We start from the raw sequence: 56140 nt of genomic DNA, 5'->3' as shown, positions 1-56140 counted from the left end.
CCGGGCCAGGAGAGCGGGCTGGACTTTCTGCGCAGCGTGCAGCGCGACATGCCGGCCATGCGCTGCCTGCTGGTGACCGGCGAGACGGCGCCCGAGCGCATCGCCGCGATCCGTGCCAGCGGGCTGCCCTGCCTGTTCAAGCCGGTGCAGCCCGCACGCCTGGTCGAGGCGCTGACGGCGTAGTCAGCCCTTCCGGGGTGGTGGCTGCACCAGGCGCAGGATGCTGGAGAAGTCCAGCGCGCCGTGGCCGGCCAGGCTGTGCGCGGCGTACAGGTTGCGCGCCAGGCCGCCGAGCGGCGTGGCGGCCTTGACGGCGGTGGCGCTCTCCTGGGCCAGGCCCAGGTCCTTGAGCATCAGGTCGGTGCCGAAGCCGCCGGCATAGCCCCTGGCGGCCGGCGCCGTCTGCATCACGCCCGGCATGGGGTTGTACTTCTCCAGCGCCCAGTTGCCGCCGGAGCTGCGGCGCATGATCTCCGACAGCACCTGCGGGTCCAGCCCGTTGGCCACGCCCAGCGCCAGTGCCTCGGCGGTACCGATCATCAGGACGCCCAGCAGCATGTTGTTGCAGATCTTGGCGGTCTGGCCGGCGCCGGCGCCGCCGGCGTGGAAGATGTTGGCGCCCATCTTCTCCAGCAGCGGGCGGGCGCGCTCCAGGACCGGTGCCTCGCCGCCGACCATGAAGGTCAGCGTGCCGGCGACGGCGCCACCGGTGCCGCCGGACACCGGCGCATCCAGCACGGCGACGCCGCGCGCGTCGCCGGCCTCCGCCAGCTTGCGCGACGTGGCGGCGGCGATCGTGCTGCTGTCGATCAGCAGCGTGCCCGCGGGGAGCCGGCCGAGCAGGCCGTCGGCGCCGAGGAACAGCGCCTCGACGTGCTGGCTGGCCGGCAGCATGCTGATGACGGCGTCGGTGCCCTCGACCGCGGCGGCGGCCGAGGGGGCGATGGGCAGCCCCTCGGCCCGGCATTTGTCGCAGGCGGCGGCCGACAGGTCGACGCCGCGGACCTCGTGGCCGGCCTTGTGCAGGTTCAGGGCCATCGGGCCGCCCATGTTGCCGAGGCCGATGAAGGCAATCTTCATGTGTCGTCTCCTGGAATGCGGGGCTTCAGGCGAGGCCGGCGAGCTCCGGCGCCATCGCGCCGCGCGGGCGCAGGTGGTCTTCGATGAAGGCCGGCGTGATGTCGGACAGCCGTGCCGGGTTCCACCGCGGGTTGCGGTCCTTGTCGACCAGCATCGCGCGGATGCCCTCGGCAAAGTCCTCGTGCGCGCAGCAGCCGAGCGAGGCCTGGTATTCCAGCCGGAACACCTCGGCCAGCGACATGCGCGGCACGCGCTGCCACAGCGCGAAGCTCAGCGCGGCCGAGCTCGGCGCGCCCTTGGCGAAGGTGGCCGCCGCGGTCTGCAGCCAGGCGTCGTCGCTCTGCAGCGCGGCCAGCCGGGCGGCGATGTCCGCGAGGTCGTCGCCGGCCATCAGCGCGTTGATTCGGTCGAAGTGCTCGCGCAGCTTGGACGCCGGCGCCGGCTGGTCCTGGCCGGCTGCCAGCAGCAGGCGCGACAGCGCGGCGCGGTCGGCCGCCGCGTCGCCGCTCCAGGGCTGGGCCGCGATTCGGGCCAGCACCTCGGTCTTGCGTTCCTGCGGCACCAGGAAGTCCGCCAGGCCGGTGAACAGCGCGTCGCCGGCCTGGAAGTTCGCGCCGGTCAGCGCCAGGAACAGGCCGGTGCGTCCCGGCATGCGGCGCAGGAACCAACTGCCGCCCACGTCGGGGTACAGGCCGATGCCGATCTCCGGCATGGCCAGCCGGCTGTGCTGCGTGACGACGCGGTGCGAGGCCCCCGCCAGCAGGCCGATGCCGCCGCCCATCACGATGCCGTGGCCCCAGCACAGGAAGGGCTTGGGGAAGGTGTGGATCAGGTGGTCGAGCTGGTATTCCTCGGCGAAGAAGCGCTCGGCGTACGCGTTGTGCGCGGGGCCGCAGTCCAGCAGCGTCCGGTAGAGCTGGCGCAGGTCGCCGCCGGCGCAGAAGGCCTTCTCTCCGGCGGCCGTCAACAGCACGCCGGCCACGCCGGCATCGGCGGCCCAGGCGCGCAGCCGGGGCGTCAGCAGCCGCACCATGTCCAGCGACAGCGCGTTCAGCGCGGCCGGTGCGTTCAGCGTGGCGACGCCGAAGCGCTTGCCGCCCCCGGCCTCGATGTCATCGAACAGCACGACTTCGCTCATGCCAAAACCTCCGTGCTCCGTACTGCGGTGCGGATCTCTTCGGGCCGCCGGGCGGGGCTCACTGGACCATCTTCGCCCGTACGGACTGCGGTGCGAGCCTCTTCGGGCAGCAGCAGGGCGGGGCTCATCGGATGTCCACGTCGCTTTCCAGCAACTGGCGCGCCACGATCAGGCGCATGATTTCGTTCGTCCCCTCCAGGATCTGGTGCACGCGCGCATCGCGCAGCAGCCGTTCCAGCGGAAATTCCCCCAGGTAGCCGTAGCCGCCGTGCAGCTGCAGCGCCTCGTTGACGACCGCGAAGCCCACGTCGGTCGCGAAGCGCTTGGCCATGGCGCAGTAGGTGCTGGCGTCGGCCTGTCCGGCGTCTAGCCTGCTGGCGGCCAGCCGCACCATCTGCCGCGCGGCGACGAGCTCGGTCACCATGTCCGCCAGCTTGAACTGCAGCGCCTGGAAGCTGGCCAGCGGCTTGCCGAACTGCCGGCGCTCGTGCAGGTAGCGCCGCGCCGCGTCCAGCGCGCCCTGGGCCGCCCCCACGGAGCAGCTCGCGATGTTGATGCGTCCCCCGTCCAGGCCCTTCATCGCGATGCGGAAGCCTTCGCCCTCGGCACCCAGCCGGTGATCGGCCGGGATGCGCACGCTGTCGAAGGCGATGGCGCGCGTGGGCTGGCTGTTCCAGCCCATCTTGTGCTCTTTTTTGCCGTAGGTGATGCCGTCCGCGTCGGCCGGCACGGCGAAGGCGGAGATGCCGCCCGCGCCCTCGCCGCCGGTGCGCGCCATCAGCACCAGCACGTCGGTGGCGCCGGCGCCGGAGATGAAGGCCTTGCCGCCGTCGATCACGTAGCCGTCGCCCCGCCGCGTGGCCCGTGTCGCCAGGCTGCCGGCGTCGGAGCCCGCGCCGGGCTCGGTCAGGCAGTAGGAGGCGAGCTTGCGGCCGCTGCTCAGGTCCTGGCCCCAGCGTGCGTGCACGGCGGCCGTGCCCCAGGTGCCCAGCATCCAGGTCGCCATGTTGTGGATGGTGATGAAGGCGGTGGTCGAGGGGTCGACGGCCGCCATCTGCTCGAACACCAGCGTGGCGTCCAGCCGCGGCAGCGCCAGGCCGCCGATGCATTCGGGCGCGTACAGGCCGCAGAAGCCGAGTTCGCCGGCCTTGGCGATGGCCTCGCGCGGGAAGACGGCTTCACGGTCCCACCGCGCCGCGTGCGGCGCCAGCTCGTTCCGGGCGAACGCGCGTGCGGTGTCGGCGAAGGCCTGCTGGTCGCCGGAAAGCTCGAAGTCCATGGGCCGGAGCCTACTTCAGGGAGATCGTGGTGTTGACGCCCGGGGAGACGGTGTCGTCGTCGAACCAGCGCGCCGTCACCGTCTTGGTCTGCGTGTAGAACAGCACGACCTGCTTGCCGTACGGGCCCAGGTCGCCGAGCTTGGAGGCGCGCGAGCCGGTGAACGAGAACAGCGGCACCGGCACCGGGATCGGCACGTTGATGCCGACCTGGCCCACGTCGATCTCCTCCTGGAACTTGCGCGCCGCCGCGCCGGACTGCGTGAAGATCGCCGTGCCGTTGCCGTTCGGGTTGCGGTTGACCAGGCCGATCGCTGCGTCCAGATCGTCGGCGCCGGCTACGCACAGCACCGGGCCGAAGATCTCCTGGTCGTAGATCGCCATGCCGGGTGCGACGCCCGAGAAGATGGTCGGGCCGATGAAATTGCCCTGGCCGTAGCCCGGCACCACGGGCTTGCGGCCGTCCAGCTCCAGCGTCGCGCCGTCGGCCACGCCGCGCTCGATCAGGCCGGTCACGCGCTCCAGCGCGGCGCGGGAGACCAGCGGGCCCACGTCCACGCCCGGCTCGGTGCCGGCGCCGATCTTCAGGGTCCTGGCCTTCTCGACGAGGTCGGGGATCCACTGCCGCGCCGCGCCCACCAGCACGGCGACCGACACCGCCATGCAGCGCTGGCCCGCCGCGCCGAAGGCGGCGCCGGCCAGCGCGTTCAGCGCCTGCTCCTTGTTCGCGTCGGGCATCACGATGGCGTGGTTCTTGGCGCCCATCATGCATTGCACGCGCTTGCCGGCCAGGCTGGCGCGCTGGTGGACGTGGGTGCCGACCCTGGTCGAGCCGACGAAGCTGATGGCCCGGATGTCCGGGTGGTCGCAGAGGGCGTTCACCGCGTCCTCGCCGCCGTGCACGACGTTCAGCACGCCGGGCGGGATGCCGGCTTGCAGCGCCAGTTCGCACAGGCGCATGGTCACCATCGGGTCCTGCTCCGAAGGCTTGAGCACGAAGGTGTTGCCGCAGGCGATCGCCATCGGGAACATCCACAGCGGGATCATGGCCGGGAAGTTGAACGGCGTGATGCCGGCGCACACGCCCAGCGGCTGCAGCAGCGTGTAGGTGTCCACGCCGCCGGCCACGTTGTTGGCCAGTTCGCCGAGCTGCAGGCTGCCGATGCCGGCGGCATGCTCCACCACCTCCAGGCCGCGGAATACGTCGCCCTCCGCGTCCGGCAGCGTCTTGCCCTGCTCGGCCGTCAGCAGGGCCGCGAGCTCGGGCATGTGCTCGCGGATCAGCTGCTGGTATTTCAGGAAGATCCGCGCGCGCGTGCCGATCGCGGTCTTGCGCCAGGTCTTGAACGCGGCCTGGGCCGAGGCCACGGCCGCGTCGATTTCCTCCGGCGTCGCGAACGGCACGCGCGCCAGCACCTCCTGCGTGGCCGGGTTGACGACGTCGCGCCACTGCGTGCTGCGCGATTCGACGAACCGGCCGTCGATCAGCAGCTTGACGCTGGGGACCGCCGGCGCGGCGGTGGGGGAGGGCAGTGCGGACATGACGTCTCCTGGAGAGGGATGGGCGGTACGCCTCTGGCGGTCAACGATGCTACATGTGCAAATTCTTGGAGCAATAGACAGGAAAGCCCTTGCACTCTGCAGATTTGCACGATGCTCGGCGCCCATGGGCTGGGGCCCTCTGCGCTCTTTCCTGGAACTGACGCGCACGCGCAAGCTCGGCGCTGAGGCATGCCGGCTCGGCGTCCGGCACACCACGGTGGCGCGGCGCCTGCACGCGCTGGAGCAGAGCATCGGCACGCTGGTGTTCACGCGGACCGGCGGCGAATACCAGCTCAGCGAAGTCGGGCGCCGCCTGCTGCCGCACGCCGAGGCCATGGAGGGCGCCTGCCGCGCGATCGAGGGCACGGCGCCGCAGCGGGCGGGCCGAACTGGCGGGCGTGGTGCGGACCGGCGCGACCGAGGGCTTCGGCACCATGGTGCTGGTGCGCTTCGCAGCATCCACGCTGGTGATCGACCTGCTGGCCGTGCCGCGCAACGTGAACCTGTCCCAGCGCGAGGCCGACATCGTGGTGTCGCTGGAGTGCCCGGCGCGCGGCAACGTGATCGCGGTCCGGCTATGCGACTGCATGCTGCGCCTGTACGCCGCGCCCGGCTATCTGGCGCGCCATCCGCCGATCCGCAGCGAGGAGGATCTGCAGAAGCACGTCTTCATCAGCGACATCGACGACCTGCTGTTCAGCAAGGAACTGCGCTATCTGGCCGAACTGTGCCGGCCCCGGCGCTACGCGCTGCGCAGCACCAGGCGGTGCTGTCGGGCGCCGGCATCGGCGTGCTGCCGGCCTTCCTCGTGCACGGCGACGCGCGGTTGCAGCCGGTGCTGCCCGCACAGGTTAGCTTCGTGCGCGCCTTCTGGATGTCGATGTTGTCGCCGGAGAGCCGCGGCCTGCACCGCATCCAGGCGATCTGGGTGGCATTGCGGGGCATGGCGGCGGACGCGGGTCTGTTGGTGCCGGTCGAAGGAGGGCGATCCATGTGACCTCTGCCCCATAGGGCATGGTGCGGCTCGTTCTTTGGGCGCCCCACACGTTGCAGCGTCCGGCGCGATACGCCTGGACGAAAAAAAACCCGCCGAAGCGGGTTTTTTGCAGCACGAAGTGGATTACTTCTTGCTTTGGCGACGGCGCAGGGCGCCAACGCCCAGCATGCCCACACCCATCAGGGCCAGAACGCCCGGCTCGGGGACGGGAGCTGCGCTGTCGCCGAACAGGTTGGCCGTGCCAGACATGTCGGTCACGTCGCTGTTGCCACCCTGATGGGGGAACGACAGCGATGCGGTGAACCGGAAGTCGTGGTCGACGCCTTGATAGGTTTGGCTGTCCGTATTGAAGTACGTTGCTGCCAGACCACCGACGACATCCAGGTAACCCAGGCCCGACAGCGTGCCACCCACGTTGCTACCCAGGAAGTTCGCGGTGTTCGCCAGGTCAAGCCACAGTTCGCCGTTGCCGGTATTCGCCCAGGTCAGGCTGTTGTAGTCGGCAGCGTTCGTGATTTCCGCAGCCCCGACGTAGAACCGCACGGAACCACCGTTGTAGGTGATGGTGTCACCCACGCCAGGCACGACGCTCTGGCCCACGGGCATGAAGCCGCTGAACTGGAACGTCACTTCGCAGTTGGCGGCGGCGCAGAAGTCGGTCCTGCCATTGATTGCCGTCAGGACGCCGAAGCCCGTCAGTTCGCCCGTCTGGGCGTTGATGAACTGGCGCATGTTGACGGTTTGCCCGGAGAAATCCGTCGGCGCATCCGGATTCCAGGTGACGCCGCCAACCGTAACGGGGGCTGCATACGAAGCGCTCAGGCCGAGGCCCAGTGCGGTGCCGGCCAGCAGGCTTTTGAAAGAAATCTTCATCACTACTCCTTGTCTAAAAACCATGGAGCCCTTGCCCCACGCCCAACCACATAAGCAGATCGCGTGCCAGCCGTCGAAAGCTCGGTAACTATTTGATCTTCATTGGAAAAAATCCGGCTCCCCAATCGTTCGTTTTTTGTGTGTAAAGAATGGCGACAGCGTGCAATGCGCGGGTTCGTCCGTCCGCGGCGGGTTGCCGGCATGCATGGCTCCCTGGTCGCAGGAGCGACAGGGAAGGACGAGGACTCGATACATGCCTGTCGCGGATGCCATTTCGGTGGCGACCGAATCGTTGCAGGAACCGCGCGTTCCACGGCGTGCGCACAGCCCCTCGCTAGAATCCCGCGCCGGGATGCCGCGTGCCTGCATGCCCGCTCGCCCTTCCTCTTTCGTGATCTCGACAGGTCGTCCTTGCGCCTCACCTCCATCAAGCTGGCCGGCTTCAAGTCCTTCGTCGAGCCCACGAATTTCATGCTACCGGGGCAACTGGTCGGCGTCGTGGGGCCGAACGGCTGCGGCAAGTCGAACATCATGGATGCCGTGCGCTGGGTGCTGGGCGAGAGCAAGGCCAGCGAGTTGCGCGGCGAGTCCATGCAGGACGTGATCTTCAACGGCACGACCGCGCGCAAGCCGGCCAGCCGCGCCAGCGTGGAGCTGGTGTTCGACAACGCCGACCACCGCGCCGGCGGGCAGTGGAACCAGTTCGCCGAGATCGCCGTCAAGCGGGTGCTGACGCGCGACGGCACCAGCAGCTACTACATCAACAACCAGCCGGTGCGCCGCCGCGACGTGCAGGACGTGTTCCTGGGCACCGGCCTGGGCCCGCGCGCCTACGCCATCATCGGCCAGGGCACGATCAGCCGCATCATCGAATCCAAGCCCGAGGAACTGCGGCTGTTCCTGGAAGAGGCGGCCGGCGTGTCCAAATACAAGGAGCGCCGGCGCGAGACCGAGAACCGCCTGTCCGACACGCGCGAGAACCTGACCCGCGTGGAAGACATCCTGCGCGAGCTGAATGCCAACCTGGAGAAGCTGGAGAAGCAGGCCGAGGTCGCGCAGCGCTACCACGGGCTGCAGGCCAGCGCCACGTTGAAGCAGCACCAGCTGTGGTTTCTGAAGCGGGCCGACAGCGAGGCCGACCAGGCCCGGGTGCGTGCCGAGGTGGCCGAGGCGCAGACGGCGCTGGAGGCGCGCGTGGCCGACCTGCGCCATGTCGAGGCCGAACTCGAATCCATCCGCCAGGCGCACTACGCGGCGGGCGACCAGGTGAACCAGGCGCAGGGCAAGCTGTACGAGGCCAGCGCCGAGGTCGGCCGGCTGGAGAGCGAGATCCGCTTCGTCGTCGAAGGCCGCCAGCGCGTGGAGCAGCGGTTGGCCACGCTGAAGGAGCAGGCCGGCCAGTGGGGCGTGCGCAGGCAGGAGGCCCAGGCCGAGATCGAACGGCTGGCGGCCCAGGGCGAGCAGGCCGAGGAGGCCGCCGAATTGCTGGGCGCGCAGGTCGAGGAGCAGGCGGCGCGCCTGCCGGACCTGGAAGACGCGCTGCACCGGGCCCAGGCCCAGGCGAACGCCCAGCGGACCAGCGTCGTCCAGGTGCAGCAGCAGATCCAGGTGCTGGCGGCCGAGCAGCGCAGCATCGACGAGCAGTCGCGCCAGCTGAACCAGCGGCGCGAGCGCCTGGTGGCCGACCAGCGCGCGCTGGCCGCGCCCGACGAGGTGCGGCTGGCCCAGCTGCAGGCGCAGCTGGCCGAGGCGCAGGAAGCTTCCGCCGTGGCCGACGCTCGGCTGCAGGAACTGCAGGACAGCGTGCCGCGGCTGGACGAAGAGCGCCGCGCGCGGCAGCAGGCTGTCAATGCCGAATCCGCGCGGGAGGCGGACCTCTCGGCCCGGGCCGAGGCGCTGAAGGCGCTGCAGGAGAAGGTCCGCACCGACGGCAAGCTGGTGCCCTGGCTGGCCCGGCACGGGCTGGACGGGCTGCAGGGCATCTGGAGCCGGCTGCACATCGAGCAGGGATGGGAGAGCGCGCTGGAAGCCGCGCTGCGCGAGCGCCTGGGCGGGCTGGAAGTCTTCCGGCTGGACGTGGTCAAGGGCTTTCTCGGCCAGCAGGGCCGCGAGGGCCCGCCGGCGAAGCTGACCTTCTACGCGCCGCCCGCGGCCGGGGCGGCCGAGGGCGAGGCGCGGCTGCCGCGGCTGCTGGATCTGCTGCGCTGTTCCGACGCCACCCAGCGCGCACTGCTGGCCGACTGGCTGCACGGCTGCTACACGGCCGCGACGCTGGAAGAAGCCCTGGCCCAGCGCGCCCGGCTGCAGCCGGGCGAGGCCATCTACGTGCGCGAGGGCCACGCCGTCGGCGCCCACAGCGTCAGCTTCTTCGCGCAGGATTCGGAACAGGCCGGCCTGCTGGCCCGCGCCCAGGAGATCGAGAACCTGGACAAGCAGCTGCGCGCGCAGGCGCTGGTCGGCGAAGCGTCGCGCAGCGCCCTGGTGCGCGCCGAGGCCGCCTACGCCGATGCCTCGCAGCGCCTGGCCGCGGCGCGCCGCGAGGCCGCCGACGCGCAGAGCGGCTGCCACGCGCTGCAGGTCGAGACGCTGCGCCTGAGCCAGCTGGCCGAACAGACGCGCGAGCGCAGCGCCCGGCTCGGCGACGACCTGGCCGAGGTCGATGCCCTGCTGGAGGAGCTGCAGGAGCGGCGCATCGCCGCCGAGGCCCGCTTCGAGGAACTGGACCTGCAGCTGGCCGACAGCCAGGAGCGCCACGCCCAGCTCGACGAGCGCGTGATCGAGGCCCAGCGCCGGTTGAACGAATCGCGCGAACAGCAGCGCAGCCTGGAGCGCCAGGCCCAGGAGGCCCAGTTCGCCCACCGCAGCCTGGGCGCGCGGCGCGACGAACTGGCCCGCTCCATCGCGATGGCCGACCAGCAGACCGCCTCGCTGCAGGACGAGGAGCGGCGCGCCCGCGACGAGCTGTCGCGCCTGTCCGACGCCGCCGCCCAGGCCGGGCTGCAGAACGCGCTGGCGCTGAAGCTCGAACGCGAGGCCGCGCTCGGCGCCCAGCGCAGCGCCTACGACGACCTGACGCTGCGCCTGCGCGCCAGCGACGAACGCCGGCTCAAGCTCGAGCGCGAGCTCGACCCGCTGCGCCAGCGCATCACCGAGCTGCAACTCAAGGAGCAGGCCGCGCGCCTGGGCCTGGAGCAGTACGAACAGCAGCTGGCCGATGCCGGCGTGGACATGGCCCGGCTCGCCCAGTCCATCCTCGAGGGCAACGTGCGCCTGGCCGGCCTGCAGGCCGAGATCGACCGCCTGCACCGCGAGATCGCCGCGCTGGGCGCCGTGAACCTGGCGGCGCTGGAGGAGCTGGGCGCCGCGCGCGAGCGCAAGCAATTCCTGGACGCCCAGATGGCCGACCTGCAGGAAGCCATGACCACGCTGGAAGACGCGATCCGCAAGATCGACAACGAGACGCGCGAGCTGCTGTCGGGCACCTTCGAGACCGTCAACGGCCACTTCGGCCGCATGTTTCCGGAGCTGTTCGGCGGCGGCAATGCCCGGCTGGTCATGACCGGCGAGGAGATCCTGGACGCCGGCGTGCAGGTCATCGCCCAGCCGCCCGGCAAGAAGAACCAGACCATCCACCTGCTGTCCGGCGGCGAGAAGGCGCTGACGGCCATCGCGTTGGTGTTCGCCATCTTCCAGCTCAACCCGGCGCCGTTCTGCCTGCTCGACGAGGTGGACGCGCCGCTGGACGACGCCAACACCGAGCGCTATGCCAAACTCGTGACCAGCATGAGCCGCGAGACGCAGTTCCTGTTCATCAGCCACAACAAGATCGCCATGGAGATGGCGCAGCAGCTGATCGGCGTGACCATGCAGGAGCAGGGCGTCTCGCGCATCGTCGCCGTGGACATGGACTCGGCGCTGTCCATGGCCGAGTCCTGAACCCCATTCTTTCCAGATACGAACAAGAGGAATCCCGATGAGCAGCACGCTGCAGATCGGACTGGCCGTGGCGGGTGGCGTGGTGCTGGCCGCCGTCGTGGCGCACGGCGCCTGGTCGTCGCGCCGCAACGCGCCGCGCCGTCCCGATCCCGTGGCCGAACCGGCCCTGCCACCCGAACCCGGTGCCGGCGACGAGCGCCGCGAGCCGGCCTTCGACGACGGCCTGCCGCTGCCGGCCGCGCCCGAGCGCCGCCCCGCGCTGGACGGTCTGATCGACGTGATCGCGCCGATCGCGCTGGAGTCGCCCGTCTCCGGCGACGCCGTGCTGGCCGCGCTGCCGGCCACGCGCCGCGTGGGCAGCAAGCCGTTCGGCGTCGAAGGCCGCAACGCCGCCACCCAGCAGTGGGAGGCGCCGCAGGCCGGCCAGCGCTACGAGGCGCTGCAGGCCGGCGTGCAGCTGGCCAACCGCACCGGCGCGCTCAACGAGATCGAGTTCTCCGAATTCGTGATGAAGGCCCAGGCCTTCGCCGATGCCGTCAACGGCGCGCCCGAGTTCCCGGACATGCGCGAGCAGGTGGCGCGCGCGCGCGAGCTGGACCAGTTCGCCAGCGCGCACGACGCGCAGCTCAGCTTCACGCTGCGCGCGCGCAACGCCGCCTGGAGCCCCGGCTACCTGCACCAGCACGCGGCCCGGCTGGGCTTCGTGCCCGGCCTGATCCCTGGCCGCATGGTGCTGCCGGCGGCCACGCCCGGCCTGCCGCACGTGCTCGGCCTGGCCTTCGACCCGCAGGCCGCGCTGTCCGACGACCCGGACCACGCCGCCATCCGCGTCGTCACGCTGACGCTGGACGTGCCCCAGGTCGGCCGCGCCGAGCAGCCCTTCGTGCGCATGCGCGAGGCCGCCGCGGCCCTGGCCGAGGCGATGGACGGCGTGGTCACCGACGACGCCTCGCGCCCGCTCGCGCGCGAGGCCATGGACGTGATCGGCGCCGAGCTGGAACAGCTCTACGACACGCTGGACGCGCGCGAACTGTCGGCCGGCTCGGCGCTGGCGCGCCGGCTGTTCAGCTAGCGATGAAACCACCCCCGTTCGGCCGGCGGAACGCCATGTGGCCGCCCCATACCTCCTCGACGGGGCGCCGCCAGCGGCCGGGCCAAGCCCGGCTGCGGCGCCCCGCCGGCATGGCCTGCTCCGCGGCCGTTCGACCCGCGGCCTGCGGCCCCCGTCGCATGCACTGTGGTCGGCGCGCCGTGCCATGGATAGAGAAATGACCGTGCCCGACCTCGCGGAGCAGGCGCAGCAGCTGCGCGCGCTGCTGCGCCACCATGCCCACCGCTACTACGTGCTCGACGACCCCGAGGTGCCTGACGTCGAGTACGACCGCCTGTACCAGGCGCTCGAGGCGCTGGAGGCCGCGCATCCCGAGCTGGTCACGGCCGATTCGCCCACGCAGCGCGTGATCGGCGCCGTGCTCGACGGCCTGGCGCCGGTGCGCCACGCCGTGCCCATGCTGTCGATCAAGACCGAGACCGACACCACGCCGGCCGGCGCGCTGAAGTTCGACACCACCGTGCGCAACGCGCTGAAGCTGCCGGACGACGCGCCGCCGCTGGCCTACGCCTGCGAGCTCAAGTTCGACGGCCTGGCCATCAGCCTGCGCTACGAGCAGGGCGAGCTGGTGCAGGCCGCCACCCGCGGTGACGGCGAGACCGGCGAGGATGTCACCCACACCATCCGCACGATCCAGGCCATCCCGCACTACCTCAAGCGCGTGACCGCGCCGGTGCTGGAGATTCGCGGCGAGGTCTTCATGCGCCGCGACGACTTCGAGGCGCTGAACGAGCGCCAGCGCGCCGCCGGCGCCAAGACCTTCGTGAATCCGCGCAACGCCGCCGCCGGCGTGGTGCGCCAGCTCGATGCCGGCATCGCCCGGCAGCGCCCGCTGAGCTTCTTCGCCTACGGGTTGGGCGAGGTGCAGGGCTGGGAGCTGCCGGCCACGCACGCGGGCGTGCTGGCCGCGCTGGCGGCGCTGGGCGTTCCGGTCGACGCGCACCGCGACGTCGTGCAGGGCGCGCAGGGCCTGGCGGACTTCCATGCGCGCATCGCCGCAGAGCGCGACGGCCTGCCGTTCGACATCGACGGCGTGGTCTACAAGGTCGACGACCTCGCGCTGCAGCGCCAGCTCGGCTTCAAGTCGCGCGAGCCGCGCTGGGCCGTGGCCCACAAGTACCCGGCGCAGGAGCAGGTCACCCGGCTCAACGGCATCGAGATCCAGGTCGGCCGCACCGGCAAGCTCACGCCGGTGGCCAAGCTGGAGCCGGTGTTCGTCGGCGGCACCACGGTCAGCAACGCCACGCTGCACAACCTGTTCGAGCTGCGGCGCAAGCGCGTGCGCATCGGCGACCGGGTGATCGTGCGCCGCGCCGGCGACGTGATCCCCGAGGTCGTCGGGATCGTCGCCCCCACGCTCGGCACTGACGTGTCCTCGCTGCCCCCCGAGGGGGCGCGTTTCGCCTTGGGGCGGCCCGGCGGCGAAACCGTTCCCCCGCGGGTTCCGTACGTGCCCAACTTCCGCATGCCGCGGCACTGCCCGGTTTGCGGCAGCGACGTGGTGCGCGAGCGCGGCGGCATGGACCACCGCTGCTCCGGCGGCCTGTTCTGCCCGGCGCAGCGCAAGCAGGCGCTGCTGCATTTCGCCGGCCGGCGCGCCATGGACATCGAGGGCCTGGGCGACAAGCTGGTGGACCAGCTGGTCGACGGCGGCCTGATCCGCACGCTGCCCGAGCTGTACAAGCTCGGTGTCGGAAAACTTTCCATGCTCGAACGCATGGCCGACAAGAGCGCGATGAACCTGGTGCAGGCGCTGGACGGCAGCCGGAGCACTACGCTCGGCCGCTTCCTGTACGCGCTCGGCATCCGCCACGTCGGCGAGTCCACGGCCAAGGACCTGGCCCGGTACTTCGGCCGGCTCGACCCCATCATGGACGCGACGATCGAGCAGCTGCTGGAAGTCGACGACGTCGGCCCCGTCGTCGCGCAGAGCATCCGCACCTTCTTCGACCAGCCGCACAACCGCGAGGTCGTGGAGCAGCTGCGCGCGGCCGGCGTGCACTGGCCCGAGTCCGACGGCCTGGCCGCACAGCGCGTCGCGCTGCCGCTGGCCGGCAAGACCTTCGTGCTGACCGGCACGCTGCCGACGCTGACGCGCGACGAGGCCAAGGAGCGGCTGGAAGCCGCCGGCGCCAAGGTGGCCGGCTCGGTCTCCGGGAAGACCGACTACGTGGTCGCCGGCGAGGAAGCCGGCAGCAAGCTAGAGAAGGCGCAGCGGCTCGGCGTCGCCGTGCTCGACGAGGCGGGCATGCTGGCCCTGCTGGCGCCGCAGGTCCCATGACCGTCCGCGACATCCTGAAGATGGGCGACCCGCGCCTGCTGCGCGTGGCCCGGCCCGTACCGGCGTCCGCGTTCGATTCCGACGCGCTGCACCTGCTGGTCGCCGACCTGTTCGAGACCATGCACGCCGTCAACGGCGCCGGCCTGGCCGCGCCGCAGATCGGCGTGGACCTGCAGGTCGTCGTGTTCGGCAGCGGCCAGAAGAACCCGCGCTACCCGGACCGGCCGCTGGTGCCGGTCACCGTGCTGTGCAACCCGGTCATCACGCCGCTGTCCAGCGACGAGGAGGAAGACTGGGAAGGCTGCCTCTCGGTGCCCGGCCTGCGCGGCGTGGTGCCGCGCTGGTCGAAGATCCGCTACACCGGCCTGGACCCCTACGGCGACGCCATCGACCGCAGCGTCGACGGCTTCCACGCGCGCGTGGTGCAGCACGAGTGCGACCACCTGATCGGCAAGCTCTACCCGATGCGCGTGCGCGACTTCAGCCGGTTCGGCTTCACCGAGGTGCTGTTCCCCGGCATCGCCTCGGACGAGGACGACTGACGCGCGGCCGGCCCGGCTGGCCGCGCGGCGCGCCTCAGGCGGCGTCCTCGGCCAGGAACAGCGCCGGGTCCACCATCGCCCGGTTCAGCATCACCGACCAGTGCAGGTGCGGCCCGGTCACGCGGCCGGTGGCGCCGACCCGGCAGAAGGCCTGGCCGGTGCGCACCGTGTCGCCCACCTGCACGTCCATCGCGCTCAGGTGGCAGTACATGCTGAGCAGGCCGGCGCCGTGGTCCAGCCAGACCGTGCCGCCGTTGAAGAAATAGTCGCCCACGTCGATCACGCGGCCCGGCAGCGGCGCGCGCACCGGCGTGCCGGTGGGGGCGGCGATGTCCATGCCGCTGTGCGGGTTGCGCGCCTGGCCGTTGAACACCCGGCGCAGGCCGAACGAGCTGGAGCGCCGGCCCGGCACCGGCGCCTGCATGCGCAGCTGCTGCGGCACCGGTTCGCTGAAGGTGGCCATGACGCCCGCCAGGTGGCTGCGCTCGAGCTCGTAGCGCGCCTGGTCCTCGGGCGAGAGGTCGACGGTGCGCGGCGACACCGTCAGCCGCTGCTCCTGGTACTTCTTGGGCGCGACGCGGTAGGGCAGCCGGCGCGTGCCGCCGCCGGGCTGCTGCACGGTGATCGCGGCCTCGCCCGGCGCGGCCGACAGCGCGATGCCGACGATGGCCGTCCATTCGATCGGATCGCCGACGACCAGCACCGGCGCGTCGCCGGCGCGCGCCTGCGGGCGCGTGGGCGCCGGTCCCAGCGACAGGCGGGCCACGCCGCCGGGCACCTGCGAAGCGCGCGGCCAGACCGGGGGCGCGGCGGGCGCCGCAGGCTTGGCCGGCGGTTTGGCGTGGCCGGGCAGGGCCAGCAGGCCGGCCGCCGCCAGCAGCACGCTGCGGCGCGGGGGATGGGAGGGGAACGGGGAAATGCACATGCGCCGGATTGTCCCGCCTGGCCGGCGCGGCCCGCGGCCGTTCAGCCGGCGGCCTCCATGCCGGCCAGGTGCCGCGCGTAGACGGCCAGCACCGTGCGCTCGGAGTGCGCCAGGTAGTCCTGCAGCATGGCCGCCGCCTGCGCGAACGCGCCGGCCTCCGCCAGTTCGGTGATCTGCAGGTTCATGTCCACGTAGGGCGCGTGCAGGAACTCTGGGTCGCGCAGCAGCCCGAAGGCCAGCCGCAGCTCGGCCAGCAGCTGCGCGAACATGGCATTCAGCCGCTCGCTGTCGGCCAGTTCCACGACGGTTTTGTGGAACTCCATGTTGGCCGTGCCCACGCCGCGCCAGTCCTGCGCATCGCGCAGCCGCTGCGCGGCCTCCACCGCCTGGCGCAGCCGCCTGCGCGCCGGGTGCTGCGGGTAGGCCTGGGCCAGCGCCTGGCATTCCACCAGCCGGCGCACGCGGTAGATGTCGATGATGGCCGCGATGCTGGGCACCACCACCGCCACGCCGCGGTTGGGCGCGTGCACCAGCAGGCCCTCGTGCACCAGCATCCGGAAGGCCTCGCGCAGCGTGTTGCGCGAGACCTGCAGGCTGTCGGCCAGCGCCGCCTCCGACAGCCGCTGGCCGGGCACCAGCTCGCCATCGACCAGGCGGCTGCGCAGTTGCTCGGCGACGCGGTCGGACAGGTTCTGGGCGGGGGCGGCTGCAGGCATGGGCGGCGGTTCGTGGCGGGCGGGACGGGCGGCCGAGTGTAGGCCGCCGACCGCGCCGCCCGGTGCACCAGCCCGGGCTGCGCACGCCCCGTCCTAGGGCAAGCACCTAGCCGGCATGTGCCAATATTGTTCAACAATCCAATAAATCAAGTGGAACAAAAATTGTTTCCAGGAAATACGTTGGCACGTCGATTGCTCAACGCATCCTGCTAGCAAGCCCCTTCAACCCCTTCAGAAACGGAACCCGCCATGTGGCTTCGTGAAACCAGCCCGTCCGAGCGCAAGACGCTCGTCGCCGCCTTCGTCGGCTACGGCGTCGATGCCTTCGACTACATGATCTACACCTTCATGATCCCCACCTTCATCGTGGTGTGGGGCATGACCAAGACCGAGGCCGGCGCCATCGCCACCGGCGCGCTGATCAGCTCGGCCATCGGCGGCTGGCTGGCCGGCATCCTGGCCGACAAGTACGGCCGCGTGCGCGTGCTGCAGCTGACGGTGCTGTGGTTCAGCTTCTTCACGGTGCTGAGCGGCTTCACCACCTCGCCCACGCAGCTGCTGGTCACGCGCGCGCTGCAGGGCCTGGGCTTCGGCGGCGAATGGTCGGTCGGCTCGCTGCTGATCGCCGAGATGATCCGCGCCAAGCACCGCGGCAAGGCCGTCGGCCTGGTGCAGAGCAGCTGGGCCGTGGGCTGGGGCGTGTCGGCGCTGGCGTTCTGGGCGGTCTACGCGCTGTTCGAGCAGGAGCTGGCCTGGCGCGTGCTGTTCTGGCTGGGCGCGCTGCCGGCGCTGGTGATCCTGTGGATCCGCCGCAACATCAGCGATCCGCCGGTCTACCAGGAAACCCGCGCCCGGCTGGCGCAGACCGGCGAGAGCAGCAGCTTCCTGCTGATCTTCAAGCCCGGCGTGCTGCGCACCACGGTGCTGGCGAGCCTGCTGGCCACCGGCATGCAGGGCGGCTACTACGCCGTCACCACCTGGCTGCCCACCTACCTGAAGACCGAGCGCAACCTGTCGGTGCTGGGCACCAGCGGCTACCTGATGGTGCTGATCGTGGGCTCCTTCGCCGGCTACCTGACCAGCGCCTGGCTGTCCGACCGGCTCGGCCGGCGCCGCTGCTTCATGCTGTTCGCGGTCTGCGCCGGCGTGCTGGTGACCTGCTACACGCAGATCCCGGTGACCGACGCGATGATGCTGGTGCTGGGCTTTCCGCTGGGCTTCTTCCTGTCGGGCATCTTCTCGGGCATGGGTGCCTACCTGACCGAGCTGTACCCCAGCCACATCCGCGGCTCGGGCCAGGGCTTTTGCTACAACTTCGGCCGTGCCGTGGGCTCGGTGTTCCCGGCCGTGATCGGCTCCATGAGCAACAGCATGCCGCTGGGCGTGGCCATCGGCTACCTGGCGGCGGGCGCCTACCTGCTGGTGGTGGTGGCCGCGCTGCTGTTGCCCGAGACGCAGGGCCGCGAGCTGTCCGGCAACCTCGACACCGCCTGAACATTTCCGCAGCAAGGAGACTCCTCATGCAGATGGACATCAACAGCGACCTCGGCGAGAGCCTGGGCGCCTGGACCATGGGCGACGACGCCGCGATGCTGGACATCGTCACCAGCGCCAACGTCGCCTGCGGCTTCCACGCCGGCGACCCGGCCGGCATCCTGGCGACGCTGCGCGCGGCCGGCGCGCGCGGCGTGGCGGTGGGCGCGCACGTGGCGTACCCCGACCTCGTCGGCTTCGGCCGCCGCAACATGGACATCGCCAGCGGCGACCTGCAGGCCGCCGTCATCTACCAGATCGGCGCGCTGCAGGGCCTGGCCCGCGCGGCCGGCGTGCGCGTGGCCTACGTCAAGCCGCACGGCGCGCTCTACAACACCATCGCCCACGACGAGCGCCAGGCGCGCGACGTGATCGCCGCCGTGCGCGCCGTCGACCCCGGCCTGGCGCTGGTGGTGCTGGCCGGCTCGCCGCTGGCGGGCTGGGCCGCCGGCGCCGGCCTGCGCGTGGTGGCCGAGGCCTTCGCCGACCGCGGCTACACGCCGCAGGGCACGCTGGTCTCGCGCCGCGAGCCGGGCGCCGTGCTGCACGACGCCGACCTGGTCGCCCGCCGCATGCTGCGGCTGGCGCGCGAAGGCGTGGTCGAGGCCGTGGACGGCAGCCTGGCGCGCGTGCAGGCCGACTCGATCTGCGTGCACGGCGACAGCCCCGGCGCCGTGGCCATGGCCGCCGCGGTGCGCCGCGCGCTGGAGCAGGCCGGCGTGGCGCTGCGCCCCTTCACCGAACGGAGCCCCGCATGAGCACGTCTTCCCTGCAAGAGACCCCAGCCCAGGCCGCCCGCGCCCGCGCCCGCTACCGCGCCGGCGCCGTCGAGCCCACCGCCGGCGTGGCCCCCGGCATGACGCAGGCCAACATGATCGCGCTGCCGCGCGACTGGGCCTGGGATTTCCTGCTGTACGCGCAGCGCAATCCCAAGCCCTGTCCGGTGCTCGACGTGGTCGAGGCCGGCGGCCACCGCACCGCGCTGGCCGAGGGCGCCGATCTGCGCAGCGACATCCCGCGCTACCGCGTCTGGCGCGACGGCCGGCTGGCCGAGGAAGTGGCCGACGCCACGGCGCTGTGGCGCGAGCACCCGGACCTGGTGACCTTCCTGATCGGCTGCAGCTTCACCTTCGAGACGCCGCTGCGCGAGGCCGGCATCGAGGTGCGCCACATCGCCCAGGGCTGCAACGTGCCCATGTACCGCACCAGCCGCGCCTGCCGCCCGGCCGGCCGGCTGCACGGCGAGCTGGTGGTGTCGATGCGGCCGATCCCGGCCCACCGCGTGGCCGACGCCGTGGCGATCTCGGCGCGCTTCCCCTCGGTGCACGGCGCGCCAGTGCACGTGGGCGATCCCGCCGCGCTGGGCATCGCCGACCTGGGCCGGCCCGACTTCGGCGACCCGGTGCGCATCGAGCCCGGCGAGCTGCCGGTGTTCTGGGCCTGCGGCGTCACGCCGCAGGCGGCCGTCATGGCCTCGGGCGTGCCGTTCGCCATCACGCACGCGCCCGGCTACATGTTCATCACCGACGTGCCCGACAGCACGTACCACGTCTGACCCCGGCCATGCGCTTCCTTCCCGTGAACCTGGACGCGCTGCTGGTCGAGCTGGACGACCTGCCGCAGACGCTGGCGCTGCTGGCCTCGCTGCAGGCGCAGCCCCTCGCCGGCGTGGACGAGATCGTGCCGGCCGCGCGCACGCTGCTGCTGCAGTTCCGCCCGGCCGCGGTCACGCCGGCGCAGCTGGCCGCCGCCATCGCCGCGCGCCCGCTGGACCGCGCGGCCGCGCGCGCCGGCCGCTGCGTGGAGATCGAGGTCGACTACAGCGGCGAGGACCTGGACGAGGTCGCCGGCCTGCTCGGCATGACGCGCGCCGAAGTCATCGCCGCCCACACCGGCAGCGACTACGCCGTGGCCTTCGTCGGCTTCGCGCCCGGCTTCGCCTACCTGAGCGGCGGCGACCCGCGGCTGGACGTGCCGCGCCGCAGCACGCCGCGCACCCGCGTGCCGGCCGGTGCCGTGGCGCTGGCCGGCACCTTCAGCGCGGTCTACCCGCAGGCCAGCCCGGGCGGCTGGCAGCTGATCGGCGTGACGCGCGCGCCGATGTGGGACCTCTCGCGGCCCGTGCCGGCGTTGTTGCAGCCGGGCCTGCGCGTGCGCTTCGTCGATGCCGCCCGGCGCGCGGCGCGGCCAGCGCCGGCCGCTGTCCCGTCGCCGTCGCCCGCGTCCGCGCCAGCACCAGCGCCGCCCGCCGCCGCGCCGGCCCCCGCGGGCGCGGCGCTGCAGGTCCTGCGGCCCGGCCTGCAGGCGCTGTTCCAGGACCTGGGCCGGCCCGGCCAGGCCGGGCAGGGCGTCTCGGCCTCCGGCGCGCTGGACCGCGCCGCGCTGCGCGCCGCCAACCGGCTGGTCGGCAACCCGCCGGATGCGGCGGCGCTGGAGACCGTCGACGGCGGCTTCGAGCTGCTCAGCCAGGGCGACACCGTCGTCGCCGTCACCGGTGCCGACGGCCCGCTGGCGCTGGCCCCGGCCGCCGGCGGCGCGCCGCTGCCGCAGCCGCGCTGGCAGCCGCTGGCGCTGGCCGACGGCGACCGGCTGGCGCTGGGCGCGCCGGTGGCCGGCCTGCGCTCCTACCTGGCCGTGCGCGGCGGATTCGCCGTCGCGCCGGTGCTGGGCAGCTGCGCCACCGACACGCTGGCCCGGCTCGGCCCTGCGCCGATCGCGGCCGGCGACCGGTTGCCGGTGCACGCCACCGCCCACGGCGTGGTCGGCGCGCCGGAGCTGCCGCCCGCGCTGCCGTCGCCGGCCCGGCCCGTGGTGCTCGACGTCGTCCTGGGCCCGCGCACCGACTGGTTCACCGACGAAGCCGTGGCCCTGTTCGCCGCGCAGGAATGGACCGTCACGCCCCAGTCCAACCGCGTCGGCCTGCGCCTGGCCGGCGCGACGCCGCTGGCGCGCCGCCGCCACGACGAGCTGCCGAGCGAGGGCACCGTCGCCGGCGCCATCCAGGTGCCGGCCAGCGGCCAGCCCGTGCTGTTCCTGGCCGACCACCCGCTGACCGGCGGCTACCCGGTGATCGGCGCCGTCGCGCCGCACCACCTCGACCTCGCCGGCCAGATCCCGGTCGGCGCGCGCATCCGCTTCAACCCCCTCCGGCCGTTCGCGCCCATCACGCAATGAAACACCCCCAGTCTGCGCGCTGCGCGCTCCGCCAACCCCCTCGAGGGGGCGACGCCCGCGGTCCGGCCAAGCCGGTCCCGCGGCGTCCGCTGGCATGGCCTGCTCCGCGGCCTTTCGAACCGCTGCCTGCGATGCGGTTTCATACCCTGTGTGCGGCGCACCAGCGCAATGGATAACTGACATGAAGAAAGTCCTGATCGCCAACCGCGGCGAGATCGCCGTGCGCATCGCGCGCGCCTGCGCCGACTACGGCGTGCGCTCCGTCGCCGTCTACGCCGACCCCGACCTGGACGCGCTGCACACTCGCGTGGCCGACGAGGCCTGGGGCCTGGCCGGCAGCCGGCCGGCCGACACCTACCTGGCCATCGACAAGCTGCTGGACGTGGCGCGGAAAAGCGGTGCCGACGCCGTGCACCCCGGCTACGGCTTCCTGTCCGAGAACGCCGGCTTCGCCCAGGCCGTGCTCGACGCCGGCCTGACCTGGATCGGCCCGCCGCCGGCCGCCATCGCCGCGCTCGGCGACAAGGTGCAGGCGCGCCGGCTCGCGCTGGAGGCCGGCGCCCCGCTGGTCGCCGGCACGCCCGGCCCGGTGCGGGACGCGGACGAGGTGCTGGCCTTCGCCGAGCAGCACGGCCTGCCGATCGCGATCAAGGCCGCCTACGGCGGCGGCGGCCGCGGCATCAAGGTCGCGCGCCGCATGGACGAGGTGGCTGACCTGTACGCCTCGGCCGTGCGCGAGGCGGTGGCCGCGTTCGGCCGCGGCGAGTGCTTCGTCGAGCAGTTCCTGGACCGGCCGCGCCACGTCGAGGCCCAGGTCATCGCCGACACGCACGGCCACGTCGTCGTGCTCGGCACGCGCGACTGCTCGCTGCAGCGGCGCAACCAGAAGCTGGTGGAAGAGGCGCCCGCGCCGTTCCTCACCGACGCGCAGCGCGCGCGCATCCACCAGGCCGCGCGCGACGTCTGCGCCCGCGCCGGCTACGTGGGCGCGGGCACGGTGGAATTCCTGCTCAGCGCCGCCGGCGCCATCTCGTTCCTGGAGGTCAACACGCGGCTGCAGGTCGAGCACCCGGTGACCGAGGAGACCGCCGGCATCGACCTGGTGGTCGAGCAGCTGCGCGTGGCCGACGGCCTGCCGCTGTCCGTCACCGAGACGCCGGCGCCCCGAGGCCACGCCTTCGAGTTCCGCATCAACGCCGAGGACGTGGGCCGCGGCTTCCTGCCCGCGCCGGGCCCGGTGCGCGTGTTCGACCTGCCCGGCGGCCCCGGCGTGCGTGTGGACGCGGGCGTCACCGCCGGCGCCCACGTGCCGGGCAGCTTCGACTCGCTGATGGCCAAGCTGGTCGTGACCGGCGCCACGCGCGGCGAGGCCATCGCCCGCGCGCGGCGGGCGCTGAAGGAATTCCGCATCGAGGGCCTGGCCACCGTGCTGCCGTTCCACCGCGCGGTGATGGCGCATGCGGACTTCACGGCCGACGGCCCGTTCAAGGTCCACACCCGCTGGATCGAGACCGACTTCGCCAACGACCTGGCCGCCGCCGCGCGCGCCGCGCCGCCGGCGGACGGCGCGCTGCTGCGCACCGCGGTCGAGATCGACGGCCGGCGCGTCACGCTGGGACTGCCGGCGGCGCTGCTGGGCGGCCTGCAGGCCGCGGCGCCTGCCGCCGGCGCCGCCGAGGCGGCCGCGCCGCAGGCCGACCCGGCCGAGGTCGCCGCCCCGGTGGCCGGCACCGTCTCCGCCTGGAAGGCCGAGGACGGCGCCGAGGTCGCCGAAGGCGAACTCATCGCCGTGATGGAGGCGATGAAGATGGAAACCCAGGTGCTGGCGCACCGCGCGGGGCGGCTGAAGCGCCTGGCCGAGGCGGGGGTGTACCTGGCGGCGGGGGCGCCGGTGGGGCGGGTGGAGGGGTAGGCTGGCCGGGTTTGTCCGGCACGTGCTGCCGCTTGGCCATCTCCGCACGGATAGCGGCCAGCTCCGCGGCCGGCACGACGGCTTCGCCGGTGGGTATCGCCGTCAGTGCGCCTGGTGCCCGGGCCTGCGCCACCGGAACAGCGGGCTGGCCGATGCACCTTCCTGACGCGCCACCAGCGACAGGCTCATACTGGGTCGAAGAAGAGCCGGCAACTTGGCGTCGGGGCCGTACCAACCCTTGGAAGTCCTCCGGCTCAGTGACAGCTAAGAGCAGCGAACAAAACGGTGCGAGATGGCGAACGCAGATGATGCAGCAAGCCAGAGAAAGCAGCGCGACATGAATGTCGATGCGGCGCTCAAAGCGAGTACGCAGCTTGCCGAAGGCAGCCAACCAGGCGTGTGTGCGCTCGACCACCCAGCGATGGCGTCCGAGTCGGTCATTGCGTTCGATGCCGCGCCGGACAATACGCGCCGTGGTGCCCAGCTTGCGCAGATGCGCGCGGCAACGAGCAAAGTCATAGCCCTTGTCGGCATGCAGCTTGTGCGGCCAGCGCTTGGGCCGACCGCGACAGCCGCGCACTGTCGGCAAGGCATCGACCAGTTGCTCGAACATCACCGAATCATGCCGGTTGGCGCCGGTGACACAGAAAATCAGCGGGATGCCTTGTCGGTCCGTGATGATGTGGCGCTTGCTGCCGAGCTTTCCCCTGTCCGTCGGGTTGGGGCCTGTGTATTGGCCCCCGGGGGGCTGACCACGCTGGCCGCATCCAGGCTGGCACGACTGAAGTCCAGCTTGCCGTCGCCGCGCAACTCATCGAGCAACAGCAGATGCAGGCGATGCCACGCGCTCGCGGCTTGCCAGTCACGCAGACGCCGCCAGCAGGTCATGCCGCTACCGAAGCCCAGTTCCTGGGGCAATTCCTCCCATGGGATGCCGATGCGTAGCACGAACAGGATGCCGTTGAGACCATCTCGTCGCTCACTCGCGGGCGACCGCCCTTGGCCGAGGCGACGACTACCGGCAACAGCGGCGCGATCTTCTTGAACAGCGCGGCGCTGATCTCTTTGTTCTTGTTTCGACCCATGCAGCGTCAAACGCCGATCAGGTGTTCGACGCCAACATCGTTTTGTTAACCGCTCTAAACTCAACGCGCTGGCGCGAGGGCCCGACACCACGTGCGAACACCAGGCCGGCATCTTCGATTCCTGGGTGCCACAGGATGCTCCAGAAGCACGCTCGGCACCGTGCTCCTCTCCTTCCTTTCGCAAACAAACAATATGTGCAATCGCGTCCTTCAGGTCGCTGCGACAGCAGTGGCCGTCCTTTCTTCAGCGCCTTTCGCGACCGCGCATGAGCTGTGCACGCTGATCGCCGATGCCGATTCCGGCAAGGTGCTTCTGCAGCGCGGCTCCGCATGCTCCGGGCGCGTGACGCCTGCCTCGACTTTCAAGCTCGCCATCAGCCTCATGGGCTACGACGCAGGCGTGCTGAAGGATGCTGCACAGCCTGCCTTGTCGTATCAAACGGGATATCCGGATTGGGGTGGTGATGCCTGGCGGCGCGACATCACGCCGACCACATGGATCAGGGACTCCGTCTTCTGGTACTCGCAGCAGGTCGTGAAACGCGTGGGGCAGGAGCGCTTCGCGCAGTATGTGAAGGCCTTTCAATACGGCAATGCCGATGTCTCTGCCGTGCCGGTCGATGATCCTGGACAGAACGGCGTCTGGGTGATGAGTTCACTGCGCATCTCCCCCGAGGAACAGCTTGCGTTCATGCGCAAGATCGTGCGCCGCCAGTTGCCGGTGAGTGCGCCTGCCTTCGACATGACCGCCCTCATCGCGAACTACGGTGCACCGGTCGACGGCTGGGCCGTGCATGGCAAGACGGGCACCGGCTCGCCGGGCCGCGACAACCGCTATGACGCAAGCCGCGCTTATGGCTGGTACGTGGGCTGGGCAACCAAGGGGGCGCGAAGGCTGGCATTTGCACGCCTGATCCAGGACGAGCAGGCCCTCAAGCCTAACGCGGGCCTGCGTGCGCGCGACGAACTGCTTCGGCTTCTGCCAGCCATCGACCATTGAGACGGGCATCGCGATGACTGCATTGCGCCGCGCGCTTGCCGCGCTTCTCATCCTTCTCGGATCGTCGTGCGTCCTGGCCCAGACCGTGGCGCTGACATTCGACGACGGGCTCGATCCTCTGAAGGAGCCCGCGGCCCCGTCGTGGAACCGGCAGATCCTGGAGGCGCTCCGCGATGCAAGCGTGACGTCCATGGTGTTTCCCACACTCGTGCGCACCGGGCGGGCGCAGGGACTCGACCTCATCTGGGACTGGGCGCACGCGGGCCATGCGGTCGGCAACCACACGTCCAGGCACCGCAGCCTGGGATCGCCTCAGGTGCCGCTCGCGGATTTCATCGGCGATGTCGAGGAGGCCGACGCCGTGCTGAGCCGGCTCCCGGGCTGGACGAAGATGCTGCGCTTTCCGTATCTCAAGGAAGGCAACACGCTCGCCAAGCGGGACGGCATGCGCCTCTGGATGCAGGCCGCAGGCTACAGGGCCGCACCGGTTTCGATCGACGCGAGCGACTGGTACTACAACCAGGTCTATGCGGCCTGGCTGGACGAAGGAAATGCCGACAAGGCCAATCGCGTAAAGGCAGCGTACATCGAGCATCTGCTGGACCGTGTCGCTTATTACGATGGTCTGGCCCGGCAGGTCCTCGGCCGCAGCCCTGCCCATGTGATGCTGCTGCACACGAGCAGGATCAACGCCGCCGCGCTTGGGGAGCTGATCGCGGCGCTCCAGGCGCGAGGGTGGACTTTCATCGCCGCCAAGGCAGCCTTCGATGATCCGATCTACACCGTGCAGATCGATACCTTGCCGGCGGGCGAGAGCGTTGTCTGGGCCAGCGCCAAGGCTGCGCAGGTTCCAAGTCTGCGCTATCCGGCCGAGGACTCGGTCTACGAGGAGCCCAAACTGCGCGCACTGGGACTGGTGCCGGCGCGCATGCTGCAGTAGTGCGTCAGCCAAGTGTTTGACGATGACATGGTTTTGTTAGCCGCTCTAAGTCTGTCTCCGTAGTCTTGCCGACGCGCAAATGTCTGCGCTCCTTCGGAGAGACTCGATGTATCGCTTCAACAAGAAGACCCTGATCGCCGCCGCCGCGGTTGCGATGGCCGGCGCCGGCACCATGGCTTATGCCGACAGACACCTGGAGAACGATGCCCTGGCGATCACCAACGCCAAGACCTCGCTCGTTCAGGCCGTCGCAACGGCAGAGCAGCACGTCAACGGGAAGGCGACCCGCGCGGAGTTCGAGCACACGCTGCAAGGCGGGCTCTATGACGTGGAGGTGGTGAGCGGCGGCAAAGTGTTCGACGTCACCGTCGATGCCGACAAGGGCACGGTGCTGTCTGCCGTCGAAGACAAGGGGGACCGCGACGGGGACGAGCACGATGACGACGATCGTAGCCGCCGCCACGCCGGCTGAGACAGACCACCTGCGGGCCCCCGGCCGGCGTGCCCTCCCGGCGGCGCGCCGATCTCCAATCCCTTGGGTCACCTGGACCGAGCCCTCTTCCTGCTTCTCAATGCGCTGGCTGAACTGCGTGTGCCGCGACGCAGGTCCTTGCGATTTCTTCCTGGCGAGTGCGCCATCTGGGCGATCCCTGCCACCGTGGGGATTGGATGGCTCCGAGGCCGTGCACATGCCCGCAGGCGGCTACTCGAAGCGACGCCTTCCGCCGGGGCTGGACTGTGCATCCGCCAGATCATTGGAATGGCCTGGCCACATCCACGACCGTCCGTGACCGGCTTGGAGAGCGGCGTTCTCGCGCACGCCCCGGACGCGTCTTTCCCCAGGGAGCACCCCTCTTTGCCGTGGGCCATGGCGTTCAGCACGCCGGCTCGGTGGCGCACTCGCCCTATGGAGCTGGTTCTGACCGTGCCGGGAAGACCCGTTGCCCGGGCCTACGTCGGCGAGCACTTCCCTCTGAACGTCGCCAGCGCCGCTTTCGTCGCTGCAACGGGTGCCTGGCTGGCGCGGTACAGCGCGGGGCGGTACATGGCGCCGGCACGCGCCGCAGGCCACCACATCCATCTGTACCTGGCCGCTCTTCCGGTCCGACGCGGCTCGGTTCGCCGGTAGCTCCTATGTCTGGCCTAAGTCTGGCCGGCCAGACTCCCTCGAAATCTCTGCAGTCATCGCTTTGGAGCCCGCCATGAATTTGCCTTCCGGCAAGGATGCCACCAGTCTGCTCAACAAGGTTCCCGAGGTCACCCTGGGGTTCTGGATCATCAAGGTCATGTCAACCACGGTCGGCGAGACGGTCGCCGACTACCTGGCCGTCGATGCCGGGTTCGGACAGGGCATGACGACCGCTGTGATGGGGGCGTTACTGGCCGTCGCACTGCTCACGCAGTTGCGGTCCCGACGCTATGTGCCCTGGATGTACTGGCTGACCGTCGTGCTGGTCAGCGTGGTGGGCACCCAGATCACCGACACACTGACCGACCGCATGGGCGTGAGTCTGTATGCCAGCACGGCCGCGTTTGCCGCTGCGCTGGTCGCGATCTTCGCGATCTGGTTCATGAACGAGCGGACGCTTTCGATCAAGTCCATCGACACCCGCACCCGGGAACTCTTCTACTGGAGCGCCATCCTGTGCACCTTTGCGCTCGGGACCGCTGCCGGCGACCTGGCGACCGAAGCCCTGGGCCTGGGATTCCAATGGGGCGTCGTCGTCTTCGGCGCCCTGATCGCGCTCACCGCGTTGGCGTTCTACACGGGCGCGAACATGGTGCTGACCTTCTGGATCGCCTACATCCTGACGCGCCCGCTCGGTGCGGCGCTGGGCGACCTGTTGTCGCAGTCCCCGACTTATGGCGGCCTCGGCCTCGGCGCGAAGATGACCAGTGTCCTCTTTCTCGTGGTCATCGTCGGGTTGGTCGCTTTCGCGCAACGCGATGCCAACCGGGCTCCGTCAAGCGCCTCGGCGCATTGAACCGCTCAACATTTTCCCTTTCAACCTCTCTCTCAATCTCTTTCAACCTCTCATCTCTTCTTCAAGGGGAACGCCATGAAATCACTTCGTATCGTACGTCCCGTCGCCGCCGCCATGCTGGGCCTGGCTGTGCTGGCCGCGGGTTACTTCGCATCGTCACCAACTGGCCTGATCGGTTCCGCCCAGGCGGCAGCGCCCTCGAAGCTGGGAGATCTGGGCGCTTTCCGGGCCATCGCAGTGGATGTCGCCGCTGTTGTCGACAAGGGGGATCTGCCGGGGGCGAAGGCGCGCATCAAGGATCTGGAAATGTCCTGGGACTCGGCCGAGGCAGGGCTGAAACCCCGCGCAGCCGCCGATTGGCATGTCGTCGACAAAGCCATCGACCGGGCGTTGTCGGCGCTGCGCGAGAGCAAGCCGGATGCAGCCGCCTGCAAGCAGGCACTGGCTGACCTGATCAAGATCATGGACCAGATGAACGGCAAGTGAGGAAGCGCTGGCCGGCACTGTTGCGCCACGCCTCCCCACCGGATTGAATCTTCCCTTGAGGAATTGGAATGCTCTCGACCGAGTTGCTGAGCTGGTTGCCGAACACCGAGCACATCGTTGCGCTCATGGCACAGAACTGGATGGCCGGCGTGCTGGTGGTGGCCGGCATCGTGTTCCTTGAAACCGGATTGGTCATCTGTCCGTTTCTTCCGGGGGATTCGCTCCTGTTCGCGACGGGGGCGTTTCTCGGCATCAGCGGTGTATCGCCAGCCGCCGCCATTCTGATGATCGGATTGGCGGCAGTGCTTGGTGACGGCACCAACTATCTGATCGGCCGATCCGCCCTCGGCCAGCAACTGATCCGGCGCGGCTGGATCAAACCCCACCACGTCGACAAGACACGACACTATTTCGACCGGTTCGGAGGGGCTACGATCACGATCGGAAGGTTCATTCCCATCGTTCGGACGGTAGCGCCGTTCCTGGCCGGACTGACTGGCATGTGTCCGCGCCGGTTCGCTGTCTACAACCTGGCCGGCGCGGCGGTATGGTGCGCCGGCCTGATGCTGGCGGGCTACTGGTTGGGAGGCCTGAGCTGGGTGCGTGAGCACATGAGCTGGCTGTCCATGGGGATCGTCGCCGTGTCGCTGTTGCCGGTGCTGCTGCAGTGGAGGCGCGGCACGGTCGCTGCAGGAGAATAGATGCGCGTTCTGCTGGTCGAAGATGACGCCATGATCGGCGCGGCGATCCAGGCGGCGTTGAAAGATGCCTCCTACGCGGCGGACTGGGTCCGGAACGGGGAGACCGCCCTCCATACGCTGAGATGCCACCCCTACGATCTCGTCTTGCTCGACCTTGGCCTGCCAGGCAAGGACGGAATGGAAGTGCTGGGCGCACTGCGTGCCAGGGACAACCCGATTCCCTTGCTCATCATCACGGCCCGCGACGGATTGGATGACCGCTTGCGCGGCCTGGACGGCGGTGCTGACGACTATGTGCTCAAGCCCTTCGAGATGGCGGAGCTGCTGGCGCGGATGCGCGCCGTACTGCGGCGCAAGGGGGGTGGGGCGACTCCCGTGATGGGCAACGGCCTCGTGACCCTCGACCCGGCGACGAAGATCGCGAAAGTCGTCGGGAGCGACCCGGTGCAGCTCTCCAACCGCGAGTTCGCTCTGCTCCAGGCGCTGTTGGTGCGCCCTGGGGCCATTCTCTCGCGAGGCGAGCTGGAGGACCGTATCTACGGCTGGGGCGAGGAGGTCGAAAGCAATGCCGTCGAGTTTCTCATCCATGCATTGCGCCGGAAGTTGGGGAACGCCGTCATCAAGAACGTCAGAGGTGTGGGATGGATGGTTTCAAGCAACGCCTGAGGGATTCGGTCCAACTGCGGCTGTCCCTTTGGCTGTCGCTGACCATCCTGGCGATTGCCGTGGTGGCGGGGCTCTTCTCGTTCGTGGCTGCGTTCGACGAGGCCAACGAACTGCAGGATGACGTCCTGCACCAGGTCGCGGCGGTGTTCGGCCGGTATCAGTTCCACGCGCCCGTTGCGGAGACTGGCAGCCAGTGGAGGCAAGGCGGCAACGACGAATCCGGAGTGAGGGTTCAATTCCTCGCGGGTGCTGTCGCCCCCTCGGCTGGCAAGGCGGATCTGCGAACGGTGCTGCCGCTGGATCCCTCGCTGCCCGATGGCATGCATTCGCTCCAGTTGCAGGGCGAGCCGTATCGTGTCCTGGTGAAGACCCTGGGCTCGGGTGAGCGGCTGGCCGTGATGCAGGAGACCGGCGTCCGCGACGAGATCGCCCGCTCGAGCGCTCTGCACACGGTCATGCCGTTCCTGCTCCTGGTGCCGATCTTGCTGCTGATCGTGGCGGTGCTCGTGCGCAAGATGTTCCGCCCCATCTCCTCGCTGGCGGCCGGGATTGACCGTCGCGGCGATCAGGATCTGCATCCGGTGGCGCATGATCGCCTTCCCGCGGAAGTGCAGCCCTTCGTCACGGCCATCAACCGTCTGCTCGATCGCGTCGCGCGGGCCATGGACGCGCAGCGCCGCTTCGTCGCCGATGCCGCCCACGAGCTCCGAACGCCGTTGACCGCACTGTCGCTGCAGGCGGAGCGGCTAGCGCAGGCGGACATGTCCGAGGCTGCCCGCGAGCAGCTCAAAGTCCTGCGCCAGGGGATCGAGCGGGGACGCGGCCTGCTGGAACAGTTGCTGAGTCTGGCGAGAGCCCAACTGGTGCCGGCTGCTCCGCAGTCACTGGTCTCCGTGCAGCGCATCTATCGGCGTGTCCTGGAAGACCTGATGCCGCTGGCCGAAGCCCGGCAGGTCGACGTCGGCGTGGAAGGGGACGACGATGCCGAGCTCCGTGTCCATGAAATGGACTTGCGGACGCTCGTGAAGAACCTGGTGGACAACGCCATCCGCTATACCCCCGGCGGAGGGCGGGTCGACCTGTCGGTGCACACGGCCGGTGGCCGTGCGGTTCTGCTGGTCAGGGATTCGGGGCCGAGTATTCCGCAGAGCGAGTGGCAACGCGTCTTCGACCCGTTCTACCGTGTCCTCGGCAGCGACGACATGGGGTCCGGCCTGGGCTTGTCCATCGTGAAGACGATCGCGGATCGCATGGGGGCCGACGTCCGGCTGAGCCATGCCGATGCGGCGGCGCGGACGGGGCTCGAGGTGAGGGTGAGCATTCCGACGGCTGTCGTCGGCAAGACGCCTGGACAATGAATGCTCGCGCTGCTGATCCTGTTCCTGCTGGTGTTTGCCTTGAATGTGCTGCCGGCGTTCGCACCGCCGACCTGGCTGCTGCTGTCGTTCTTCGGCCTTCGGTTTCCCGAGGCCAGCCCGTGGCTGGTGGCCTCGGCTGCCGCTTCGGGCGCGGCGGCCGGGCGCTCTGTGCTGGCGAGCCTTGCGCAGGGTATTGCCGGCAGTCGCTGGATACCGGACTCGACGCGGAGCAATCTGACGGTGGTGGCCGATGCCATCGAGCGGCGGCGCGGCACGAGCGTTCTCGCGTTCCTGTTGTTCGCGTTCAGTCCATTCCCTTCCAACACGCTCTTCCTGGCCTACGGCCTTTCGCGTGCACCGTTGCCGCTGTTGGCCCTGCCGTTCTTCGCGGGGCGCTACGTGAGCTACATCGCCGCGTACACGGGCGGTTCGGTGGTCGCCCACCGCTTCGATCTGACACTGAGCAGCCGGGCGGCCTTGTGCTACTTCGTGGCTTCGCAGCTGGCCTCGCTGGGTGTCGTGTACGTCTTCACGTGCGTCGATTGGCAACGGAGCCGGAATGAGCGGCGGCTGCGCTGGGTACGCTGACGACCATAGTCGAATTGATACCGGGTCGTGGAGCGCAGTGCTTACGTAGCAGCTGGCATGGGGATCGTTGGGGGTATTGGCCGACCAATGTCTGTGTTGACGACGGCAATGCTTCCGGCATAGGAAACCAGGCTTGGTCGGGCGCGCACGGAGCGGTACCGGGTTCGCCGATCGGCGCGGCGCCAATCGCCTGTCCCGGTGTATCACCCCCTACAGCACTCCCAGCAACGGCACCAGCTGCGGCATGCGCGCCATCTCCGCCAGCAGTGCGCGCACGCTGGTGCACTGCGTCTTGGCGCGGATCGCCGCGATCTGCGTCAGCACGGTGGCCTTGGTGACGCCGTGCGTGCGCGCGATGTCGGCGGCGGCCAGGCCCTTGCAGAGCAGGCCCAGCACCTGGGTCTCGGCGCCCGTGAGGCGGTGGTGCAGCGCGAACTGCTGCAGCTCCACGCTGCCGCAGATGTCGTCGCGGCCGAACAGCGCGAAGGCCAGCCGCGCGCCGGGCACGGCCACGGGCATCAGCGCGACCGTGATGCCGTGCCGGGGCGGCGCCAGGTCCAGTTCCAGCAGTTCGCGCCGGCCGCGGTGGCACACCTGGTCCAGGGCCGCGGTCCAGGCCGCTGCCTGCGGGCCCAGCGGTAGCGCGCCGGCGGACCAGCCGAGGCGCTGGAACGCCAGCCGCGCGGCGGCGTTGGCGAACCAGCGCCGGCCGCCGGCGTCGAGCAGCGCCACGCCCTGGGCGCAGCGGTCCAGGCCGGCCAGCAGGGCCGACCACAGGGCCCGGGTGCCGGGGTGTTCTTCCGCCGGCGCGAGCGGCGCCGGGGCCGCGTTCGTCTTTGGGTGCATGTTCCTGTCCTTCGCCGTGTGCAGGGATCTTTCTGACGCGAAAAGTCTAGGAAGTGGCCGGCGCGCCGGCCACTAAACCGTGGCCCACGCGGCCCTGCGCCGTCGGCTATGGCTTTGGTTTAGGCGTCCGCCCGTTCCCGGCCGGCCGGCCGTGGGCTAAGCTGCACCTGCCTCGCCTGCGCGCCGGCGGCGTCGCCCGGGCCGGACGGGGAGGAGGCTGGCGTGCGGGTGCTTCTGGTGGATGACCACGAACTGATCTGGAACGGCACGCGCCGCCTGCTGGAGGAGGTGCACCGCGGCATCGGCGCGCCGGACGACGCCCTGTTCTTCGCGGCCGAGCGCGACGTGGCCGCCGCCTGCGCGCGGCCGGACCGGCGCTTCGACCTGGTGCTGCTGGACTACCACCTGCCGGGCCTGGCCGGCCTGCAGGCGCTGCAGCGCATGCAGCAGGCGTTCGAGGGCGCCGCCATCTGCATGCTGTCGGCCGAGAGCGGCAGCGAGCACATCCGCGCCGTGCTGGAGGCCGGCGCCGCCGGCTTCATCCCCAAGTCCTACGGCGAGGCCGACATGGCGGCGGCGCTGCGGCTGGTGCTGCGCCGGCGGGTGTACGTGCCGGCGGAGTTCGTGCTGTCCGAGGACGTGGTGCGCCACCGCGAGGCCGACGAGGTGCGCAGCGAGGACCTGGCGGGCTTCCTGCTGGGCGAGCTGTCGGCCCGGCAGCGCGAGGTGCTGGCGCTGGCGCTGCAGGGCCTGCCGAACAAGAGCATCGGGCGCCGGCTGGACATCGCCGAGGGCACGGTCAAGGTCCACCTGTCGATGGTGTACCGGGCCCTGGGCGTGAAGAACCGCGTGGGCGCCATGTGCCGCGTGATGCAGGCGCGCGCGGCCGATGCGCTCGGCGGCTGACGGGCATGCCGCAGCAGCGCGCCGGGGAATGGTCGCCGCAGGGGCCGGCGGCGGACGACTTCGCGCGCAAGCAGGTGCGCGACCTGGCCGAGTTCAGCGCCGGGGTGCGCGTGCCGACGGTCGCCACCGGGCTGGTGATCTCCGGCCTGGCCTGGACCGGCGGCGTGCACTGGGCGATCGTGCTGGCGTGGCTGGTCGCGGTGGTGGTGGTGAAGGAGATCCAGGTCCGCGCCATGCCGCAGCTGGTGCAGGCGGACCTGCCCACCGAGGAGCGCCTGCGCCGCGCCGTGCGCAGCAAGCTGCCGGTCGGCATCGTGCACGGCGGGTCGGCGCTGTTCATGCTGGCGCTGGGCCAGGAGCGCGACGCGCTGCTGACGATGATCCTGATGTCGTGGAGCGCCGGCGCCGTGGCGACCACGTTCATGGTGCCGCGCGCCTACGCCATCTACGCGGCGTCGTATGCGCTACCGACGGCGGCGATGTGGTTCCTGTCGGGCACCTGGATCGGCTGGAGCGTCGGCACGCTGGCCCTGATGTTCTTCGGCGTCCAGCTGCGCTACGCCAGGATCAACTACCGCATGTACCTGGAGTCCTACCGCATGCGGCTGGAGAACCTGGAGTTGCTGCGCGACCTGTCGGAGCAGCGCCAGCGCCTGGCGCAGGCGCGCGACGCGGCGATGGAGGCCGACCTGGCCAAGAGCCGCTTCCTCGCCTCGGCGAGCCACGACCTGCGGCAGCCGCTGCAGAGCCTGTCGCTCAACAGCGGCGCGCTGTCGCGCCTGCCGCTGGCGGGCGAGGCGCAGGCCATCAGCGCCGACATGCGCCAGAGCATCGAGGTGCTGCGGCAGATGCTCGACGGGCTGCTGGACGTGTCCAAGCTGGACGCCGGCGAGGTCAAGCCGACGATGCGGCGCTTCGCATTGCAGCGCGTGCTGGAGGGGCTGTGCGCGCGCTTCCAGTCGGCGGCGCGCGCCAAGGGACTGCAGCTGCAGGCGCACTGCGCCGAGGATCTGCAGGTGATGAGCGACGCGGACCTGCTGGGCCGGTTGCTGTCCAACCTGATCGACAACGCGATCAAGTTCACCGCCGCCGGCGGGATCACCCTGAGCGCCGGCGTCGAGGCCGACGCCGTGCGCCTGACGGTGGCCGACACCGGGCCGGGCATCGACCCGGGCGACCGCTACCGCATCTTCGACGACCTGGTGCAGCTGGGCAATCCGCAGCGCGACCGCGTCATGGGGACCGGGCTGGGCCTGGGCATCGTGCGCCGCATCGCGACGACGCTGTCCATCCGCTACGAGGTGGAGTCCGGCGACGGGCAGGGGACGCGCTTTCACCTGTGGCTGCCGCTGGAGCACGGCGACGGCGCGGTGATCGGCGACCAGCACGCCGTGCTGCCGACCCTGGTCGCGCGGCGGGTGCTGGTGCTGGACGACGACGCCGCCGTGCGGGACGCCTACCGGCGCCTGCTGGACGGACACGGCTGCCAGTGCGCCTGCGCGGCGTCGCTGCAAGAGGCGCTCGGCCTGCTGGACGGGCTGGAGCCGGAGATCGCGCTGGTGGACTACCGGCTGCCGGGCGGGCGCGACGGCCTGCAGGCGATCGAGGGGTTGCGCGCATCCCGGCCGGGCCTGGCGGCGGTGATCGTGTCGGCGGACACCTCGGTCGCCATGCGGGAGCGGGCCGCGCAGATGGCGGTGCCGGTGCTGCGCAAGCCCGTCACCGACGTGGTGCTGGCGACCGCGGTGAACGAGGCGCTGCTGGCGTCCGACCGCCGCCTGCCGGCCGGGGCGGGCTGATGCCGCCGGGCCGGGCCGGCGATGCCTACGGCGCGCCGACCAGCACCAGCCCGGCCGGCAGCGCGTCGCCGGCCACGCGGCGCTGGTCGGCCTCGTCCAGCACCGTGACCTCGCGCACCATGGCGGCCCAGCTGGGCGCGGCGCGCGCGGCGTCCAACTCGTCGGCGAGCTGCAGCCGCAGCGCCTCGGGCAGGTCGCGCGCGCGGTCGCCGGTGGCCTGGGCGATGCGGGCGACGGCGAAGGCGGCCGGCTCGTGGCGCGCCCAGTCCGGATGCTCGCGCGCGATGCGCGCCAGCCAGGCCTGCGCGGTGGCGGGCGGCAGCACGTGGTGGGCGCTGGCGTACTGCGGCTGGCGCGCGCCCACGCGGCCCAGCGCCCACCAGGCCTGCGGGTCGGCCGGCGTGGCCTGCAGGCGCTGCAGCAGCCAGCCGCCGAACTGCGCCTTGTGCGCCACGTCGATGCGCTCGAAGGCCGCGGCTATGCGCAGCAGTTCGTCCAGCGCCAGCATCGGCGGGCCGTCGGGCCTGTCGATGTCGGTGGCGCCGCCCGGCTGCAGGTAGTACGCGACGGCCTCGTAGACCATCTGTTGCTGCTCGGCGTCGAGCCCGCCGGCGATGCGGCGCCACAGCGTCCACCACTCGGACCATTGCTGGGCGTCGTGGCTGTGCGCGATGCCGGGACCGAACAGCTCCCACATCTGCGCCATGCGCCAGCCGTCCAGCGGGTCGCCGTAGCCGGGGCGCAGCGTCCAGCCGGCCAGGTTGAACCAGGTGCGCTCGTGCTGCAGCGTGCGCCGGCGCCGCCGGGCGCCCTGCAGCAGCGCGCCGAACAGTGCGCGCAGCAGCGGCGCGTCCCAGGTGCCGCGCTCGCCGAGCAGGCGCTCCAGCGCGGCGCGCAACTGGCGGACTTCCTTGGCGTCCACGCCCTGCTTCCTGTCGCCGTAGACGCGGCCGATCGCGGCCAGCGCCTGCGGCAGGCGCGGGTGGGCGACGACGGGCGCGTCGGCCGCCTCCTGCGCCTGCGCGCTGCCGCGCAGCTGGAACTCGAGCTTCCAGCGCTGGCGCGGGTCGTCGGCGGCCACGCAGTGCATTTCCAGCGTGCCGACCTCGGTGATGCGGCTGCCGAGCAGCACCTGCACCTGGCCGGCGGCGGCGCCGGCCTTGGGGTGCAGCACGGCGGCGATCGGCGGCAGGCGTTGGAAGCCGCCGTCGTCCAGCGCGGCCAGGTCGCCGGGCCGGTGGTGCCGGTCGGCCGAGCTGGTCGCCAGGTTGAAGCGCACCGGACGGCCCAGGCGCAGGCTGAAGCGCCGGCTGTCCAGCCGCACCTCCTCGCCCTCGGGCGCGCCGTGCGGCAGCAGGCAGATGCCTTGGCTGTCTTCCAGCACCAGGTAGTAGGCGCGCGCGGCGCCGCTGCGGATGCGCGGCGCGCTGCCGGCGCGGGCCATGGCATAGGCCACGGCGCCGCGGGCGACGGCGGCGTCGAGCGCCGTGCCGTCGAGCAGGCGGATCGGCGGCGCGCCGGCGGGGCGCCAGCCGTCCAGCGTGGCGAGCAGGCGCTCGCGCAGCGCGGCCGCGTGGAACACGCCGCCGTTCAGCAGCACGGCGTCGGGCAGCGGGCCGCCCTGGCGCTGCAGGAAGGCGGCGACGTGGCGCGTGATGGCGGCGTCGGCGGCGTAGGGCAGGCCGAACTCGACCAGCGCGCCGCGCGCGCGCTGCGGCACGGCGTCGGCGGCGACCTGCGGGAAGAAGCCGTCGACCAGCAGCCGGTCCACGTCGGCGCGGGTGAGGGGGGCCGAGCGCGCGCCGCCGATCAGCCGGCTGCCGCCGCCCTGCAGCGTGACGGTGGCCTCGGCCGGGCCGCCGGGCGCCAGCAGCCGCTCCTTGGCGCCGCGGCAGCGCTGCGTCAGCTGGGCGAGCTGGATGGCGTCGAGCCGGGCGCCGGGGGCGCCGCCGGACAGCCGCGGCTCGATCCAGCGCGCCAGCGCCAGGTCCATGTTGTCGCCGCCCAGCACCAGGTGGTCGCCGACGCCGGTGCGCGCGAGCTGCGGCCGCCCCTGCGCGTCCAGCGCGACGTCGATCAGCGTCAGGTCGGTGGTGCCGCCGCCCACGTCCACGACCAGCAGCCGGCGCGTGCCGGCGAGCTGGCGGGCCAGGTCGCCGCGGCGGTGCCAGACCCAGTCGTAGAACGCCGCCTGCGGCTCCTCGATCAGGTGCACGGCGGGCAGGCCGGCGCGTTCCGCCGCCTGCAGCGTGAGCTGGCGCGCGCCCTCGTCGAACGAGGCCGGCACCGTCAGCACGACCTCCTGCCGGGCCATCGGCGCCTGCGGGTGGGCATGGTCCCAGGCCAGCCGCAGGTGGTGCAGGTAGCTGGCGCTGGCGTCCAGCGGCGAGATCTTGGGCACCTCGTCCGGCGCGCCCCAGGGCAGGATCGCGGCGGTGCGGTCCACCGTAGGGTGCGACAGCCAGCTCTTGGCGCTGGCCACCAGGCGGCCCGGCGTCTGCTGCCCCAGCTCGCGCGCGAAGGCGCCGAGCACGCCCCAGTCGTCCGATGGCCAGGGCAGCAGCAGGTCGGCGGCGGCCAGCGCTCCCTCGGCCGGATGGAAGCGCAGCGAGGGCAGCAGCGGCCGCGCCGCGACCTCGCCGGCCGCGATGCTCTGCGGGATCGGGAAGACCTGGATGTCGCCGCCCTCGACGGGCGCGAACGCGAGCACGGTGTGGGTCGTGCCCAGGTCGATGCCGATGCGGAATTCAGCGCGCACTTGGAACGGCGATGGGCATTGGGTGCGGACCGCCTCCTTTGGCGACGTGCTTCGGCGTCATGCCGACTTCTGTGGCACCAGCTTCACCTGGAGTTCGCAGCCCACTGCGGCAGCGTACTTCTTCAGCGTGGCCAACGAAGGGGCGTGCCGCCCGGCTGCCTCCAGCCGAGAGATCGCGCTCTTGGTGGTGCCCATCCGCTCGGCGACCGCGTCCTGCGTCAGCCCGGCCTTGGTGCGTGCCGCCAGCATCTGGTGGGCCAGCGTGTACTCCAGTTCCAGCGCATCGTAGGCCTCGGCGAAGCCGGGCCGTTGCCTGGCCTTGGCCAGGAATGCTGCGTGATCGTGGCGAACGGCTTGGTATTTCAGGTCAGCCATGCTGCACTTCCTTGAGGCGCTTGCGCGCCAGTTTCAATTCACTGTCGGGCGTCTGCTGCGATTTCTTGATGAACGCGTGCAGGACAACGATGCGCTTGTCGACGGCAAAGCAATAAAGCGCACGGCCGATGCCGGAACGACCGCGTGGGCGTAACTCGAACAGGCCGTCACCGAAGGCGCGGGAATGTGGCAAGCGAAGGCTGGGGCCATGCGCCGCCAGAAGCTCGACCAGTCGTGCATAGTCGGCAAGAACGTCGACCGGCCATGACTGGATCTCGGAGAGAACGCGTGCATGGAAGTAGCTGATCTCGAACGGCATGCGGGATGTTAGCAAAATTGAGAACATCGCGCGGTATGGCGGCGGCCTACCACTGCCGGGCGTGTCTCTTCAGACTCTGCCGATGCCTTGCGGCGGTGCCGGTTGAATGTGCTTATGTGCTCACGCCTTTCAAGGGCCTTGCCGAGGGGCTGGGTAGGGCCTTGTGCAGGCAGTTGATGCGCACGATGCATCTTCTGCGACCAGCAAGCCGCACGATGCCATGTTCATCGTTTGCGGGGCCATGAGTCTCGTCCTCACCACGAAGCCTGGCATGGAGTTGCCCCTCCATTCGCCGCAGCGGAAAAGCCTTGAAAGGGATGGCCTTTACGCCTGGCCTGGCAGGGGGCGGCCGAAAAGAACGCGTGATCGATCTCATAGACCACCCGTTGACGCACGCCCAAGCTTGCGAACTCAAACATCTCGACCAGCTTGTCTCCATCGACGAATTCGATAGGCGGAGCACCGTCGCGATCCGCCGTGCGGCGTGCATCTGCGGTGAAGGTGCCGGTCGTGATGATGATGCCCTTGTCGGCTGCTCAGTTCACGGTATCCCCGCGCACGTCGAACTCCACCTTCCACTGCCCGCCGCCGGCCGCTTCGGCCAGCAGTTCCAGCGTGCCGATCTCGGTCACGCGCGCGCGCAACTGCACCGGCACGACCTCGCCGATGGCGCGGCCTTCGGCGGGGAGCAGGGCCTCGATGCCGGCCAGCTCCTGCAGTTCGTCGGGCGCCCAGGCGTCCAGCAGCGTGCCGGCCTGGTCCCCGCGCCGCACCGAGGAGCCGAAGAAGCGGAAGTGCACCGATTCGCCCACCACCAGCCCGAGCTGCTGCGGCGGCAGCGTGGCTTCCGTGCCTTCCTCCATGCCGAACGGCGCGACGCACAGCGCCTGCACCGGCGGCTCCAGCCCCGGCACGGCCGGCATGCTGGACTCGATGCCGACGTAGTAGGCCTGGGCCGTGCCGCCACGGATGCGGATGCCCTGGCCCTGGCGCACCTGGCCGTAGTAGGCGGCGCCGCGCGCGACGGCGTGGTCCATGTCGGCGCCCTGCAGCAGCCGCGCGGCGGGTGCGCCGTCGGCGGCGAGCCAGGCGTTCAGCGTGGACAGCACGCGGTCGGCCAGCAGCGCGGACTTGAACACGCCGCCGTTGAACAGCACGGCCGTGGGGTGCAGGAAGCGCGCGCCCTCCCGCGGCGCGAAGCCCGGCAGCTGCGCCGTGGCGCCGGCCTGCCGGCCCAGCAGCGCGGCCAGGTGGCGGGTGACCGCGGCGTCCTGCGCATAGGGCAGGCCGATCTGCGTGAGGCCGCCGCGCGCGCGCTGCATCGGCCGCGCGTCGCTGTCCACGGCCGGGAAGAAGCCTTCCAGCAGGATCGTGGCCAGCAGCTCGCGCGGCAGCTCGGTGCGGATCGCGCCGCCGATCAGCCTGGAGCCGCGGCTGGGCACGACCAGCGGCGCGCTCGGCAGGTCCGGGTCGCTCAGCAGCTGCTCCTTGGCCAGGCGGCAGGCGTAGGTCAGCGCGCGCATCTGCCAGGGGTCCAGGGTCTTGCCCTCGGCCGCCAGCTGGCGGGCCACGCCGTGGGCCAGCGCCAGGTCCATGTTGTCGCCGCCGAGCAGGATGTGGTCGCCCACGGCCACGCGCGTCAGCTGCAGGTTGCCGGCGTCCTCGGTCACGGCGATCAGCGAGAAGTCGCTGGTGCCGCCGCCCACGTCGACGACCAGGATCACGTCGCCGACCTGCACCTGCTTGCGCCAGGCGCCGCCGCTGGCGGCGATCCAGCTGTACAGCGCGGCCTGCGGCTCCTCCAGCAGCGTGATGCCGTGGTAGCCGGCGGCCTGGGCGGCCTCGGCCGTCAGCTCGCGCGCGGCCGGGTCGAAGGAGGCCGGGATCGTGACCGTGACCTGCTGCTGCTCGAACGGCGCGTCCGGATGCCGGTGGTTCCAGGCGTCGCGCAGGTGCTGCAGGTAGCGCGTGCTGGCGGCGAGCGGCGAGATGCGCTCGACCTCGGGCGGCGCGTCGGCCGGCAGGATGCCGGCGCGCCGGTCCACGCCGCCGTGGCCGAGCCAGCTCTTGGCGCTGGACACCAGCCGGATCGGCGTCAGCGCGCCGTGGCTGCGCGCCCATTCGCCGGCGATCAGGCCGGGCGCCGGGTTCCAGGGCAGGGCCAGGTCGCCGGGGGCGAACTCGCTGGGGTGGGGGAGGTACAGGAAGGAGGGCAGCAGCGCGTAGTCCTGCACCGTGCCGGGGCCGCTCTGCTGGGCGATCGGCAGGATCTGCGGCGGCGCGTCGGCCCCTTCGGGAGCCTGCAGGTCGACCCAGGACAGCGCGCTGTGCGTGGTGCCCAGGTCGATGCCGATGGCGTAGCGTGCGGGCGTGCTCACAGCTCCACCTCCGCCGGCGCGATCACGCGCGTGTCGTGGCCCTCGGTCAGCGCCGGCAGGCGCACGGCCGCGGCGCGCCAGCCCTTGTGCTGCAGCGTGCCGCTGAACGGCGGCTGGCCGACCACGTGGCCGGTCACGCGCACGCTGGCGGCGTCGAAGCCCGGCTGCAGCGTCAGGCGGCTGCCTTCGGCCTCGCTGCGGATGGGCTGCAGGTCGAAGGTGTCCTGGAGCACCTTGCGCGCGCCGCCGTGCAGCATGCGCGCGGCGCCGCCGACGTCGGCGTCCGAGTAGGCGGCGATGTCCTCCTGCAGGAAGTCGACGAAGCGGGCCTCGCGCTGCAGCAGGCCGAGCAGCTGCAGCGCGGCGTCGACGTCGGCGGTCTCGCGCACGGGCGAGGGGGCGGGGACCGGCGGGGGCGGGGCCGGCACCGGTGCAGGCGGCGCGGCCGGCGCATCGGCGCCGCTGCGCAGCGCCTGCACGCGCGCGGCCAGCCGGCCGTCGCCCAGCAGCGCGAAGAAGGTGCCGATGGCCAGGGCCAGGCGGGAGAAGAAGGGAAGGGGTTGCGGTTCGGTCATGGGTAGGGGCACGGCAAGGCAAGCGGCCTGGGGAACGCCAGGCCGCCGGGTATTGTCCCGGAAGCGCGGGCTGGGGGCTTTTGACGCAGATGCAGCGCGAGACTGCGGCCGATTCGCAACGCCTGCCGGACGGCTGCCCCACCTCGACCCATTTTGCGTGCACACTTGGGCGACCGTGTTGGTCGACCGTATCGGGCGACCGTTTTCAGGAGATGCCTATGTTCGATTTCCTGCGCCGCAATCCGGCCGAGCATCTGAGGCGCGCCGACGTCCTGCTGCGCGAAGCGCACCTGGCGCGCATCGAGCACCAGGCCGCCGCCGAGCACCATGCCGCGCTGGCCGACATGTACGCCCAGCGGGCGGCGCGGCTGGAGCGCGAGATCCACGCCGCGCGGGCACTGGCCTGGCCGGCGGCCGCGCCGGAGATGCTGCCCGAGCCCGCCGACGAGGGCAAGGTGCACCATCTCGGCAAGCCGGAGCGGCTGGAGAAGCGGTAGGCGGCAGGCGGGCCAGGCCGCATCTGCGGCGCGGCCGCCGGCCCAGGCGCACCCGCGTGTGCAAGCGGGGTGCTCTTCGGCCCAGCCACCCGTGCTCTTGAGGGGTGCGTCCGACCAGACGCTCGGACCCGCTCCGCTCAGAAAACGCCCGCGGCCTTCCAGGCGGACAGGGTGTCCTCGTCGATGCCCAGCCACCGGCCGTAGACGGCGGCGTTGTGCTCTCCCAGCCGGGGCGCCGCGGCGCCGTGGCCGTACTCGGCCTGGTGGAACCGGATCGGCAATCCCATCGTCTTCAGCCCCGGCACGACGCCCAGGTCGGGGTGTTCGACGTCCATGATCTCGCGGCGCCGGCCGAGCAGCGGCTCCTGCACCGCCTGGGCCGGCGTGCGCACCTTCGCGGCGGGAATGCCTGCGGCGAGCAGTTCGCGCTCGACCTCGTCGGCGCTGCGGCCGGCGCACCAGGTACCGACCAGGTCGTTGAGGTCCTGCTGGTGCTGGCAGCGCGCGGGCAGCGTGGCGTAGCGCGGATCGCTGCACATCCCGGGCTGGCCCATGAGGCGAAACAGCGCATGGGCGAAGGGGTCCCTGGCGCCGGCACCGATGGCGATGTCGCCGTCCCGGCAGGCGAACAGCCCGAACGGGGTCGCGCGCAGCAGGTGGTTGCCGGTGCGCGTCGGGGTGCCGACGCGTTCCATGGCCTGCCAGTCCTCCACGGCCAGCAAGGCGGTCAGGCTGCCGAGCATCGAGACGTCGACGTATTCGCCCGCGCCGGTCGCATGGCGCCGGTGCAGCGCCGCCGTGATGCCGGTCACCGCGAACAGCGGCGCGACCATGTCCGCGATCGGCATGCCGACCCGCACCGGCGGGCCGCCGTCGGCGCCGCTGGCCATGGCGATGCCGCTCATCGCCTGGATGACCACGTCGAACGCCTTACGGTCCCCCATGCCGTCGCAGCCGAAGCCGCTGAGCGAGCAGTAGACGATGCGCGGGTTGATGGCGCGCGTCGCCTCGTAGCCGATGCCGATGCGGTCGGCCGTGCCGCTGGCGAAGTTCTCGATCACCACGTCGGCGCGGCTGGCCAGTGCGCGGTAGATCTCGCGCGCCTCGGGCGCCTTCAGGTTCAGCGTGATGCCGTGCTTGCCGCGGCTGCGGTTGAGGATCGGCAGCGACATGGCGTCGGGGTGTTCCTGCCACATGCTCAGCGTGCCGTCGGGATTGACGAAGGGCGCGTAGCTGCGCACCGTGTCGCCGCCGGGCTCCTCGATCTTGAGCACCGTGGCCCCCATGCTGGCCAGCAGGTAGGTGGCCAGCGGCCCTGACAGCTGGGTGGTGAAGTCGAGCACGACCACCCCTTCCAGCGGTCCGCGATTGGCGATGGGAAAGCTGTCCGGCATCGGCGCTCATCCCTTCCTGGCCAGCAGCGCGAGGTGCTTGAGCTGCGCCGCGTAGCCCGGCACGCTGGCCGCGAACTGCCGGTGGTCCTGGACCTGGACGAACATCTGCTGCTGGTCGCAGAACGACTTGAACTCGGGCGTGCCCGCGGCCTGCACGAATGCATCGGACAGCTTCTGCACCACGGAAGCCGGCGTGCCGGCCCGGGCCATCACGCCGATCCAGCCCGTGAGGTCGAAGCCCGGCACGCCCGCCTCGACGACCGTGGGGACGTCGGGAATCACGTCCCAGCGCTGGTCGTTGGTGACCGCCAGCGCCCGCAGCTTGCCGGCCTTGACCAGCGGCAGGATGCCGCCCGCGCCCTGGCAGGTGAAGTCCACGCGCCCGCCGGCCAGATCCGTGACCGCGGGCGTATTGCCCTTGTAGGGAATGTGCTTGGCCGCCGTCTTCGTCATGTCGTTCAGCATCACCGCGCAGATGTGGGCGGCGCTGCCGTCGCCGCCGGAGGAGTAGGTGATCCGGTCGGGCGCCTGCCGCATCGCGCCCACCAGGTCCGCCAGCGTCCGGTAGGGGGAATCGGCCGCGACGGCGATGCCCAGCGGCGAGCTGCACAGCATCGCCACCGGTTCGAAATCCTTGACCGGGTCGTAGCCCGCCTTGGCGTCGGACAGCCAGCGCGACAGGTACAGCGGGATGCCGGCGACCAGCAGCGTGTAGCCGTCCGGCTCGGCCTGGGCCACCAGCTCCGCGCCCAGCATGCCGCCCGCGCCGGCGCGGTTCTCCACCACGATGGACGCATGCATCCGGCGGCTGACGGCTTCCGCCATGAAGCGGGCCGCCACGTCGATCTGGGTGCCTGCGGAGGCCGGGACGATCAGGCGCACCGGCCGGGAAGGGTAGGGCTGCGCCAGCGCGGCGGGAGGCAGGCCGCCGCCGATGGCGGCCAGCGCCGCGGCATGGATGAAACGTCTTCTGGAATGCATGTCTGTCTCCTGGATGGCAGGTTCGTGCGCCTTGGAAGCGCCGATTACACCGACGCGCGCCGCGCCAGGTAAGCCGCCCGGGCCTATGTTCGCCATAATCAGCGCTTATGACCTCGGATCAGCGGGGCGCGGCACGCCGGGAAGGCCGCGTGGACCTCACCATGGTGGCGGCGCTCAAGGCCATCTTCGACACGGGCACCGTGTCGAAGGCGGCCAAGGTGCTGGGCGTGAGCCAGCCTTCGGTCAGCCAGAGCCTGCGCAGGCTGCGCCGGTATTTCGACGACGAGCTGTTCGTCCGCAGCGGCAATGCGCTGCAGCCCACGCCGCGCGCCATTGCGTTGCAGCCCACCGTGTCGCGGCTGATGCGCGATCTCGACGCCATTTCCCGCCCGCCGGGCGGCTTCGATCCGCGCACGGCCCATCTCGAATTCATCATCTGCATGTCCGAGATGGCCGAATACATCGTGCTGCCGCGTCTGGCGGCGGCCTTCGCCGAGGAGGCGCCGGGCTGCAGCATTCGCGGCGTGCGGGTGCCGCAGTCGCGCCTGCTGGCGGCCCTGGAGCAGGGCGAGGTGGACCTCGCGGCGGGCAACCTCATCGGCGCCGACGCGTCGTTGCGCCAGCAGGGACTGGGCGAGCACCGCCTCGTCGGCCTCGTGTCGGCCACGAGCCGCTGGGCCCGCGTGCCGCTGACCCGCCAGGGCTACATGGAAGCCCGGCATGTGGCCATACACCGCATGACCGACAGCGAGGACCCGGTGGCGGAGCGGCTGCGCGCCAAGGGCATCCACCGCAGCGTGGCGCTGTCGGTCTCCAACGACTTCGTCGCCGCGCGCGCGGTCGCGGAAACCGATCTGGTGTGCACGGCGTCGACATCGGTCGGCCGGCATCTCGCCGCGCTGTTCCCCGTTGAGCAGCGGCCGCTGCCGTTCGACCTGGAGCCCTTGCCGACGCGCATGATCTGGCACGCGCGCTTCCAGCGCGACATGCGCCACGTGTGGCTACGGCAGAAGGTGGAAGCGGCCTATCGCGCGGCCATCGGGTGACTGGCGTACCGGAACACCTCCGGTCTTCGCGCTGCGCCAACGCCCTGCAGAGACGCCGCCTGCGGCCGGGCCAGGCTCCTTCCGCGGCGGCCGCTGGCATGGCCTGTTTCGCGGCCCTTCGAACCGCTTGCCGGCGACCCGGCTGCGTGGGTTGCGGGTGGCGCCATGGAAGAAGACAGGGAAGCCGCCCGGTCCCGCACGACACGGGCACGGGGCGGGCGCCGCCACATCAGAACACGGCGCTCCAGAGGTAGAGCGCGAAGACGAGGACCGATGCCAGGCTCGCGACCAGCGCCGCGCCGGCGAGGCAGTCCTTCGCGAAGCCGATGGAGGCGTTGCGTTCCGGGTGCAGCCGGTCGAGGATGGCCTCGACGGCCGAGTTCACCAGTTCGAGCGCGAGGACCATGGCGGCCATCGCGGCGAACAGCGCGCACCAGACGAGGGGCGGGCGCACGACCGCGCAGAACACGAACAGGCCCAATGCCGCCAGGGACTGGAACCGCAGGCTCTTCTCTGCTTTCCACGCCTGCCGGATCCCCTGGAGCGCGAAGCCCAGGCGCTGCCGGAAGCTCAGGTTCTTGTATTGCACTGCAGCCTTTCGCCGAGGTGACTCATGCCGATTTCCAGGAGCGCGGCCCAGGCGATGCCGATCATGATGCCCGCGAGGACGTCGCTGAAGAAGTGCACGCCCAGGTAGATGCGCGTGAGCCCGATGGTCCCGATCAGCACCAGGAAGAAGGCCCATACGACGGACCGGGACCGGAGCCCTGGCAGCGGCCTGGCGACCAGGATCGCGCAGGTGAAATAGATCGCCGCCGACGCCAGGGAGTGGCCGCTGGGATAGGAGAACCCCTGCACGTCCACGAGCCGCAGCGCGGCGTCGGGGCGTGATCGCTCGAAGTAGAACTTGAGGGCCGCCGTCAGCCCCGCCGCGCCGCCTGCCGCCAGCAGCGCGTGCACCGCCAGGTGCAGCTTGCGCCGGAGAAGGAAGAAGACGCACAGGAACAGCGTCAGGATCGACAGCCCGGTGGCCGAGCCCAGCGCGGTGAGGTCGATGGCGATGCCGTTCAGCAGCCGCGTGCGGTGCTCGACGACGAGCCGCAGCAGCAGCTGGTCGACGGCGCCGATCAGCTCCTTTTCCCCGGCCAGGGCCTCGTGCACCTCGGACGTGAGGATGATGAAGCTGCCGACCAGAAGGCACACGAAGAACCAGGCGAACCATTGGCCGTTCACGAACGGCCGCCGTGCCGGGCCGGCGCCGGGGTGCATCCGGATCACGCCGCCCCCGTTCTCACAGCGTCATCAGGAGGACGCCGCTGGCGATCAGCACGGTGCCGACCCCTGTTTTCCAGGTCAGCGGCTCGCCGAGGAACGCGACCGCGAAGAAGACGACGAGCACGACGCTGAGCTTGTCGATGGGTGCCACGCGCGACGCCGGCCCCAGCTGCAGCGCGCGGTAGTAGCACAGCCAGGACAGGCCCGTCGCCAGGCCGGAGAGCACGAGGAAGAGAATGCTCTTGAGCGGGAGGTTCGCCGGGCGCACCCATTCCTGGCGCATCGAGATCAGGGCGGCGCTGGCCAGCAGGACGACGATGGTCCGGATGAAGGTCGCCAGGTTCGAATTGAGGTCGGACACGCCGACCTTCCCGAAGATGGCGGTCAGGGCGGCGAAGAACGCCGATCCCAAGGCATAGATTCTCCAGTCCATCGAAACCCTTTCCCATGTCCGCGTGCCGTGCCGGGGGCGCCGGATGCGCGCCCGGCGCATCGCGCTGCGCGGCTCAGCGGCGTGGGGCCGTTCCGCCGTCCGCGGCCAGCCCCAGCAGCCGGTGCAGCCGCGTCGAGGTGGTCGTGTATTCCACCACGACCTTGCGCGCCGTCTGCAGCCGCTCGGCCGCATCGTAGGCGGCCAGCGTGGCCTCGTGGAAGGCGCACAGGATCAGCTTCTTCTTGCCGGGGTAGTGGTTGACGTCGCCCACCGCGTAGACGCCGGGCAGGGCGGTGGCGCAGCTGGCCGGGTCGACCACCAGCTGCTTGCGCTCCATGGCCAGGCCCCAGCCGGCCAGCGCGCCCAGGCGCGGCGACAGGCCCTGGCGGACCAGCAGCCGGTCCAGCGCCAGCCGCGTGTCCGGGCCCTCGGCATGGCTCAGCACGAGGTGGGTGAGCCGGTCGCCGTCGGCGCCGAAGCCGGTCGGCTGGCCGATGGCGACCTGCACGCGGCCGGCGTCGCGCAGGGCCTGCAGCGCGGCCAGGTCGCGCGCGTCGGCCTCGAAGGCATCCTTGCGGTGCACCAGCGTGATCGACGAGGGCGGCGCCGCGGCGCGGGCGGCCTGCAGCGCGGCGGCCACGGCGTCCTCGCCGCCGCCGACGATGGCCAGCGCGCGGCCGGCCAGCAGCGCGGCGTCCGGCAGGTGGTGGTGCAGGTTCGCGCCCTCGAAGCGCGCCAGCCCGTCGATGCGCAGGCGGCGCGGCTCGAAGGCGCCGATGCCGGCGGCGATGAACACGCTCCTGGCGAGGAAGGCCTGGCCGCTGCTGGTGACCAGGCGCCAGCGGCCGTCGGGCTCGGCGGCCAGGGCGGTGACTTCCTGGCCCAGGTGCAGCCCGGGCGCGAACGGCTCGGCCTGCTGCTGCAGCGCGGCCACGAGTTCGCGGCCGGTGCAGGCCGGCACGCCGGGAATGTCGTAGATGGGCTTGTCGGCGTACAGCGCGGCGCACTGGCCGCCCACGTGGGGCAGCACGTCGACGATGTGCGCGCGGATCTCCTGCAGCCCGAGCTGGAACGCCTGGAACAGGCCGGCCGGGCCGGCGCCGACGATCAGCGCGTCGGTCTCGATCACGCGCGGCCCGGGATCACTTGACCAGTTCGGCCAGCTTGCCCGGCTTGTTGTTCCACTCGTCGGCGTCGGGCAGCGCGGGCTTGCGCTTGGTGATGCTCTTCCAGCCGTCGGCGCGGGCCAGCTCGGCGTTCAGCTCGATGAAGGCGATCTGGTCCGCCGGCAGGTCTTCCTCGGCGAAGATGGCGTTGGCCGGGCACTCGGGGATGCAGACCGCGCAGTCGATGCACTCGTCCGGGTCGATCACCAGCATGTTCGGGCCTTCCCGGAAGCAGTCCACGGGACAGACATCGACGCAGTCGGTGTACTTGCAGCGGATACAGTTTTCGGAAACGACGTGGGTCATGGTGGTGTTCGATGGTGCGGGCGGGGCCGCTGGGGAAAACCCGCAATTTTAGGGAGTTTCGCCGTGGTGCCCCGCGACGGCCCTGCGGCCGCCATGGGCGCACCGGCCAGCGGATCAGCGCACCAGCACCGCCGCGGCGGTCTTGTGCGAGGCCTGGTCGACCAGCACCAGCGCGCCCAGCGTGCGCGACTGGCGGTACGGCAGCGTGGCGATCGCGTCCTGCAGCACCAGCTCGACCTCGCCGATGGCGTTGGCCGGCAGCTGCGTGGCATCGTGCTCCTCCAGCGTCTGGATGTCGATCTGGTGCACGATGCGGCGCACCTTGGCCTTGACCCAGCGGTGGCCGTGCAGCGCCCAGTAGGCGCGGCCTGGCACCAGCGGCTCGTCGTCCATCCACGCGACCGTGGCCGACAGCTCGCGCGCGGGCTGCAGCGCGCTGCCGTCGTCGTTCTCGGCCAGCAGCCAGTCGCCGCGCGAGACGTCGACCTCGCGGTCCAGCACGATGCCGGCGCTGTGGCTGGCGGGTACCTCGCGCTCGCTGCGCACGTGGTTCAGCACGCGGGCGATCACCGCGGTCTGCCCGCTCGGCAGCACGCGCACGCGCTGGCCGGCGCGGGCCTGGCCCGTGGCCACGCGGCCCCAGAACACGCGGCGGCCCTGGCTGGTGTCGGAGGAGGACGAGAACTTCTCGACCCACTGCACCGGAAAGGCGAACGGCAGCCCGGTCTCGGCCGGCGTGTTCGGCAGGCCTTCGAGCAGGTGCAGCAGCGTCGGGCCGCGGTAGCCGCACCACTGGGCGTCCGGCGCGGGGTCCACCACGTTCCAGCCCTTCAGCGCGGACAGCGGCACGACGGCCTCGACCGCGATGCCGGCCTCTTGTGCGAAGGCGCGCAGCGCGGCCTCGATGCGGGTGTAGGCCAGCTGCGGGTCGGCCACGGCGTCGAGCTTGTTGACCGCGAACACGACGGCCGGCACGCGCAGCAGCTGCACCAGCAGCGCATGGCGGCGCGTCTGCGCCAGCAGCGGGAAGCCCGGCTCCTGCCACTGCAGCTTGGTCGCGTCGACCAGCAGCACGGCGGCGTCGGCGCTGGAGGCGGCCGTGACCATGTTGCGCGTGTACTGCTCGTGGCCCGGCGTGTCGCCGATGATGAACTTGCGCCGGTCGCTGGAGAAATAGCGGTAGGCCACGTCGATCGTGATGCCCTGTTCGCGCTCGGCCGACAGGCCGTCGGTCAGCAGCGCGAGGTCGGTCTCGCGGCCGTCCTGGCCCTGGCGCTGCACGCCGGCCAACTGGTCCGAGAGCACGGCCTTGCTGTCCACCAGCAGCCGGCCGATCAGCGTGCTCTTGCCGTCGTCGACCGAGCCGCAGGTGATGAAGCGCAGGGCCGCGGTGGGCGCGGCGTCGTTGGCGGCGGGGGCCGCGGTCTGTTCAAGCGTGGCGGTCATCAGAAATACCCATCCTTCTTGCGCTTTTCCATCGAGGCGTCGGAGGTCTTGTCGTCCATGCGCGTGGCGCCGCGCTCGCTGACGTCGGACAGCAGCGTCTCCACGACGATCTCGTCCGGCGTGGCGGCCAGGCTCTCGACCGGGCAGGTACAGGTGATGTCGCCCACGGTGCGGAAACGCACCTGGCGGCGCTCAGCGGTCTCGCCTTCCTTCAGCGGGGTGAGCTCGGTCACCGGCACCAGCAGGCCGCGGCGCTCCACCACCAGCCGCTCGTGGCTGTAGTACAGCGAGGGCAGGGCGATGTCCTCGCGGGCGATGTACTGCCACACGTCGCGCTCGGTCCAGTTGGAGATCGGGAACACGCGGAAATGCTCGCCCGGCGCGTGCCGGGTGTTGAACAGCGTCCACAGCTCGGGGCGCTGGGCCTTGGGCTGCCATTGGCCGAAGCTGTCGCGGTGCGAGAAGATGCGCTCCTTGGCGCGGGCCTTCTCCTCGTCGCGGCGGGCGCCGCCGATCAGCGCGTCGAAGCGGAATTCCTCGATCGCCTCCAGCAGCGTGACGGACTGGTGCGCGTTGCGCGACTCGCCCGGATGCGCCAGCCGCACGGTGCCGCGGCGCATCGAGTCCTCCACGCTGCGCACGATCAGCTCGGCGCCCAGCTCCCTGGCGCGCAGGTCGCGGAAGTCGGTCACTTCGTGGAAGTTGTGGCCGGTGTCGATCATCAGCAGCGGATACGGGATGCGGCCGGCGCCGAAGGCCTTCTCGGCGCACTTGAGCAGCACCAGCGAGTCCTTGCCGCCGGAGAACAGCAGCGCCGGGCGCTCGAACGCGGCCGCCACTTCGCGCAGCACGAAGATGGCCTCCTCTTCCAGCGCGTCGAGGTGGGTGGTGCTCAGGTGGTGGTGGTGCTCGGCCGCCTGGCTCAGGGCGGACTGGATCAGATGGGGTTCGGTTCGTGCGTTCATGGGCATGCTCGGTTCAATGGGCCAGGTGCAGCCCGCACTCGCGCTGCTCTTCACCCTTGGTCGGGTCCACGTAGTCGAAGTTGTTGGGCAGGCGGTGCTGTTCGCAGTACTCGTACAGGTCCTTGGACGACCAGTGCAGCAGCGGCGCGACCTTGATCAGGCCGTCGGGGTTGATGCTCACCGGGTCCATCTGGGCGCGCACGGCGCTGTCGGTGGCGCGCAGCGCGGTGAACCAGACCTTGGGCGCGGTCTCGCGCAGGGCGCGGGCGAAGGGCTCCAGCTTCACTTCCTCGGTGAAGGCGGCATGGCGCGGGTCGTCCAGCGCGGGCACCGGGCCGTCCACCGCCTCGCGGTGCGCGCGCGAGCGCAGCGGCAGGTAGATGCGCAGGTTCAGCTTCAGTTGCTTGGTCACCTCGTCGGCGTAGCGGTAGGTGGCCTCGGTGTTGTAGCCGTTGTCCATCCAGACGACGGGCACGTCGGGCTGCACCTGGGTGACCAGGTGCAGGATCACCGCCTCGAACGGGCGGAAGTTGGTGGTGACGATGGCGGGCTGGTGCAGGCCCAGGGCCCACTGCACCAGGCCGGGGGCGTCGCGGCCCAGGTCGGTGTTGACGCGGGCAAGGTCCAGGGCGGGGTTCATGCGGCCTCCCGTGCGAACAGGGGGCGCGGCTCCAGCACGTCGCCCTGGTAGAAGGCGCGGTAGCGCGCGAACTGGCGCTCGGCGGCGGCCAGGTTCTGGCCCTCGGCCAGCACGGCGCTGGTGAAGCCGCTGCGGTGCATCTGCACGAGTTGGTCGATCAGCACGTCGCCCGTGGCGCGGATGTCGCCGGTGAAGCCGTAGCGGCGGCGCAGCAGCACGGCCTGGCTGAAGGCGCGGCCGTCGGTGAACTTGGGGAAGTTCAGCTCGATGCGCTCCACGCCGTGCAGCGCGCCGCCGGCGGCGATCTCGGCCAGCTCGGCGTCGTTGGCGATCTGCAGGACTTTTTCGGTTCCAGCGCTTTCAGGAGCGGCGCCGGCAGCGATGATTTTCATGGTTCTTCGGATCGTGAGAGGCTTTATTCGGCGACGGCTTCTTCGGCCTGCTTGGGGTGGCGCGCGGCGTTGGCGGCGGCCTTGAACGGGTCCTGGCCCACGCGGCGCAGCGTGTCGATGAAGAACTCGCCGCTCTTGCGCTGCTCGCGGTAGACGCCGAGCACGGCCTCGATCACGTCGGGCACTTCGGCGGCCGAGAACGAGGGGCCGACCACCTTGCCGGGGATGGCCGGGCCCGAGAGGTCGGTGCCGTCGGCGCCGCCCAGCGTGATCTGGTACCACTCCTTGCCGTCCTTGTCGACGCCCAGGATGCCGATGTGGCCGCTGTGGTGGTGGCCGCAGGAGTTGATGCAGCCGCTCATGTGCAGGTCGATGGGGCCGAGGTCGAACACCTCGTCCAGGTCCTGGTAGCGCTCGGTGATGGCGGCCGCGATCGGCAGCGAGCGGGCGTTCGCGAGCGAGCAGAAGTCGCCGCCGGGGCAGGCGATCATGTCGGTCAAGAGGCCGATGTTGGGCTGGGCCAGGCCCAGGGCGCGCGCGGCTTCGTACAGCGCGGGCAGGTCGGACTCGAACACCCAGGGCAGCATCAGGTTCTGCTCGTGCGTCAGGCGCGCCTCGCCGGCGCTGAACCGGTCGGCCAGCTGGGCCAGGGCGTCGATGGTGTCCGCGTCGGCATCGCCGGGCGCGAAGCCCACGCGCTTGAACGACAGCGTGACAGCCTTCATGCCGGGCAGGCGGTGGCCGCGCACGTTCTGCTGCAGCCAGCGCTGGTAGAGCTGGCCTTGCGTGTCGACGCTGGAGGGCAGGCCGGCGGGCCGGAGCTCGGGCACCACGAAGTTGGCGGCCACGCGGTCCAGCTCGGCCTGGGTGATGGTGTGCGGGGCGCCGTCCTGCGAGACGATGGCCTGGTACTCGGCCTCGACCGCGTCGATGAACTTCTGGCCCTCGGCCTTCACGAGGATCTTGATGCGCGCCTTCCACTTGTTGTCGCGGCGGCCGTAGCCGTTGTAAACGCGGATCACGGCCTCGATGTAGTTGAGCAACTGGTTCCAGGGCAGGAACTCGCGCACCGCGGTGCCGATGACCGGCGTGCGGCCCATGCCGCCGCCGACCTTGACGGTGAAGCCCACGTCGCCCGCGTCGTTCCGCAGCGCCTGCAGGCCGATGTCGTACCAGCCGGTGGCGGCGCGGTCCTCGGCGGCGCCGTTGAAGGCGATCTTGAACTTGCGCGGCAGGAAGGCGAACTCGGGGTGCAGCGTGCTCCACTGGCGCAGGATCTCCGCGAAGGGGCGCGTGTCGACGATCTCGTCCTCGGCGATGCCCGCGTAGGCCTCGCAGGTGATGTTGCGGATGGTGTTGCCGCTGGTCTGGATGCCGTGCATGTGCACGCTGGCCAGCAGGTCCATCACGTCGGCGGCCTTGGTGATGGGGATCCAGTTGAACTGCACGTTGGTGCGCGTGGTGAAGTGGCCGTAGCCGTACTGGAGCGGCGCCGCGGCCAGCGTCAGGCCCGGCTGGGCGGCCTGCAGCTGGTCCTGCGTGGCCTGGGCGTGGGCCAGCAGCTCGGGCTCGGGCCGGTCGTAGTCGCGGGCGATGTGGGCCAGCATGCGCAGCTGGGTGCTGCTGATCTCGCCATAGGGCACGGCGATGCGGGCCATGGGCGCGTAGCGCTGGATGTACCAGCCGTTCTGCAGGCGCAGGGGCAGGAGCTGCTCGTCGGTCAGCTCGCCGCGCTGCCAGCGCTCGAGCTGGTCTCGGAACTGCTGGGCGCGGAGCTTGACGAATTCGCGGTCGAAGTCGGTGTATTGGTACATCGTGGTCGGCAGGGGCCGGTTGCGCGCGAACCGGCCGGATTCGGTGGAAACCCGAACTGTACCGGCCACCTCCATAGAACCAAACGATTTGTTCGTTCTGCCGCTATGCTTGGTTGGTTATAAGCAAATGGTCGGCGACAGCTTGGCCGGAGCGCCTCCCGGGCCTGCGTGGGCCTTGCGCAGCAGGTATTCGATGCAGGTCCGCACGGCGCGGGTCTGATGGCGGTTGGGCATGTACAGCAGGTACATGTGGGTGCCGAAGATGCTGAGCCGATAGTCCGTCAGCGTGGTCACGATCTCTCCCGTGGCGACCTTGTCCAGCACCACGTAGTCGGGGACGAGCCCGACCCCGAGCCCCGCCAGGATGCCTTTGCGCAGGAACGGGAAATGCTCCGAGACCAGCACCGGTTCGAGCATGACCTCGTGCCGCTCCGACCCCCGGTAGGCCGACAGCCGCAGCTGGCGGCCCACGACGCCGGAGGTGATCACCGGCGCGATGCGCAGTTCGGGCAGCGTGGACGGCAGCCTGTGGACGTCCGCGTAGGCGCGCGCGGCGCAGGCGAGGTAGCGCACCTCTCCCAGGCTGCGGGCCACCAGGGAGGGCGGGGCCTGCTCGATCACGCGGATGGAGATGTCCACGTCGTCCCGCAGGTTGTCCGCGCGGTTCTCGAACAGCACGTCCAGGACGATGCCGGGGTACAGCCGCTTGAAGTCGATCAGCCAGTCGCCCATGACCATCTCGCCATAGCCGCTGGGCACGCTGAGCCCGACGCGGCCCTGCAGCTCCTGTCCCAGGGAGGCGACCGTCTCGCGCACGGCCAGCATCTCGTCCTGGATGTTGCGCGCGTGCTGGTAGATCTTCAGGCCGATCTCGGTCGGCTCGACGCGGCGCGTGGTGCGCCGCAGCAGCTGCACGCCGACCGACTTCTCCAGCCGGGACAGGTGGTAGCTGACGTTGGCCCGGCTCATCCTGAACTTGCGCCCGGCATCGCTGAGGCTGCCGCAATCGACGATTTCCGCGAACAAGGCCAAGGACTGCAGATCCATTTGTCCAATGATATTCAACAGTCTGTCAAATATGCCAGGCATTGTATGAAAACCATGTTTTTCTGAGAATGCCGGCCACATTCGGACTTCAGGAGACGGACCCATGGTCGAAGACGTGAATGCACGTGTTGCCAATACGACCCGCCACGGTGAGGTGCTGTGCATCACCCTTGCCAATCCCCCGGTCAACGCCATTTCCACGGCCGTGCGCCGGGAACTGAAGGAGGCGGTGGAGGCGGCCGACGCCGACGCCGGCGTGCAGGCCATCCTGATCGTCGGCGAAGGCGCCAACTTCCTGGCAGGCGCCGACATCCGCGAGTTCGGCAAGCCGCTGCAGCCGCCCTCGCTGCCCGAGGTCTGCAACCGCATCGAGGACTGCGGCAAGCCGGTGGTCGCGGCCATCCGCGGCGCCGCGCTGGGCGGTGGCCTGGAGATCGCGCTGGCCGCCCACTACCGCGTGGCGCTGCCCGATGCCAAGTTCGGCCTGCCCGAGGTGCAGCTGGGACTGATGCCCGGCGCCGGCGGCACGGTGCGTGCGCCGCGCCTGGTCGGTGCCCAGGCCGCGCTCGACCTGATGCTCAGCGGCCGCCACGTCAAGGCCGGGGAGGCCGTGTCGCTCGGCCTGGTGGACCGCGTCGCCGAGGGCGAGGACGCCCGCGCCGCCGGCCTGGCCTATGCCGAGGAACTGCTGGCCCGGGGCGCCGGGGTGCGCCGCACCCGCGATGCGCAAGGGCTGGCCGACCGCGCCGCCGCGCAGGCGGCGATCGACGCCGCGCGGGCCGAGATCGCCAGAAAGTCGGCCCACCTGTTCTCGCCGATGAAGATCGTCGAGGCCGTGCAGGTGACGCTGGACAAGTCCTTCGAGGAGGCCGTGCAGCTGGAGCGCGAGGCGTTCCGGGCCTGCATCGACAGCCCGCAGCGTGCCGGGCTGATCCA

Annotated in this window: 52 protein-coding genes and 3 pseudogenes (1 of these 55 cut by a window edge); 26 read left to right on the top strand and 29 right to left on the bottom strand. The window is 71.0% G+C overall.

Annotated features, from left to right (window positions below):
* On the top strand, positions 1-183 hold the 3' portion of the coding sequence (locus QM782_RS00275; RefSeq protein ID WP_415200939.1) for an ATP-binding protein. 1629 nt of this gene lie to the left of the window's left edge; only the last 183 of its 1812 coding nucleotides appear in the window; its start codon lies beyond the left edge, outside the window; its stop codon occupies positions 181-183.
* Here QM782_RS00275 and mmsB read toward each other — a convergent pair whose 3' ends face one another.
* From mmsB to QM782_RS00255, 4 genes are all read right to left on the bottom strand, one after another.
* A complete protein-coding gene (gene mmsB / locus QM782_RS00270; protein ID WP_415200938.1) occupies positions 184-1080 on the bottom strand; it encodes a 3-hydroxyisobutyrate dehydrogenase in 897 nt (298 codons plus the stop codon).
* A gap of 25 nt (positions 1081-1105) precedes the next feature.
* On the bottom strand, positions 1106-2218 hold the full coding sequence (locus tag QM782_RS00265; protein ID WP_415200937.1) for an enoyl-CoA hydratase/isomerase family protein: 1113 nt from the start codon (positions 2216-2218) through the stop codon (positions 1106-1108).
* A 124-nt stretch (positions 2219-2342) separates the two neighbouring features.
* The gene (locus QM782_RS00260; protein ID WP_415200936.1) at positions 2343-3497 is read right to left on the bottom strand and encodes an acyl-CoA dehydrogenase family protein; all 1155 of its coding nucleotides are present in this window, start codon (positions 3495-3497) and stop codon (positions 2343-2345) included.
* Positions 3498-3507: 10 nt separating this feature from the next.
* Positions 3508-5037: a CoA-acylating methylmalonate-semialdehyde dehydrogenase gene (locus tag QM782_RS00255; RefSeq protein WP_415200935.1), complete on the bottom strand. Its 1530-nt coding sequence runs from the start codon at positions 5035-5037 to the stop codon at positions 3508-3510.
* Here QM782_RS00255 and QM782_RS00250 point away from each other — a divergent pair.
* Positions 5036-5287, top strand: a pseudogene (locus QM782_RS00250) (hypothetical protein); the annotation flags it as partial. The gene QM782_RS00255 and the pseudogene QM782_RS00250 sit on opposite strands and share 2 nt — an antisense overlap.
* Positions 5288-5764: 477 nt before the next feature.
* Positions 5765-6034 (top strand): hypothetical protein, encoded by a 270-nt coding sequence (locus QM782_RS00245; RefSeq protein ID WP_415205717.1) that lies wholly within the window; start codon positions 5765-5767, stop codon positions 6032-6034.
* 123 nt (positions 6035-6157) lie between these two features.
* On the opposite strand, the gene QM782_RS00240 is transcribed toward QM782_RS00245, so the two are convergent.
* Positions 6158-6907: a PEP-CTERM sorting domain-containing protein gene (locus QM782_RS00240; protein ID WP_415200934.1), complete on the bottom strand. Its 750-nt coding sequence runs from the start codon at positions 6905-6907 to the stop codon at positions 6158-6160.
* 411 nt (positions 6908-7318) lie between these two features.
* Between QM782_RS00240 and smc the strand changes: the two genes are divergently transcribed.
* The 4 genes from smc (at position 7319) to QM782_RS00220 (ending at position 14777) form a co-directional block, all read left to right on the top strand.
* Entirely contained in the window at positions 7319-10843 is a 3525-nt protein-coding gene (gene smc / locus QM782_RS00235) for a chromosome segregation protein SMC (RefSeq protein ID WP_415200933.1), read from the top strand.
* Positions 10844-10880: 37 nt separating this feature from the next.
* Positions 10881-11915: a cell division protein ZipA C-terminal FtsZ-binding domain-containing protein gene (locus tag QM782_RS00230; RefSeq protein ID WP_415200932.1), complete on the top strand. Its 1035-nt coding sequence runs from the start codon at positions 10881-10883 to the stop codon at positions 11913-11915.
* 196 nt (positions 11916-12111) lie between these two features.
* The gene (gene ligA, locus QM782_RS00225) at positions 12112-14235 is read left to right on the top strand and encodes an NAD-dependent DNA ligase LigA (protein ID WP_415200931.1); all 2124 of its coding nucleotides are present in this window, start codon (positions 12112-12114) and stop codon (positions 14233-14235) included.
* Positions 14232-14777 (top strand): peptide deformylase, encoded by a 546-nt coding sequence (locus QM782_RS00220; protein WP_415200930.1) that lies wholly within the window; start codon positions 14232-14234, stop codon positions 14775-14777. The genes ligA and QM782_RS00220 overlap by 4 nt, the downstream gene beginning before the upstream one ends.
* 34 nt (positions 14778-14811) lie before the next feature.
* Here QM782_RS00220 and QM782_RS00215 read toward each other — a convergent pair whose 3' ends face one another.
* Positions 14812-15702 carry a peptidoglycan DD-metalloendopeptidase family protein gene (locus tag QM782_RS00215; RefSeq protein ID WP_415200929.1) on the bottom strand — a complete coding sequence of 297 codons (891 nt, stop codon included), beginning with the start codon at positions 15700-15702 and terminating at the stop codon, positions 14812-14814.
* Positions 15703-15743: 41 nt separating this feature from the next.
* Positions 15744-16418 (bottom strand): GntR family transcriptional regulator, encoded by a 675-nt coding sequence (locus tag QM782_RS00210; RefSeq protein WP_415200928.1) that lies wholly within the window; start codon positions 16416-16418, stop codon positions 15744-15746.
* A 249-nt stretch (positions 16419-16667) separates the two neighbouring features.
* On the opposite strand from QM782_RS00210, the gene QM782_RS00205 reads away from it, so the two are divergent.
* From QM782_RS00205 to QM782_RS00185, 5 genes are all read left to right on the top strand, one after another.
* The gene (locus QM782_RS00205) at positions 16668-17912 is read left to right on the top strand and encodes an MFS transporter (protein ID WP_415200927.1); all 1245 of its coding nucleotides are present in this window, start codon (positions 16668-16670) and stop codon (positions 17910-17912) included.
* 26 nt (positions 17913-17938) lie between these two features.
* Positions 17939-18709 carry a LamB/YcsF family protein gene (locus QM782_RS00200; protein WP_415200926.1) on the top strand — a complete coding sequence of 257 codons (771 nt, stop codon included), beginning with the start codon at positions 17939-17941 and terminating at the stop codon, positions 18707-18709.
* Positions 18706-19506, top strand: coding sequence for a putative hydro-lyase (locus tag QM782_RS00195; RefSeq protein WP_415200925.1), 801 nt, complete (start codon positions 18706-18708; stop codon positions 19504-19506). The genes QM782_RS00200 and QM782_RS00195 overlap by 4 nt, the downstream gene beginning before the upstream one ends.
* A gap of 8 nt (positions 19507-19514) precedes the next feature.
* Complete coding sequence (locus QM782_RS00190; protein ID WP_415200924.1) at positions 19515-21125, top strand: 5-oxoprolinase/urea amidolyase family protein; 1611 nt, start codon at positions 19515-19517, stop codon at positions 21123-21125.
* A gap of 181 nt (positions 21126-21306) precedes the next feature.
* Positions 21307-23037: an acetyl/propionyl/methylcrotonyl-CoA carboxylase subunit alpha gene (locus QM782_RS00185; RefSeq protein WP_415200923.1), complete on the top strand. Its 1731-nt coding sequence runs from the start codon at positions 21307-21309 to the stop codon at positions 23035-23037.
* A gap of 19 nt (positions 23038-23056) precedes the next feature.
* Here the strand turns inward: QM782_RS00185 and QM782_RS00180 are convergent.
* Both QM782_RS00180 and QM782_RS00175 read right to left on the bottom strand, forming a co-directional pair.
* Positions 23057-23256, bottom strand: a pseudogene (locus QM782_RS00180) (IS3 family transposase); the annotation flags it as partial.
* Between the two features lie 58 nt (positions 23257-23314).
* Positions 23315-24122 (bottom strand): annotated as a pseudogene (locus QM782_RS00175) (IS5 family transposase); the annotation flags it as partial.
* 193 nt (positions 24123-24315) lie between these two features.
* On the opposite strand from QM782_RS00175, the gene blaOXA reads away from it, so the two are divergent.
* The 9 genes from blaOXA (at position 24316) to QM782_RS00130 (ending at position 31846) form a co-directional block, all read left to right on the top strand.
* Positions 24316-25122: a class D beta-lactamase gene (blaOXA, locus tag QM782_RS00170; RefSeq protein ID WP_415205554.1), complete on the top strand. Its 807-nt coding sequence runs from the start codon at positions 24316-24318 to the stop codon at positions 25120-25122.
* Positions 25076-26062, top strand: coding sequence for a polysaccharide deacetylase family protein (locus QM782_RS00165; protein ID WP_415200922.1), 987 nt, complete (start codon positions 25076-25078; stop codon positions 26060-26062). Before blaOXA ends, QM782_RS00165 begins: the two co-directional genes overlap by 47 nt.
* 106 nt (positions 26063-26168) lie before the next feature.
* Positions 26169-26534 (top strand): PepSY domain-containing protein, encoded by a 366-nt coding sequence (locus tag QM782_RS00160; RefSeq protein ID WP_415200921.1) that lies wholly within the window; start codon positions 26169-26171, stop codon positions 26532-26534.
* Between the two features lie 730 nt (positions 26535-27264).
* Positions 27265-28047 carry a hypothetical protein gene (locus tag QM782_RS00155; protein ID WP_415200920.1) on the top strand — a complete coding sequence of 261 codons (783 nt, stop codon included), beginning with the start codon at positions 27265-27267 and terminating at the stop codon, positions 28045-28047.
* A 75-nt stretch (positions 28048-28122) separates the two neighbouring features.
* Entirely contained in the window at positions 28123-28533 is a 411-nt protein-coding gene (locus QM782_RS00150; protein WP_415200919.1) for a hypothetical protein, read from the top strand.
* A 68-nt stretch (positions 28534-28601) separates the two neighbouring features.
* Entirely contained in the window at positions 28602-29234 is a 633-nt protein-coding gene (locus tag QM782_RS00145) for a DedA family protein (protein WP_415200918.1), read from the top strand.
* The gene (locus QM782_RS00140; RefSeq protein WP_415200917.1) at positions 29235-29900 is read left to right on the top strand and encodes a response regulator transcription factor; all 666 of its coding nucleotides are present in this window, start codon (positions 29235-29237) and stop codon (positions 29898-29900) included.
* Positions 29876-31258 carry a sensor histidine kinase gene (locus QM782_RS00135; protein ID WP_415200916.1) on the top strand — a complete coding sequence of 461 codons (1383 nt, stop codon included), beginning with the start codon at positions 29876-29878 and terminating at the stop codon, positions 31256-31258. The genes QM782_RS00140 and QM782_RS00135 overlap by 25 nt, the downstream gene beginning before the upstream one ends.
* Positions 31259-31846 (top strand): hypothetical protein, encoded by a 588-nt coding sequence (locus QM782_RS00130; protein WP_415200915.1) that lies wholly within the window; start codon positions 31259-31261, stop codon positions 31844-31846.
* 210 nt (positions 31847-32056) lie between these two features.
* Here the strand turns inward: QM782_RS00130 and QM782_RS00125 are convergent, their stop codons facing one another.
* Complete coding sequence (locus tag QM782_RS00125) at positions 32057-32692, bottom strand: helix-turn-helix transcriptional regulator (RefSeq protein ID WP_415200914.1); 636 nt, start codon at positions 32690-32692, stop codon at positions 32057-32059.
* A gap of 222 nt (positions 32693-32914) precedes the next feature.
* Here QM782_RS00125 and QM782_RS00120 point away from each other — a divergent pair, with 222 nt between their 5' ends.
* Positions 32915-33598: a response regulator gene (locus QM782_RS00120; RefSeq protein ID WP_415200913.1), complete on the top strand. Its 684-nt coding sequence runs from the start codon at positions 32915-32917 to the stop codon at positions 33596-33598.
* A 5-nt stretch (positions 33599-33603) separates the two neighbouring features.
* Entirely contained in the window at positions 33604-35397 is a 1794-nt protein-coding gene (locus tag QM782_RS00115) for an ATP-binding protein (RefSeq protein ID WP_415200912.1), read from the top strand.
* A gap of 25 nt (positions 35398-35422) precedes the next feature.
* On the opposite strand, the gene QM782_RS00110 is transcribed toward QM782_RS00115, so the two are convergent.
* From QM782_RS00110 to QM782_RS00085, 6 genes are all read right to left on the bottom strand, one after another.
* The gene (locus tag QM782_RS00110) at positions 35423-38155 is read right to left on the bottom strand and encodes an Hsp70 family protein (RefSeq protein WP_415200911.1); all 2733 of its coding nucleotides are present in this window, start codon (positions 38153-38155) and stop codon (positions 35423-35425) included.
* Between the two features lie 57 nt (positions 38156-38212).
* Entirely contained in the window at positions 38213-38530 is a 318-nt protein-coding gene (locus QM782_RS00105) for a helix-turn-helix domain-containing protein (RefSeq protein WP_415200910.1), read from the bottom strand.
* On the bottom strand, positions 38523-38849 hold the full coding sequence (locus QM782_RS00100; RefSeq protein WP_415200909.1) for a type II toxin-antitoxin system RelE/ParE family toxin: 327 nt from the start codon (positions 38847-38849) through the stop codon (positions 38523-38525). The genes QM782_RS00105 and QM782_RS00100 overlap by 8 nt, the downstream gene beginning before the upstream one ends.
* A gap of 254 nt (positions 38850-39103) precedes the next feature.
* On the bottom strand, positions 39104-39370 hold the full coding sequence (locus tag QM782_RS00095) for a restriction endonuclease (protein WP_415205553.1): 267 nt from the start codon (positions 39368-39370) through the stop codon (positions 39104-39106).
* A 15-nt stretch (positions 39371-39385) separates the two neighbouring features.
* Positions 39386-41227 carry an Hsp70 family protein gene (locus QM782_RS00090; protein ID WP_415200908.1) on the bottom strand — a complete coding sequence of 614 codons (1842 nt, stop codon included), beginning with the start codon at positions 41225-41227 and terminating at the stop codon, positions 39386-39388.
* The gene (locus QM782_RS00085; RefSeq protein WP_415200907.1) at positions 41224-41802 is read right to left on the bottom strand and encodes a DUF2760 domain-containing protein; all 579 of its coding nucleotides are present in this window, start codon (positions 41800-41802) and stop codon (positions 41224-41226) included. The genes QM782_RS00090 and QM782_RS00085 overlap by 4 nt, the downstream gene beginning before the upstream one ends.
* A 218-nt stretch (positions 41803-42020) precedes the next feature.
* Between QM782_RS00085 and QM782_RS00080 the strand changes: the two genes are divergently transcribed.
* The gene (locus tag QM782_RS00080; protein ID WP_415200906.1) at positions 42021-42299 is read left to right on the top strand and encodes a hypothetical protein; all 279 of its coding nucleotides are present in this window, start codon (positions 42021-42023) and stop codon (positions 42297-42299) included.
* A 137-nt stretch (positions 42300-42436) separates the two neighbouring features.
* Here the strand turns inward: QM782_RS00080 and QM782_RS00075 are convergent, their stop codons facing one another.
* Positions 42437-43693, bottom strand: a complete 1257-nt coding sequence (locus QM782_RS00075) for a CaiB/BaiF CoA transferase family protein (RefSeq protein ID WP_415200905.1) — start codon at positions 43691-43693, stop codon at positions 42437-42439.
* Positions 43694-43699: 6 nt separating this feature from the next.
* Positions 43700-44674, bottom strand: a complete 975-nt coding sequence (locus QM782_RS00070; RefSeq protein ID WP_415200904.1) for a Bug family tripartite tricarboxylate transporter substrate binding protein — start codon at positions 44672-44674, stop codon at positions 43700-43702.
* A gap of 149 nt (positions 44675-44823) precedes the next feature.
* On the opposite strand from QM782_RS00070, the gene QM782_RS00065 reads away from it, so the two are divergent.
* Positions 44824-45720, top strand: a complete 897-nt coding sequence (locus QM782_RS00065) for a LysR family transcriptional regulator (protein WP_415200903.1) — start codon at positions 44824-44826, stop codon at positions 45718-45720.
* Between the two features lie 229 nt (positions 45721-45949).
* Here QM782_RS00065 and QM782_RS00060 read toward each other — a convergent pair whose 3' ends face one another.
* From QM782_RS00060 to QM782_RS00010, 11 genes are all read right to left on the bottom strand, one after another.
* Positions 45950-46309, bottom strand: coding sequence for a diacylglycerol kinase (locus tag QM782_RS00060; RefSeq protein WP_415200902.1), 360 nt, complete (start codon positions 46307-46309; stop codon positions 45950-45952).
* Positions 46291-46953 carry a phosphatase PAP2 family protein gene (locus QM782_RS00055; RefSeq protein WP_415200901.1) on the bottom strand — a complete coding sequence of 221 codons (663 nt, stop codon included), beginning with the start codon at positions 46951-46953 and terminating at the stop codon, positions 46291-46293. Before QM782_RS00055 ends, QM782_RS00060 begins: the two co-directional genes overlap by 19 nt.
* A gap of 58 nt (positions 46954-47011) precedes the next feature.
* On the bottom strand, positions 47012-47428 hold the full coding sequence (locus tag QM782_RS00050) for an EamA family transporter (protein WP_415200900.1): 417 nt from the start codon (positions 47426-47428) through the stop codon (positions 47012-47014).
* Positions 47429-47501: 73 nt separating this feature from the next.
* Entirely contained in the window at positions 47502-48557 is a 1056-nt protein-coding gene (locus QM782_RS00045; protein WP_415200899.1) for an NAD(P)/FAD-dependent oxidoreductase, read from the bottom strand.
* Positions 48558-48570: 13 nt separating this feature from the next.
* A complete protein-coding gene (gene fdxA / locus QM782_RS00040) occupies positions 48571-48900 on the bottom strand; it encodes a ferredoxin FdxA (RefSeq protein WP_415200898.1) in 330 nt (109 codons plus the stop codon).
* Between the two features lie 114 nt (positions 48901-49014).
* Positions 49015-50346, bottom strand: a complete 1332-nt coding sequence (locus QM782_RS00035) for a sulfate adenylyltransferase subunit 1 (RefSeq protein ID WP_415200897.1) — start codon at positions 50344-50346, stop codon at positions 49015-49017.
* Positions 50346-51311 carry a sulfate adenylyltransferase subunit CysD gene (gene cysD, locus QM782_RS00030; RefSeq protein ID WP_415200896.1) on the bottom strand — a complete coding sequence of 322 codons (966 nt, stop codon included), beginning with the start codon at positions 51309-51311 and terminating at the stop codon, positions 50346-50348. The genes QM782_RS00035 and cysD overlap by 1 nt, the downstream gene beginning before the upstream one ends.
* Positions 51312-51324: 13 nt before the next feature.
* A complete protein-coding gene (locus tag QM782_RS00025) occupies positions 51325-51951 on the bottom strand; it encodes a phosphoadenosine phosphosulfate reductase family protein (protein ID WP_415200895.1) in 627 nt (208 codons plus the stop codon).
* Positions 51948-52343: a DUF934 domain-containing protein gene (locus QM782_RS00020; protein WP_415200894.1), complete on the bottom strand. Its 396-nt coding sequence runs from the start codon at positions 52341-52343 to the stop codon at positions 51948-51950. Before QM782_RS00020 ends, QM782_RS00025 begins: the two co-directional genes overlap by 4 nt.
* Before the next feature lie 23 nt (positions 52344-52366).
* Positions 52367-54157, bottom strand: coding sequence for a nitrite/sulfite reductase (locus QM782_RS00015; RefSeq protein ID WP_415200893.1), 1791 nt, complete (start codon positions 54155-54157; stop codon positions 52367-52369).
* Between the two features lie 117 nt (positions 54158-54274).
* On the bottom strand, positions 54275-55204 hold the full coding sequence (locus QM782_RS00010; protein ID WP_415200892.1) for a LysR family transcriptional regulator: 930 nt from the start codon (positions 55202-55204) through the stop codon (positions 54275-54277).
* A 103-nt stretch (positions 55205-55307) separates the two neighbouring features.
* On the opposite strand from QM782_RS00010, the gene QM782_RS00005 reads away from it, so the two are divergent.
* Positions 55308-56140: enoyl-CoA hydratase/isomerase family protein (locus tag QM782_RS00005; RefSeq protein WP_415200891.1), on the top strand; the 833-nt coding region annotated here is incomplete at its 3' end.

The sequence above is a fragment of the Pseudorhodoferax sp. genome, assembly GCF_047601025.1.
Lineage (GTDB): Bacteria > Pseudomonadota > Gammaproteobacteria > Burkholderiales > Burkholderiaceae_C > Pseudorhodoferax.
Note: the sequence above shows the minus strand (reverse complement) of the source record. Positions and strands in the feature narration are given on the sequence as shown.

Excerpts from the sequence above, each read along its gene's own strand:
- mmsB (WP_415200938.1), bottom strand. The coding sequence starts at position 1,080 with ATGAAGATTGCCTTCATCGGCCTCGGCAACATGGGCGGCCCGATGGCC.
- QM782_RS00265 (WP_415200937.1), bottom strand. The coding sequence starts at position 2,218 with ATGAGCGAAGTCGTGCTGTTCGATGACATCGAGGCCGGGGGCGGCAAG.
- QM782_RS00260 (WP_415200936.1), bottom strand. The coding sequence starts at position 3,497 with ATGGACTTCGAGCTTTCCGGCGACCAGCAGGCCTTCGCCGACACCGCA.
- QM782_RS00255 (WP_415200935.1), bottom strand. The coding sequence starts at position 5,037 with ATGTCCGCACTGCCCTCCCCCACCGCCGCGCCGGCGGTCCCCAGCGTC.
- QM782_RS00240 (WP_415200934.1), bottom strand. The coding sequence starts at position 6,907 with ATGAAGATTTCTTTCAAAAGCCTGCTGGCCGGCACCGCACTGGGCCTC.
- QM782_RS00230 (WP_415200932.1), top strand. The coding sequence starts at position 10,881 with ATGAGCAGCACGCTGCAGATCGGACTGGCCGTGGCGGGTGGCGTGGTG.
- ligA (WP_415200931.1), top strand. The coding sequence starts at position 12,112 with ATGACCGTGCCCGACCTCGCGGAGCAGGCGCAGCAGCTGCGCGCGCTG.
- QM782_RS00220 (WP_415200930.1), top strand. The coding sequence starts at position 14,232 with ATGACCGTCCGCGACATCCTGAAGATGGGCGACCCGCGCCTGCTGCGC.
- QM782_RS00215 (WP_415200929.1), bottom strand. The coding sequence starts at position 15,702 with ATGTGCATTTCCCCGTTCCCCTCCCATCCCCCGCGCCGCAGCGTGCTG.
- QM782_RS00210 (WP_415200928.1), bottom strand. The coding sequence starts at position 16,418 with ATGCCTGCAGCCGCCCCCGCCCAGAACCTGTCCGACCGCGTCGCCGAG.
- QM782_RS00205 (WP_415200927.1), top strand. The coding sequence starts at position 16,668 with ATGTGGCTTCGTGAAACCAGCCCGTCCGAGCGCAAGACGCTCGTCGCC.
- QM782_RS00200 (WP_415200926.1), top strand. The coding sequence starts at position 17,939 with ATGCAGATGGACATCAACAGCGACCTCGGCGAGAGCCTGGGCGCCTGG.
- QM782_RS00195 (WP_415200925.1), top strand. The coding sequence starts at position 18,706 with ATGAGCACGTCTTCCCTGCAAGAGACCCCAGCCCAGGCCGCCCGCGCC.
- QM782_RS00190 (WP_415200924.1), top strand. The coding sequence starts at position 19,515 with ATGCGCTTCCTTCCCGTGAACCTGGACGCGCTGCTGGTCGAGCTGGAC.
- QM782_RS00185 (WP_415200923.1), top strand. The coding sequence starts at position 21,307 with ATGAAGAAAGTCCTGATCGCCAACCGCGGCGAGATCGCCGTGCGCATC.
- blaOXA (WP_415205554.1), top strand. The coding sequence starts at position 24,316 with ATGTGCAATCGCGTCCTTCAGGTCGCTGCGACAGCAGTGGCCGTCCTT.
- QM782_RS00160 (WP_415200921.1), top strand. The coding sequence starts at position 26,169 with ATGTATCGCTTCAACAAGAAGACCCTGATCGCCGCCGCCGCGGTTGCG.
- QM782_RS00155 (WP_415200920.1), top strand. The coding sequence starts at position 27,265 with ATGAATTTGCCTTCCGGCAAGGATGCCACCAGTCTGCTCAACAAGGTT.
- QM782_RS00150 (WP_415200919.1), top strand. The coding sequence starts at position 28,123 with ATGAAATCACTTCGTATCGTACGTCCCGTCGCCGCCGCCATGCTGGGC.
- QM782_RS00145 (WP_415200918.1), top strand. The coding sequence starts at position 28,602 with ATGCTCTCGACCGAGTTGCTGAGCTGGTTGCCGAACACCGAGCACATC.
- QM782_RS00140 (WP_415200917.1), top strand. The coding sequence starts at position 29,235 with ATGCGCGTTCTGCTGGTCGAAGATGACGCCATGATCGGCGCGGCGATC.
- QM782_RS00135 (WP_415200916.1), top strand. The coding sequence starts at position 29,876 with ATGGATGGTTTCAAGCAACGCCTGAGGGATTCGGTCCAACTGCGGCTG.
- QM782_RS00130 (WP_415200915.1), top strand. The coding sequence starts at position 31,259 with ATGCTCGCGCTGCTGATCCTGTTCCTGCTGGTGTTTGCCTTGAATGTG.
- QM782_RS00125 (WP_415200914.1), bottom strand. The coding sequence starts at position 32,692 with ATGCACCCAAAGACGAACGCGGCCCCGGCGCCGCTCGCGCCGGCGGAA.
- QM782_RS00115 (WP_415200912.1), top strand. The coding sequence starts at position 33,604 with ATGCCGCAGCAGCGCGCCGGGGAATGGTCGCCGCAGGGGCCGGCGGCG.
- QM782_RS00105 (WP_415200910.1), bottom strand. The coding sequence starts at position 38,530 with ATGGCTGACCTGAAATACCAAGCCGTTCGCCACGATCACGCAGCATTC.
- QM782_RS00100 (WP_415200909.1), bottom strand. The coding sequence starts at position 38,849 with ATGCCGTTCGAGATCAGCTACTTCCATGCACGCGTTCTCTCCGAGATC.
- QM782_RS00085 (WP_415200907.1), bottom strand. The coding sequence starts at position 41,802 with ATGACCGAACCGCAACCCCTTCCCTTCTTCTCCCGCCTGGCCCTGGCC.
- QM782_RS00080 (WP_415200906.1), top strand. The coding sequence starts at position 42,021 with ATGTTCGATTTCCTGCGCCGCAATCCGGCCGAGCATCTGAGGCGCGCC.
- QM782_RS00075 (WP_415200905.1), bottom strand. The coding sequence starts at position 43,693 with ATGCCGGACAGCTTTCCCATCGCCAATCGCGGACCGCTGGAAGGGGTG.
- QM782_RS00070 (WP_415200904.1), bottom strand. The coding sequence starts at position 44,674 with ATGCATTCCAGAAGACGTTTCATCCATGCCGCGGCGCTGGCCGCCATC.
- QM782_RS00050 (WP_415200900.1), bottom strand. The coding sequence starts at position 47,428 with ATGGACTGGAGAATCTATGCCTTGGGATCGGCGTTCTTCGCCGCCCTG.
- fdxA (WP_415200898.1), bottom strand. The coding sequence starts at position 48,900 with ATGACCCACGTCGTTTCCGAAAACTGTATCCGCTGCAAGTACACCGAC.
- QM782_RS00035 (WP_415200897.1), bottom strand. The coding sequence starts at position 50,346 with ATGACCGCCACGCTTGAACAGACCGCGGCCCCCGCCGCCAACGACGCC.
- cysD (WP_415200896.1), bottom strand. The coding sequence starts at position 51,311 with ATGAACGCACGAACCGAACCCCATCTGATCCAGTCCGCCCTGAGCCAG.
- QM782_RS00025 (WP_415200895.1), bottom strand. The coding sequence starts at position 51,951 with ATGAACCCCGCCCTGGACCTTGCCCGCGTCAACACCGACCTGGGCCGC.
- QM782_RS00020 (WP_415200894.1), bottom strand. The coding sequence starts at position 52,343 with ATGAAAATCATCGCTGCCGGCGCCGCTCCTGAAAGCGCTGGAACCGAA.
- QM782_RS00015 (WP_415200893.1), bottom strand. The coding sequence starts at position 54,157 with ATGTACCAATACACCGACTTCGACCGCGAATTCGTCAAGCTCCGCGCC.
- QM782_RS00010 (WP_415200892.1), bottom strand. The coding sequence starts at position 55,204 with ATGGATCTGCAGTCCTTGGCCTTGTTCGCGGAAATCGTCGATTGCGGC.